This window comes from Streptomyces sp. NPDC005141, assembly GCF_053599975.1.
This window is the reverse complement of the sequence record NZ_JBSFYW010000016.1, coordinates 1-57,671: the sequence shown is the minus strand read 5'-3', so window position 1 is coordinate 57,671 and position 57,671 is coordinate 1. Positions and strand designations below refer to the sequence as shown.

Sequence of the window (57,671 nt, the reverse complement as noted above, 5' to 3'; positions counted from 1 at the left end):
GACGGCGCGGTCCGTGGTGGTGCGCCAGGTACCGGCCCCGACGGCCTCGCCCGCACCCTTCGCACCCGCCCGCAGCAGGGCGTCCTCACCCCGGGTCAGCTCCCGGTGGAGGTCTCCGCGCTGGAACTCCTCGAAGAGGGCGCGCGAGTCGGCCGGCAGGTCGGGCACATAGGTCCGCTCGAAGACCCGGCGGTCCTCGATCGTCGCGGTGAGGGTGTCGTACTGGCGGTCGGTGAGCGTTCCGGCGGCCCGTGCCCCGGCGACGAGCGCGTCCTCGCGGGACACGAACTCCCGCACCCGCACCAGCTCGACGACGACCTGTGCCTCGCGGGCCAGCTGTCCCGCCTGAAGTGCCGTGAGGGCGGACGGTACGTCGAAACCGGGTTCCACCAGGGCGCTGTACTCGGCCACGGCCCCGTCCCAGGACACGGCGTGGGACAGCACCCGTCCGCGCAGCCCCTCCAGCCCGTCGACCGAGTCGAGCACGATGTCGAGCTCCTGCCGCTGGCGGCCGGAGAGCAGGTCGCGGTCCCCGTCCCGGATCGCGGTGCGCATCGCGGTCACGGCGCGGTCGGTGCGGCGCTCCTGCGCCAGCAGGTCGACGGCCGCCGCCGTTCCGTGGTCCTCGCCCAGGTACGCGGCCGCGAGGCGCCGCTCGATCTGGATCTGGCCGATCGCCGTGTCGACCGGCGTGCCGAAGGTGTTGTACACGTCCTGGAGACGGACGAGTGCGCGCAGTTCACCGGTGACGGACACCATGGCGAAACTCCACAGCGTCATGAGGGCGATCACCGGAGCGAGCGCGAGGGCCACGATCCGCGTACGGACCGTGGTCGGACGGCCGAAGGGCCAGCGCATGGTCTCCCCAGGACGACAGGACGAATCGGGTGGCCGGGTGACGTGTGGTAACCCATCGGTGTTACTCGCGGGTAGCGAGCGCGGCTCAAACTAGTGGATCGTGTGCCCGGACCGCAATGGTCCGGCCTGACTCGCCGTTCAACGCACCCGGAGCGTCCTCCCGGCCCGTCCCGTCAGTCCCCGCGGGGCACGGCGAAAACGGTGACGACCGCCGCGTGGTCGGAGGGCCAGTCGTTGCCCGCAACGTCGGGCCAGGCACGCGGGGTTCCGCCGACGAGCGTGCGGGAGTCGAGAACGGTCAGGCCCCGGTGCAGGACGAAGTCGATCCGGTCCTGCGGTTCCGGACGCCCGCTGCCGTCCTCGTGCTCGGTGTGGACGGGCGACCAGGTGTGTCCGGGGTCCCGTACCGGGTCGGGGTGCGCCTCGCGGTAGGAGTCGCGCAGGCCCGCCTCCTCGGCGGCGTTCGTCACCGGCCAGGCGACGTCCGGCCAGTCCAGGTGCGAGGGCGCGTTGAAGTCCCCGACCAGGACGACCGGAACGGACCCGTCGCCGGAGTCGGCGACCCGCCGCAGGATCTCGCGCATCCGACCGAGCCGCCCGTCCTCGTGCGCGATCAGTTCGGCGGCCGGAAGTCCGTCGAAGCGTGCCTCGTACGGGCCGTAGGGCGCGCAGTCGAGGTGGACGCTCCAGACGTCGACCCGGCGCCCGCCGTCCAGCGCGATCCGGACACCGGTCCCCCCGTAGAAGCCGACGTCCGGGTCGCCCAGCCGGGCGACGATCGGGTGGCGGCTGATGATGCCGAGGTTGTCGCCCGCCCGGTGGTGGTACCAGCCGAGGGCTTCGGCGAGCTCCCGCGCCGCGTTCCCGTACGTCTCCTGGAGGCCGACCACGTCCGCGCCCGTCCCGGCGATGACCTCGAGCTGCTTCTCGCGGTACCCGTCGACCTTGGTGCCGCCGAACCAGAGGTTCCAGCTCATCACCCGCAGCTCGCCCGGGGCCACCATCGCCCGCAGCCGGGCCGGGGACACCTCCTCCAGGCTGCCGAGCACGGTGCGGCCGGGCGCGGGGGCGATCGGGGCGAGCGAGGGCACCGCGAGGACGGCGCAGCCGGCCGCCTCGGCGGAGGTGACACCGGTCTGGGTGTCCTCGACGGCGACGCAGGCGGCGGGGTCGACGCCGAGGGCACGGCAGGCGGCGAGGTAGGGGTCGGGGGCGGGCTTGGTGCGCTCGGTGTCGTCGGCCGTGACGGACACGGCGAAGCGTTCGGCGCCGAGCGCTTCCAGGACCGTGTCGGCGACCGCGCGCGGCGAGGCGGTCACCAGCGCGGTGGGCACGCCTTCGCGGGCGAGCGCGTCGAGCAGTTCCGTCGCTCCGGGGCGGGGCACGATTCCCGTGCGGACACGGTCCGCGAACTGCTGGTGCAGCTCGGAGGCGATCGCCTCCGCCGGTGCGCCGGTGACTCCGGCCAGCCAGCCCGCGGTGTGCTCGACGGGCCGTCCGAGCACATGCGGCTGGTCGGCCGCCGTCAGGACGCGCCCGACCTCGCCGGCCACCTGCTCCACCGCCTCCCACCACAGCCGCTCGGTGTCCACGAGCGTGCCGTCCATGTCGAACAGGACGGCCTGGAGAGGAGGTCGGGCGGTGGTGCGGTGGGTCACGGGGTTCTCTTTCTCGGTGGGGGACTCGGGTGGGCTGTCGGGGAGGTGCGGGGTGCTCCGGGCCACGGCCGGCGGGCCGCCCCGGGGTGTGCACCCTGGGGGGTGCCTGCGGTGCGGGACCGGAGCCGCCGCGGGGCCGCGAGCCCGGGCGCCCGGCCCTACGACACCGGCCCTGCCGCCGGGCACTTCCCCTGCGCGGCGGAGTACGGCGTACTGCGGCGCGGCCGTACGCACGCGGCTGCCGCTCCCGGAGGGACGGCCGGTGTCCGAGGCCGGACCGGCCGCCTCCGCCTCGCCCGGCTGGACGTACGGCGACCTGCGAGACCGCGCGGCCCCCGGCGCCGCGCGGCACGGGACGCGTGGCCCGGCGCCCCGCCGGATGCACTCGACCGGCAAGGTGCCGGCCGCCGTGCCCGGCGCGGTACCGAAACCGTGCGCGTCTCGGTACCGGAAACCGTGCGCGGCTCGGAATCCGTGCCCGGCGCGGTACCGGAAACCGTGCGCAGGGCGGTACCGGACGCCATGCCCGGCTCCGTACCGGAAACCGTGCGCAGGGCGGTACCGGACGCCATGCCCGGCTCCGTACCGGAAACCGTGCGCAGGGCGGTACCGGATGCCGTGCGCGGCTCGGTACCGGATGCCGTGCGCGGCTCGGTACCGGATGCCGTGCGCGGCTCGCCGACGGGCGGCCTCGGGTGGGCGATACCGGGCGCTCCTCAGGCCGTGCGCCCGGCGACCAGGACCGGACGGTCCGGCAGGGTGACCGTCACCGCGGCACCCGACGCGAGCGTCGCGGCCTCGTGCGTGGGCAGGTCGGCCTTGACCTCGGTGCCGTCCGCGAGCCGCACGGTGACCCGGGTGGCGGCGCCGAGGAAGGCGGTGGCCACGACCCGCGCGTCACCCGCGTCGTCGGCACTCACCAGGACCGCCTCGGGCCGGACCAGGACATCCACCTCCGCCGCGACGGGCGCGTCCCCGTCCACCGGCAGCCGCCGGCCGAGCACCTCGACCGTGTCGCCGTCGAGGCTCCCCGGAATCCGGCTCATCGTGCCCACGAACTCGGCGACGAAGGCGGTGGCGGGGCGCCCGTACAACTCGGCGGGGGACGCGCACTGTTCGAGCTGTCCGGCCCGCATCACCGCCACCCGGTCCGCCATGGACAGCGCCTCTTCCTGATCGTGCGTCACGAACAGGGTGGTGATGCCGAGTTCCAGCTGGAGCCGCCGGATCTCCTCGCGCAGCGAGAGCCGCACCTTGGCGTCCAGCGCGGAGAGCGGCTCGTCGAGCAGCAGGACGCGGGGCCGCAGGGCGAGCGCGCGGGCCAGCGCGACGCGCTGCTGCTGGCCGCCGGAGAGCTGGTGCGGGAACTGCTCACCCTTGTCCCCGAGGCCCACGAGATCCAGCAACTCGGCTGCGCGGGACCGCCGTTCGGCCGAACGCACTTTGCGCATCCGCAGCCCGAAAGCCACGTTGTCCAGGGCGCTCAGATGCGGGAAGAGGCTGTACGACTGGAAGACCATCCCGGCGTCGCGGCGGTGTGCCGGAACCCGGGTGATGTCCTCGCCGTCGACCAGCACCTCGCCGGAATCGGGCTGTTCGAACCCGGCGAGCATGCGGAGCGCGGTGGTCTTGCCGCAGCCGGAGGGGCCGAGCAGGGCGAGGAGTTCACCGGGCCGGACGGTGAGGTTCAGGCCGTCGAGGGCGACGGTCGGGCCGAACTCCCGCCGGAGTCCGCGGAATTCGACGGTGGCGGCCTTTTCGAGCGTGGCGACAGTCATGGTCATCCCCGGGAGGCGGAAGCGGTACGGGAGCGGCCGCCGAAGACGGCGAGCGCGAGAAGCAGTGCCCAGGTGACGAAGAGGCTGAGCACGGAGACGGCGACGCACATCTGGGCCTGCGAGCCGCCGACGTTGTAGATCCACACGGCGAACGGCTGGTAGCCGAGCAGCCGCGCGACCGTGAACTCGCCGAGCACCAGGGCCAGGGTGAGGAAGGAGGCGTTGAGCAGCGCGCCGCGGAGATTGGGCAGTACGGCGTGCACGAGCGCCCGCGTGGGGCTCGCGCCGCAGCTGCGGGCGGCCTCGACGAGGGTGCGCACGTCGACGGCGCGCAGTCCCGCGTCCAGGGCCCGGTACACGAACGGCAGCGCCATCACGACGTACGCGAGGACGAGCACGACCGGGAAGCCCGGGTCCTGGATCGCGACGAACGTCTGGAACAGCGGGGTCCGCGAGAGGTGTTCGGGCCCCCACTTCAGGACGGTGGCGATCCCGGCGACGAACGCGATCGGCGGGACGACCAGAGGCAGTGAGCACACCACCTCGACGACCGGTCGCAGCCGGGGCGCGCCGAGCCGCAGCGCGACCGTGGCGGGCACCATCAGGAGCAGCACCACGACGATGGTGGCGGCGGCGAGTTCCAGCGAGAGCAGCAGGCTGGAGACGAACCCGTCACTGGACACGATCTCGCTGTAGGCGTCGAACGTGACGCCCTGCCCCGGCACGTCGACCGTGAAGATCACGGACGCGGCCATGGGCACCAGGAAGTACAGCGCGGCGAGGGCGAGGACCACCCAGCGCCACAGGTTCAGGCGAGCCATCGCGCGCTCCGTCGTTGCAGGGGCAGGTACACGGCCATGACCAGGCCCGCGATGAGGACCATGTCGAGGCTGAGGGCGAGCGCCACGTTCTCCTGGCCGACCAGCACGTTGCCGGAGATGGCGTCGGCGATCTGCAGGGTGACCAGCGGGACCGCGCTGCCCACCATGGCGGCGGCGGTGGCGTACGCGGCGAAGGCGCTGCCGAAGAGGAGCACGAATCCGCCGAGCAGCGAGGGCGCGAGGACGGGCAGCGCCACATGCCGCCAGTACTGGACGGAGGTCGCGCCGTTGTTCTGCGCCGCCTCGCGCCACTGGGAGCGCAGGCCGTCGAGGGCGGGCGTGATGGTGAGCACCATGAGCGGGATCAGGAAGTACAGGTAGACGATGACCAGGCCCCAGAAGCTGTAGAGGTTCCAGCCCTTGTCGGTGAGGCTCAAGTGGCGTGTCAGCACACCGGAGTTGCCGAGGGTGGCGACGAAGGCGAAGGCCAGCGGGACGCCGCCGAAGTTGGCGAGGACCCCGGACGCGGTGAGCACGGCCTCGCGCAGGGCGCGGAAGCGGGAGGTCACCACGGCCTGGGCGAGCGGCAGTCCGAGGACGGTCGCGAGGCCCGCGGAGACGGCGGACAGTTTGACGCTGCCGATCAGGGCGGTCAGATAGGCGCCCCGGAACGATCCGGTCAGGTTGGCCGTGGTGTACGAACTCGCGCCGGTGGCCTGGTCCTTGACGGTGAAGGCGCCGTTGAGCATGGCGAGGGCGGGGATGCCGAAGGCGATCACCACGAAGACGAGCAGCGGGACGACGGCGAGCCAGTCGGGGGCGCGGCGGCGCCGCCGCTGCTGGTCGGCAGCGGCGGGCGCCACGTCGGCCGGGGCCTCGGTGAGAGCGGTGGTCATCCGGAGACGGCCTTGCCCCAGCCGTCGGCGAGCACGGTCTTCGCCTTGCTCTGCTGCTCCTCGGTCGGGAAGCTCGGGGTGCCGGAGACCGCGGGGAGCTTCGCGGCGGCGGTCTTGTCGAGCGTGCCGGCCTTGTCCAGCGCGGTCATCAGAGCCGGGCGGGCGTACCCCTTGAGCCAGAGGTTCTGGCCCTCGGCGCTGTAGAGGTACTCCTGCCAGAGGCGGGCGGCCGCCGGGTGCGGGGCGTCCTTGTTGATGGCCTGGGAGTAGTACTGGGCGTACTGACCGTCGGAGGGGATGGCGACCTTCCAGTCGACGCCCTTGGACTTGAACTCGTCGGCGTACCCGGCGTTCAGGTAGTCCCAGTCGATGCTGATGGGTGTCTCGCCCTTCTCGACCGTGGCCGGGGTCGACTCCACCGGCGTGTAGTTGCCGTTCTTCTTCAGCTTGGCGAAGAAGTCGAGTCCGGGCTGGATGTCGTCGAAGGAACCGCCGCTCGCCAGCGAGGCCGCGCAGACGCCGCCGAAGGCCGAACCGGACTTGGTGGGGTTGCCGTTGAGCGCGACCTGGCCCTTGAACTGCGGCTTGAGCAGGTCCTTGAAGGTCTTCGGGCACTCCTTGACCCGCTTGGCGTCGCAGCCGATGGAGATGTAGCCGCCGTAGTCGTTGAACCAGCGGCCCGCGGCGTCCTTCTGTCCCTCGGGGAGGTCACCGAAGGCGGTCACCTTGTACGGGGCGAGCAGCCCCTGCTGGGCCGCGCTCAGCGCGAAGGAACTGCCGAGGTCGAGGACGTCGGGGGCACGGTCCTGGCCCTTGCGCGAGGTGACGGCGTTGATCTCGTCCTGGCTGGATCCGTCGGGGCTCTCGACCTCGATCTTGATGCCGTACTTCTTGGTGAAGCCGTCTATGAGGGCGCCGTAGTTGGCCCAGTCGCGGGGAAGGGCGATCGCGCGCAGCGTGCCCTCCTTCTTGGCCGCCTTGACAAGGGCGTCGAAGCCGCCGAAGTCCGCGGCGGAGGTCGCGGTGGCCGCGCTCTTGCCGTCGGCGGTGGTCGCCTTGTCGTCGGGAGCGGCGCCGCAGGCGCTGAGGGCGAGTGCTGCGGCGACGGCGAGGCCGCCGGTGAGGAGGGCGGTCCTCGGCAGGAACACGGTCACGGTCTCTCCAGGGTGACGCACGAGGGTGGTGTGGGACGGAGAACTTGTCTGAACAAGTTGGCCCCAGTAGGCCCGCCGATGGTGTCTTGTTCGTAAACTTTGGCGAAACCGTGACCCCTTGTTCCCTGCACAATCCCGGCCGCCACGGATCACCGTCCGATGTCGATTAGGCTGATCACGCTGTGCACAGTGCTCGGACAAGAGGGGAAGAATGGCGGCGCGACACGAGGAGATCGCCGAGGAGCTGCGGCGGGCGATCGACCGCGAGGAGTACACCGTGGGCAGTCTGCTGCCGGCGGAGACCGACCTCGCGGCCCACTACGGCGTCTCGCGCGGCACGGTCCGTCAGGCCGTCGCGGCCCTGACCGCCGAAGGGCTCATCGGTTCACGCCAGGGAGCCCGCCGCGTGGTTCTCGCGGGCCGCCGCAGCCAGAGTTTCGCCGAACTGCGCAGCTTCGCCCAGTGGGCGCGCGCGATGGGGCGCGAAGCGACGGGACACGTGGTGTCGCAGGAGTACCGCGCCGCGACGGCGGAGGACGCCGTCCGTCTCCAACTACGGCAGAAGACCCTCGTGTTGCACGTGCTGCGGGTGCGCGGCCTGGACGGTGAACCGGTCCTGCTGGAGCGCACCGTGTACGCGGACTGGGTCTCCCCCGCCGTGGCGGCCATCGAGCCCGAGTGCCCCTCCGTGACCCAGCGGCTCTTCGAGGACACCGGCGTGGTCTTCGCCTACGGCGAGCACGTCATCGACGCCGTCGCGGCGGGCGCTCAGGACGCCGACCTTCTCAGAGTCCGCCGCACCAGCCCCTTGCTGCGCGTCCGCCGCGTCACCACCACACGCGAAGGACGCCCGGTGGAGTGGTCCGACGACCGCTACCGCTCGGACGCCGTGAGCTTCAGCGTGCACAACTCGATAGGCAACAACGCCCTGGCGAGAAAGACGGCGGAGTGAGCCCCCGGCCCCCTCTTCGGGCACGGATCCCCGTTCGAGCACGGATCCCTGTTCGGGCGCAGGTCACCGGGAGCGCCCCAAAGGAGCGCGGGGAGCTGCCCGACCAGCCACGACGATCCCGCAGCCGCGAGCCAACGGCCCCCGCCCCCAGAGGGCGCACCCGCACTTATGCGGACGCCGACTAGGTGGGCGACCCCGATGAAAACCGACGCAACAGCGGCGAAAGCACCAGCACGGACTTCGTCCGCTCCACGAACGGCTCCCCGGCGATCCGCTCGAGGACCCGCTCGAAGTGCCGCATGTCCGAGGCGAAGACCTGCACCACCGCGTCCGCCTCCCCGGTGACGGTGGAGGCGGCCACGACTTCCTGATAGCGCTCGAGACCGCGCTGGATGGTCTCCGGCGAGGTGTTCCGCCGGCAGTAGATCTCGACGAAGCCCTCGGTCTCCCAGCCGAGCGCCGCCGGGTCCACCCGCACGGTGAACCCGGTGATGGCCCCGGTGGCCCGCAGCCGGTCTACCCGCCTCTTCACGGCGGGCGCGGACAGACCGACCAGTTGCCCGATGTCCGCGTAGGAGCGACGGGCGTCCTCGGCGAGGGCGTGCACGATGCGTTCGTCGAGATCGTTCAGCACTGCGGGTGGTTCACTTTTCTGCGAGGGGTTCTACGGTTGCTCGGCGACGGGTTCCGCGTTCGCCATCCGGGACCGGCGGAAGCCGTAACTGAAGTAGAACACGAGCCCGACGGCCATCCAGACTCCGAAGACGACCCAGGTGACGGCGGAGAGACTGGCCATCATCCACACGCACAGCAGGAAGCCGATCGCGGGCAGCACCGGCGCGAGCGGAACACGGAAAGTGCGGCGCATGGCCGGGCGCGTCCGGCGCAGTACGACGACGGCGACATTGACCAGCGCGAAGGCGAAGAGCGTGCCGATGCTGGTGGCGTCGGCGAGCTGGCCGAGCGGGATCGCGGCGGCGAGGACACCGCAGAACAGCGACACGATCACGGTGTTGGCGCGGGGCGTGCCGGTCTTCGGGTGGACCCGGGCGAAGACCTTGGGCACCAGACCGTCCCGGGCCATCGCGAACAGGATGCGGGTCTGGCCGTAGAGAACGGTCAGCACGACACTCGCGATGGCGATGACGGCGCAGGCGGCCAGCAGCGTGCCCCAGAAGGCCTGCCCGGTGACGTCCTTCATGATCCCGGCGAGCGCGGCCTCCGAGTCGTTGAACCGCCGCCAGGGCTTCGCGCCGACGGCGACGGCCGCGACGAGGACGTACAGGGCGGTCACGATGATCAGCGAGAGCATGATCGCGCGCGGCAGGTCGCGCTGCGCGTCCTTGGCCTCCTCACCGGCGGTGGAGGCGGCGTCGAATCCGATGTAGGAGAAGAACAGGGTGGCGCCCGCGGCGCTGACGCCCGCCATGCCGAGCGGCATGAAGTGCTCGTAGTTGCCGGAGCGGAAGCCCTGGACGCCGATCGCGCAGAACATCACCAGCGCGGCGATCTTCACGACCACCATGATGGTGTTGGCGCGCGCCGACTCCTTGGCTCCGCCGAGCAGGAACGCCATCGCGAGCAGCACGACGATGAGCGCGGGCAGGTTGAAGACGCCTCCGTCCCCGGGCGGCGCGGACAGCGCGTCCGGAATGGTGACGCCGATGGTGCCGTCGAGCAGCTCGTTCAGGTACTCGCCCCAGCCGACCGCGACGGCCGCGACCGAGACGCCGTACTCCAGGACCAGGCACCAGCCGCAGATCCAGGCGACCAGCTCGCCCATCGTTGCGTACGTGTACGAGTACGAGGATCCGGCGACCGGGATGGTGCCGGCCAGCTCGGCGTAGGAGAGGGCGGAGAAGAGCGCCGTGAGTCCGGCGATCACGAAGGACAGGGTGACCGCGGGCCCGGCCTTGGGGACGGCCTCGCCGAGGACCACGAAGATGCCGGTGCCGAGCGTGGCACCGATGCTGATCATGGTGAGCTGCCACAGCCCGAGGGAGCGCCGCAGGGAGCCTCCCTCGCCCTGGCCGCCCTCCGCGACCAGGCGTTCCACGGGCTTGCGGCGCATGAGACGCGCGCCGACACCTGGGGACGGTGGGGTGGACGTGGGTGGGGACTGCGGGGGTGCGCCTTGGTCGAGCACGCGCTGGCTCCTTCATCGCTGCCGGTCGAGAGCAACGGGGACCGGCGGCACCCCTGACAGGAGGGACCCACCGAGCGGGGTCCCCGCCACGCCTGTGTACAGCGCTTGACCCTATGAGTCCGGGCTTCACGGGCGTAATGCAGCAACCTTGCGCATCTCCGCAAGATCGTTGCGTTCATCGCATCCCGGCGCATGTTCGTTGCGCGGGGCCTTTCGATGGCCGCGCAAGCCGTCCTGTGACCGGAGGAAGGGGTCCACGGGCCACTGAACCGACGGTGCGTCAATTCCTGGTGCGGAGGCTCCCGTCCACCCGCCGCGGGGCACCCGCGTACGCGTACGGCCCCTGTTCCCGCGAGGGGTACAGGGGCCGTGGACACGTGACGGACCGGGCCGCAGCGGTCGGCGGCTCCGGTCGTGTGGCGGAGGCTAGCTCCAGCTGGCGTGCAGGGGCTTGCCCTCGGCGTAGCCGGCCGCGCTCTGGATGCCGACGATCGCGTTCCGGGCGAACTCCTCCAGGGAGTTGGCGCCCGCGTAGGTGCAGGAGGAACGGACGCCCGCGATGATCGAGTCGATCAGGTCCTCCACGCCCGGACGGGACGGGTCGAGGAACATGCGCGAGGTGGAGATGCCCTCCTCGAACAGCGCCTTGCGGGCCCGGTCGTACGACGACTCCTCGCTGGTGCGGTTCTTCACGGCACGCGCCGAGGCCATGCCGAACGACTCCTTGTACAGGCGCCCGTTGGCGTCCTGCTGGAGGTCGCCCGGGGACTCGTACGTGCCGGCGAACCAGGAGCCGATCATGACGTTGGACGCGCCGGCGGCCAGCGCCATCGCGACGTCACGGGGGTGGCGGACACCGCCGTCGGCCCACACGTGCTTGCCGTACTTCTTGGCCTCGGCCGCGCACTCCATGACGGCCGAGAACTGCGGCCGGCCGACGCCGGTCATCATGCGGGTGGTGCACATGGCGCCGGGGCCGACGCCGACCTTGATGATGTCGGCGCCCGCGTCGATCAGGTCCTTGACGCCCTCGGCGGCGACGATGTTGCCCGCGACGATCGGCACCTGCGGGTCGAGCGCGCGCACCGTCCTGACGGCGCTGATCATCGACTCCTGGTGACCGTGCGCCGTGTCGATGACGAGCGTGTCGACGCCCGCGTCCAGGAGCTGCTTGGCCTTGCCCGCCACATCGCCGTTGATGCCGACGGCGGCGGCGATGCGCAGCCTGCCGCCCGCGTCGGTGGCCGGGGTGTACAGCGTGGCGCGCAGGGCGCCCTTGCGGGTGAGGATGCCGGCCAGCTTGCCGTCCGCGTCCACGGCGGGGGCGTAGCGGCGGTTGGCGCCGTCGAGCGTGTTGAACGCCTCGCGGGGCTCGATGTCCGCGTCGAGGAGCAGCAGGTCCTTCGACATGACCTCGGACAGCTGGGTGAAGCGGTCCACGCCGGTGAGGTCGGCGTCGGTGACCACACCGACCGGACGGCTGTGCTCGTCCACGACGACGCCCGCGTTGTGGGCGCGCTTGGGCAGCAGCGCCAGCGCGTCGGCGACGGTCTGGTGGGGCGCGAGGACGATCGGGGTGTCGAGCACCAGATGGCGTCCCTTGACCCAGGAGACGACCTCGGTGATGACCTCGATCGGGATGTCCTGCGGAATGACGACAAGGCCACCGCGGCGGGCGACGGTCTCGGCCATCCGGCGGCCCGCGATCGCCGTCATGTTGGCGACGACGAGCGGGATGGTGGTGCCCGTGCCGTCCGGAGAGCTGAGGTCCACACCCTGACGCGAGCCGACCGCGGAGCGGCTGGGCACCATGAAGACGTCGTCGTACGTCAGGTCGTACGGGGGCTGGATGTCGTTGAGGAAACGCACGTGCTGCACATCCCAGTCGATCAGAGGTGGCCCCCGGACAGGTCAGCCAGGGGGAAGAGCACGTACTTCATTCTCCCATGACGACCGGCACGCGGTCCCCGGACAGATCATCCAGGCTGGTCAGGGGGCAATTGGTCGGATCCTCCAAGGACGAGGGCGACCGAGAGCGTGGCGTCGAACTGCTGGTAGTGGCCGGAGGCCGACTCCAGGACCTCCTGGGCGGTCTCCCATTCACCCGGCCGCGCCCTCGCGTAGGGGCGCCAGCCGGTCACCAACAGCAGCCTGCCCGGACTGGCCGGTCCCCAGTCGGGGTCGCCCAGGACGTCGGCGAGCGCGTCCCAGTTCCGCCCGAACCACTCCGGCAGGTCGAGGGCGCGGACACAGCGCGCCATGAAACCGGCCTTGTCGAGCACCCCGGTGAGGTCGAGTTCGGTGACCTGCCACCCGGCGGAGCGGCACACCTCCGTGAGAGGACCGCGGGTCATCTCAGCACCGCCTTGAACGAGTTGTAGTGATCGTCGGTGTAGTAGATCTCCCCGCTGCCCCCGGTGACGATCCGGCGGGCCCCGCGGTCGCGCTCGCCCGGGGTCCGGACCGTGTACTCGTGGTAGTACCCCCTGGCGTGCCCCGGCAGCTCACGCTCGACGTTGCCGAAGACGGCGCCGTCCTTGGCGTACGGGAAGGGGCCGCCCCGGTCGATGAGGGCGAGGGTCTCACGTGCTTGCGCGGGGAGCGCGGCCGCGGCGACGGCCGGCAGGTCGCCGGCCCAGGACGGGACCGCCGTGGCGCGGCTCGCGGCCGTGGCCGCGGAGTCGCCCGGCACGGCGGTCCCCGTCGACGAGCAGCCCGTCAGCAGGACCGTCAGACAGACCAGCAGGCCGGCGAACAGCCGGCCCGCGAACGCGCGAGGGGACGGCCGCGGCAGCATGACGTCGATGCTGCCACGGCCGTCCCCTCGCGGCGCGCGGTGGAAGACCCTCAGGGGCCGTCCGGGTCCGCCCGGTTCAGGGCCGGACGCGGGGGCGGGCCCGCCGTCATCAGACTGTCCGCGGCCGAGGTGTCCGTCACCAGGCTGGTGACCAGCCCGGACCGCAGCACCGCGTCGATGGCGGCGGCCTTGCGCTGCCCGCCCGCGATCGCGACGACCTCGGGGATACGGCGCAGCCGGTCGGCCTCGACCGTGATGCAGCGTTCGCCCAGGTCGCGCCCGACCCGCCGGCCCTCGGCGTCGAAGAGGTGCGCGGACATCTCGGCGGCGACACCGAGGGACGCGTAGTGCGAGCGTTCCTCGTCGCTGAGCATGTCGTGCACCGTGGAGATGCCCGGCTCCCAGGAGCCGATGGAGACGCAGGCGACCGTGACCTTGTCGAAGTACTCGAAGGCGCGGGCGATCCCCGTCTGATTGCGCAGCGCCGCCGCGGTGGCCGCGTCGGGCAGCAGCATCGGTGCGTAGATGGGGTGGGCGTCGCCGCCCGACACCTGCGCGGCCCGCCGGACGGCCTCGACGGAGCCGCGCTCGGCGGTCCCGGCGTCGTACACGCCCGTCAGCTGCACCACGGTGCACGGCGGGAGCCGGTCCAGGGCCGCCGCCATGTGGATGGTGGAGCGGCCCCAGGCGAGGCCGAGCACATCGCCCTCGTTGACGAGTTCGCCGAGCAGGTCGGCGGCCACCTCACCGAGGTTCTCCGGGTCGGGCGACTCCTCGGCGTCCGCCGGGGACTCGACGACCACGGCATGCCGCAGGCCGTAGCGGGCGCGCAGCGCGTCCGAGCGCTCCGCGTCCAGCTCGGCGGGGACGCGGATCTCGATCCTCACGAGATCCCGTTCGAGAGCGGTCTCCAGGACCCGGGCCACCTTGAAGCGGCTGACGCCGAACTCCTCGGCGATCTGGATCTTGGATTTGCCCTCGAGGTAGAAGCGGCGGGCCATGGCCGCCGCCTGCACCAGCTCTGCGGGTCCCATCCGCATGGCTGACCGGCCCGCCGACATACCCGACACGGCGATCTCCTCACTGCTGTTCACACTCTGGATTCGCCGTTCATCCTTGCAGATCCGGCGTACTCGGTTCGCCCTGATGGGCGGCGTTCACGTTCCCTTGGCTCAGTGGTCGCACGCCCACGATGCATGGGCCGTCGCCTCCTGAGCCTGGGTGCGCAATGCGCGTACCGCCTGCGCCGGGTCCGCCGCCCCGTACACCGCCGAACCGGCGACGAACACGTCGGCGCCCGCCTCCGCGCACCGCTCGATGGTCGACGCCGAGACACCGCCGTCGACCTGGAGCCACAGTTCCAGTCCGTGCTTGCTGATCAACTCGCGCGTGCGGCGGATCTTCGGGAGCATGATGTCAAGAAAGGCCTGGCCCCCGAATCCGGGTTCGACCGTCATGATCAGCAGCATGTCGAGCTCGGGCAACAGGTCCTCGTACGGCTCGATCGGGGTCGCGGGCTTGAGCGCCATGGAGGCGCGGGCCCCCATGGCCCGGATCTCCCGGGCCAGCCGGACGGGCGCGGCAGCCGCCTCCACGTGGAAGGTGACGGAGCCGGCACCCGCTTCCACGTACTGGGGCGCCCACCGATCGGCGTCCTCGATCATCAGATGGCAGTCCAGCGGTGTGTCCGTCGCACGGGCCAAAGACTCTACGACCGGCACCCCAAGCGTGAGGTTCGGTACGAAATGGTTGTCCATGACGTCGACATGGAGCCAGTCCGCGCCCTGCACCGCCTGTGCCTCCTCGGCAAGACGGGCGAAGTCGGCGGACAGGATGCTGGGGTTGATCTGCACGGCCATGCCCCAAGACTGCCATGTCCCGGGCCGGTTGCTCTCCTCGGTCCGGACCTGGGTTGTTCCGCGGACGTCGTACGAGCGCCCGGCATGCCATGCTGGGCGCCCCAGCGGCTCGGCGTCCGACCACGGGGGTGGGCATGAAGCGGCTCGACTCCTGGAAGCGGACGACCATCGGGGTGGTGTGCGGACGTCGGTCCAAGTGGCTGGTCCTGGCCCTGTGGCTGCTGGTCCTCATCTTCGTGGCACCCCTCGGAATGAAGCTCAGCGACGCCCAGGACAACGACGCGCAGTCCTGGCTGCCGGGCTCCGCCGAATCCACCCAAGTCCTGGACATCTCGAACGAGTTCCGGCCCGAGCAGATTCCCGCGGTGGTCGTCTACACGCGCGCGGACGGCCTGACCGCGCAGGACCGCCGGCAGATCGCCGAGGACGTCCAGCAGGTGAAGACGCTGCGGGAGCACGGCATCCGCGGCGCGGAGACCCGTGGTCCGGTCTTCGACCGGCAGCCGGATCCGCGGGCGGCGCAGATCTACATCCCCATCACGATGGACGCGTCGGGCTGGCAGCGGATCTCCCCCGCCGTCGACTCCATCCGTGACCAGGTGGGCAAGGGCGACGACGGTCTCTCCGTGCACATCACCGGGCCCGGCGGTACCGCCGCCGACTCCTCCGAGGCGTTCGAAGGCATCGACTCGACGCTGCTCTTCGCCGCGATGGCCGTCGTCATCGTGATGCTGCTGATCACCTTCCGCAGCCCGACCCTGCTGTTCGTCCCGCTGCTCGGCGTGGTCGTCGCCCTGTTCACGGCCCAGGCGCTGATCTATCTGCTGGCGAAACACGCCGGTCTGACGGTCAACGGCCAGAGCGCGGGCATTCTCACCGTGCTCGTGTTCGGGGCGGGGACCGACTACGCGCTGCTGCTGGTCGCCCGCTACCGAGAGGAGCTGCGCCGTCACGAGGACCGCCACGAGGCGATGACCCTCGCCATGAACCGGGCGGGTCCGGCGATCCTCGCCTCGGGCGCGACGGTCGTGCTGAGCATGCTGGTGCTGCTGGTCGCCGAGATGAACTCGACGCGGGGCCTCGGCCCGGTCGCGGCGATCGGCGTGGCCGTCGCCCTGCTCGCCATGCTCACGCTCTTCCCTGCCCTGCTGCTGGTCTTCGGGCGCTGGATCTTCTGGCCCGCCGTTCCGCACTTCGGCTCGCCCGATCCGACCAGGAGCGGCGTCTGGGCGCGCATGGGCCACCGGATCGCCCGCCGCCCCCGGACGACCTGGGTCGCCACGGCACTGGCACTGGGGGTGCTGTCCCTCGGCCTGATCCAGCTGCGGGCCGCGGGCATCTCCAACGCCGACGCGTTCACCGGGAAACCGGACTCGATCGTCGGCCAGGAGGTGTCGGCGCGCTACTTCCCCGCGGGCGCCGGCGATCCCCTGGTGGTCGTCTCCAACACGGACCGGGCCGAGCAGGTCGGCCGTGCCGTCGCGGCGGATCCGGGCGTGGTGCCGACGAGCATCGGTGTGCCACCGGGCACCGCCCCCGAGCACGACGGCCGGGTGCTGTTCGAGGCGACCCTGCGCGCCCCGGCGGACAGCGAGACGGCGAAGGCCACCGTCGACCGGGTGCGGGACGCGGTACACGCGGTACCCGACGCCGACGCGAAGGTGGGCGGCGGCACGGCGGCCCTGCTGGACATGGAGGACGCCCAGACGCATGACAACTATCTGGTCATCCCGCTCGTCCTGGTGGTGGTCCTGCTGGTCCTGAGCGTCCTGCTGCGCGCTCTGGTCGCTCCACTCCTGCTGATCGGGACCGTGGTGCTGTCGCTGGCCACCGCCCTCGGCGTGAGCGCGCTGGCCTTCCGGCACGTCTTCGACTACGCGGGCGAGGACGTGGCCTTCCCGCTGTTCGTCTTCGTGTTCCTGGTGGCACTGGGTATCGACTACAACATCTTCCTGACCACCCGCATCCGTGAGGAGGCGGGCCGCCAGGGCACCCGCGCCGGTGTGGTGACGGGGCTCGCCACCACCGGGGCGGTGATCACCTCGGCCGGTCTCGTCCTCGCGGGCACGTTCGCGGCGCTCGGCACCCTGCCGATCGTGGGCTTCGCGGAGATCGGCTTCGCGGTCGCCCTCGGCGTGCTCCTGGACACCTTCGTGGTGCGCTCGGTGCTGGTCACCTCGCTCTTCCTCGACGTGGGCCCGAAGGTGTGGTGGCCGCACCGGCTCGCACGCGAGGACGGCGGCGCACGGCCCCCCGACACGGGACTCCCGCGGGAACCCGGCGACGCCGCGCCCTCCGGCGCCCCCGTCAAGTCCGCGAATCCCGGCGAGTCCGGAACCTCCGGCGACACCCTGGCACCCGGCGGGACCCAGGCGTCCGGCACGACCGGTCATTCCCCGGACCCGGATCCCGGAAAACCGGCGGATCCGCCCTCGCCGCCCTCGTGAGCGGCTCTCCGCCGGACCGACGGACCCGCCACCCGCGGCCTACCGGGCCGATCGGTGAGCCGGGCCGAGCGGTCAGCCGGTTCTGCGGATGAGCGCCAGATACATCGCGTCCGTCCCGTGCAGATGCGGCCACAGCTGTACGTCGGGGCCGTCCCCCAGAGCCGGCACGCCGGGCAGCAGCGGACGGGCGTCGAGCAGTTCGGCGGAGCCGCCCTCGAAGTGCTTGAGGATGTCGTCGACGACCGCGCGGGTCTCGGCGAGGTGCGGCGAACAGGTCGCGTACCCGACGACGCCGCCGACCCGCACCGAGTCGAGCGCCGTGCGCAGCAGTCCGCGCTGGAGCGGAGCGAAGCCGTCCAGGTCCTCGGGGCGTCGCCGCCAGCGCGCCTCGGGACGGCGGCGCAGCGCGCCCAGGCCCGTGCAGGGCACGTCCATGAGCACCCGGTCGAAGGTGCCGGGCCGCCACGGCGGGCGGGTGCCGTCGGCGGTGATGACCTGGTAGGGGCCGGGGTTCCCGGCGAGCGCCTTGGCGACGAGTCCCGCCCGGTGCGGCTGCTTCTCGGAGGCGAGCAGCGTCGCGCCCCGCTGGGCGGCGAGGCCCGCCAGCATCGCGGCCTTGCCGCCGGGTCCGGCGCAGCCGTCCAGCCAGACCCGGTCGGGCCCGTCGAGCGGCGCGTTGGCCAGGGCGAGCGCGACCAGCTGGCTGCCCTCGTCCTGGACACCCGCACGGCCCTCCCGTACGGCGTCGATGGCGCCCGGCTCGCCGCCCTCGGTGAGCCGCACGGCGTACGGCGACCAGCGCCCGGGAAGCGCCGAGTCCTCGTCCAGGGCGTCGAGGAGTTCCTCGGAGGTGGAGCGTCCCGGCCGGGCGACGAGGGTCACCTCGGGCCGTTCGTTGTCGGCCTCCAGCAGGTCCTCGATGCCGGCCCGGCCGCCGCCCAGCGAGTCCCACAGCGCGGAGACGACCCAGCGCGGGTGCGAGTGCACGACCGCGAGATGGTCCTCGGGGTCCTCGTCGTAGGGCGGCGCGACCTGCTCCAGCCAGGCGTCGAGGTCCTGCCGCGCGACCTTGCGCAGCACGGCGTTCACGAACTTGGCCCGCCCGTCGCCGAGCACCACCCGGGCCAGTTCGACGGAGGCGGAGACGGCGGCGTGCGTCGGGATGCGCGTGCCGAGCAACTGGTGGACACCGAGGCTGAGCACATCGAGGACCGGCGGGTCGACCTCGCGCAGCGGCCGGTCGACGCAGGCCGAGATCACGGCGTCGTACGTCCCCTGCCGGCGCAGCGTGCCGTACACCAGCTCGGTGGCGAGCGCGGCGTCCCGAGTCTCGAAGCCGCCCTTCTCCCGCGCCTTGCGCAGCAGGGGAGGCAGGACGAGGTTCGCGTAGGCGTCCCGCTCGTCCACGGCCCGCAGCGCCTCGAAGGCGAGCATGCGGACCGGGTCCTTCTGGGGGCGGCGGTAGGGCTTGCCGGGCTTCTGCGGCCGACGGGGCTGCTCACTCACGAAAAAGGTGCTCCGGATCCAGGAAAAAGATGCGCTTATCAGCGTACGCCGCAGGGCCGGCGTCAGACTCCGAGCCGCTCCCCGGAGGCGATCCGCACCCCGCGGGCCCAGTCCGCCGCGCGCATCGGCTTCTTGCCCTGGGCCTGCACCCAGAGCAGCTCCACGGCGAAGGAACCGGTGCCCACGTACACGTTGTTCTTGGCGACCGACAGCTCGCCCGGGGCGAGATCCGTGCGGTCGGGGACCATCGCGACCTGGATGAGCTTGAGGCGCTCGGCGCGGAAGACGGTCCAGGAGCCGGGGGCGGGCGTGCACCCGCGCACCACGCGGTCGACGCGCAGTGCCGGGGCCGCCCAGTCGACGTGGGCGCTCTCGACGGTGATCTTCGGCGCGGTGCTGATGCCGTCGGCGGGCTGCGGGACGGCCTTGAGCGTGCCGTCCTCGATCCCGTCCATCGTCGCGGCGAGCAGTCCGGACCCGGCGAAGGCGAGCCGAGTCAGCAGGTCCCCGCTGGTGTCGGTGGGCCGGATCTCCTCGGTGACGGTCCCGTACACCGGCCCCGAGTCGAGGCCTTCCTCGATCAGGAAGGTGGAGGCGCCGGTGATCTCGTCGCCGGCCATGATCGCGTGCTGCACGGGGGCGGCGCCGCGCCAGGCGGGCAGCAGCGAGAAGTGCAGGTTGACCCAGCCCTGAGCGGGGATGTCGAGGGCGACCCGGGGCAGCAGGGCCCCGTACGCGACGACGGGACAGCAGTCCGGGCCGATCTCGCGCAGCCGGGCCAGGAACTCCTCGTCCCGGGGCTTCACGGGCTTGAGCACCTCGATGCCGGCCTCCTCCGCCCGCTCGGCGACCGGACTCGCGACGAGCCGTCGCCCCCGCCCGGCCGGCGCGTCCGGCCGGGTGACGACAGCGGCCACCTCGTGACGCCCGGAGGCGATCAGGGCGTCCAGGGCGGGAACGGCGACCTCGGGGGTACCTGCGAAGACGAGCTTCATGGGTGGCGGTTGGCCTCTCGGGCGGGAGCTCTTCCATCCCCCGCGCGCGTGCCGGTGGGGGCGGAGCGCGGGGCAGCGCACCAGTCTATGCCGCGCGGAGCCCAAGGGCTCGGGGGTTCTTCCGGGGTGCCATGTCCTCCGGCCCGCACGGGTGGTGCCGCCCGCTCACCGGCACGGCATGCGGGGCGCGCGCACCACACGACGGGGGCGTACGAGGTGGGACGCGCCCCGTGCATATGCCCCTGCGCCCCCGCAGCGTGACCACTCACCCGTCCACGCGTTGGTCAAGAAAGAGTTGACCACAGCGGGCCGCAGATTCGCGGCCCGATCCTTTTCAACGCCTGTTCGAGAGGCTTGTTCATGGCCGACCACGCAACCCACGACGCCCAGGCTCGGGCCAGCCTGCACTTGCTGGTGCGGGACATCGAGCGGGTCCGCCGACAGGTGGACGCACTGCGCACGCTGACCGCCCAGTTGGGCAATGTCTACCGTCCCCGCCGCTCAGGACCCTCCACGGGCTTCGTCGTCTACGGACGCGCTCCCGCCCCGACCGTCCGTCTCGCCCAGGAGCTGCGGGACAGCGTCGAGACCCTGGTCACGGCCGCCGTGGACTTCGACCGCTCACTCGGATTCTCGTGGGACGCGGTGGGCTCGGCCCTCGGTGTCACCAAGCAGGCGGTGCACCGTCGTTACGGCGCCCGCCGGGCGACCGCCCAGGCCGCCGCGGAAGCGGAGCGGGCCACGGAGACGGCGAGCGCCCGCACGGTCGCCGTCAACACCGCTCTCCCCGGGGTGCCGACCGTCCCCGCCGCCCGCTCCATGCCGACCCAGCCGACGGCCGGCAGCCCCACACTCCGCGACGAGGTCAGGCCCACGGCCTTCCCGGGCCCACGCAACGGCTGACCCGCTCCCGGCGACGACAACTGCCTCCCGGCACCAAGGCCCCGGGAGGCAGTCCCATACCCGCACCCGCCCCGCGCCCGCAGTTCGGACCCGCAGCCGACGCCCGCGGCCCGCGCACGCCGCCATGGCCCACTTCACGCCCGGTGGCCATGTCCACCGTTCGCGCCCGCCACCCGGGCCCACAGCGCAGGCCCGCCGGCCATGGCCGCGGCGCACGCCAACGCCCGCGTCGGCACCCACACTTCGCGAGCTCGGTGTCGCCGGCCCGGCCGATCCCACGGATGCACGGGGCCCGACCCGGCCTCACCCGATGTCGAGCGGATCGATCCGGATCCGTACGGGCTCGCTCCCCCCACGCGCCATCCGTGCCGCCTGCGCGCCCTTCAGCGCGGCCGCCAGCGCGGCGCCGCTGCCCGGGGGCACCCGGATGAGCACCCGTTCCCCGGCCTCACCAGGGGGCGGCCCACCGGCGCGCCGAGGCCGGCCGGCCTCGGTCACCGGCAGCGGTACGGGCCCCAGAACCTCGGCGTCGCCCGGCAGTTCGGCGGCGGCGAGGAACCCGGCGAGCGCCTCCGGCGCCCCGGACACCGCCGCCATCCGGGAGACGGGCGGAAATCCCAGCTCGGCCCGCTCGGCGAGCTCACGCACCGCGTGTCCGACGGGATCCCACCGCACGAGCGCCTGGACGGGCCGCAGGGTCGGTTCGGCCACGACCACGACCGTGCCGCCCTCTCCCTGCGGACGCACCAGTGCGGCGGCGGCTATCCACCGGCGCAACGCGTCCTCACCGGCCCGCAGATCGGGCCGTCCGAGCATCGCCCAGCCGTCGAGCAGCAGCGCGGCCGCGTATCCGCCCTCGGCGACGGGTTCGGCCCCCGGCGTGCTCACCACCAGCGCGGGTGCATCGGACACCGTGTCCAGCACCTGTTCCCGCCCGGACGTGCGCACCGGTACGGCCGGGAACGCCCGCCCCAGTTCCTCGGCGGTCCGGCGGGCGCCGACGACCTGCGCCCGCAGCCGGAACCCGCCGCAGTCCTGGCAGTGCCAGGCACTCTCGTCCCGCCCGCACCACGCACAGTGCAGAGCCTGGGCGTCCTGCGCCTCCAACGGCCCCGCGCAGTGCCGGCACCGCGCGGGCGTCCGGCACTGCGCGCACGCCATCCGGGGCACATACCCCCGCCGGGGCACCTGGACCAGCACGGGCCCCTGCCGCAAACCCTCCCTGACGATCTGCCAGGCGAGCGTGGGCAGCCGAGCGGCACGGGCGGCCTCGTCGCGCGCGAGGTCGCCGTCCCCGACGGTCCGCACCAGCGGCGCGGCGCCGCGCACCTGCTCCCGGTCCGCGGCCAGCGGCAGCGCCCAGCCGCTCTCGACCAGCTGGGCCGCTTCCACGGTGCACGTCCAGCTCCCCAGCAGGAAACCGCACTTGTCGCGTGACGCACGCAGCTCCAGCACTTCCCTGACATGCGGGAAGGGAGCGTTCTCATCGCTGTGTCCGGCGTCGCCGTCGTCCCAGACCACGACAAGTCCCAGATTCCGTACGGGCGCGAACATGGCGGCCCGCGTGCCGACCACGGCCCGCACGGCCCCGCGCCGTACGGCGAGCCACTCGCGGTAGCGCCGCTCCGGTCCGGCGTCGGCGGTCAGCACGGCGTGCTGCCCCTCCCCCAGCAGGGCCTTGAGGGCGCTGTCCACACGGGCGGCGGGCCGCCCGGCCGGCACGACGACGAGCGCGCCGCGCCCGGAGGCGAGCGTCGCCTGCACGGCCCGGGCGATCTCCTCTGCCCACTCCGGACCGGGCAGCGCGGTCCACACCGCGCGCGGGGCCCCGCCGGAGGCGAGCGAGGCGAGGAAGTCCGCTCCCCTGCCGTACCTCCGCCAGGTCCCGGGGTCGGGTGCGGTGGGCGGCGGCGGGGGCGCCGGCGACTCCCGCGCCTCGGCGCGGGCGTGCCGGGGCGGAACGGCCAGTTGCAGCACGTCGGCGAGCGATCCCGCGTACCGGTCGGCGACGGCGCGGGCGAGTCCCAGCAGTTCGGGCCCGAGGACGGGCTCGGGCGAGACGACCTGCGCGAGGGCGGCCAGCGGCCCGGAGTAGTCGGACTCGGCGACCCGCTCGACGAGGTAGCCGTCGATCAGACCGCCGCCCTCGCGCCGCCCCTCGCGCACCTGGCGTCCCCCGGCGCCGAATCGCACCCGCACGCGCACACCCGGCTGCGCGGCCTCGTCCAGGTCCTCGGGCACGGCGTAGTCGAAGTAGCGGTCGAGGTGCAGCACCCCTTTGTCGACGAGCACCCGCGCGACGGGCAGCTCCTTGGCGAGCGCGGCCCCTCGCCACGTCCGTGGCTTCGCCTTCGGCGCCTTGGCCTGGCGCACGGCCTCCCGGATCAGCGCAAGCTGCTCGGGCGGCGCACCGTCCGCGCCGCCCGCGCCGTCTGCGCCGTCCGCGCCATCTGCGCTCCGCCCGTTCGCGCTGCTCACAGCAGTATTCCTACCAGACAGCACTGACAGCGCCGCGCGCCCGAGATCAGGCCGGCCGCGGATCGTGAACGCCCTGCGGGCGCATCTGCCATGGGCCACTCGGCCATACCGGTCCAGGACCGGCAGCGGGATTCGAACCCGCGAGGGGACATCCCCCGGAAGTACCCGCGGCCATCGCACCGGGCAGGGCGGTGCCGGTTCTCCCGAGATCAGTAGCGGCAGCGGAACGTGTTCCAGATTCACCGCACGCCATGGGCGTGCTCCACCGAAGTAACCGCGGCCATCGCACCGGGAGATCACCAGCGTACGAATTCCGGCCCGCCCGGACCACCGGTTTCCGCACGACGGCCGTGAGGCCCGGCACCCTGGGGGTGCCGGGCCTCACGGCCGTGACGAGGAGAACGGGGGAACTACAGGCCGGCGGCCTTGCGCAGCGCGTCCACCCGGTCCGTCCGCTCCCACGTGAAGTCGGGCAGCTCGCGGCCGAAGTGGCCGTAAGCGGCGGTCTGGGAGTAGATCGGGCGGAGCAGGTCGAGGTCGCGGATGATGGCCGCCGGGCGGAGGTCGAAGACCTCGGTGATGGCGGTCTCGATCTTCTCCGCGTCGACCTTGGCGGTGCCGAAGGTCTCGACGAACAGACCGACCGGCTCGGCCTTGCCGATGGCGTAGGCGACCTGGACCTCGCAGCGCGAGGCGAGGCCCGCGGCGACGACGTTCTTCGCGACCCAGCGCATGGCGTACGCGGCGGAGCGGTCGACCTTGGACGGGTCCTTGCCGGAGAAGGCGCCGCCGCCGTGGCGGGCCATGCCGCCGTACGTGTCGATGATGATCTTGCGGCCGGTGAGGCCGGCGTCGCCCATCGGGCCGCCGATCTCGAAGCGGCCGGTCGGGTTCACCAGCAGGCGGTAGCCCTCGGTCTCCAGCTTGATGCCGTCGTCGAGGAGGGCCTTCAGCTCCGGCTCCACGACGAACTCGCGGATGTCGGGAGCGAGCAGGGAGTCCAGATCGATGTCGGACGCGTGCTGCGAGGAGACGACCACGGTGTCCAGACGGACCGCCTTGTCGCCGTCGTACTCGATGGTGACCTGGGTCTTGCCGTCGGGGCGCAGGTACGGGATGGTCCCGTTCTTGCGGACCTCGGACAGCCGGCGCGAGAGCTTGTGCGCGAGGTGGATCGGGAGCGGCATCAGGTTCGGGGTCTCGTCGGTCGCGTACCCGAACATCAGACCCTGGTCGCCGGCGCCCTGCTTGTCCAGCTCGTCCTCGTCGCCCTCGACGCGCGACTCGTACGCCGTGTCGACGCCCTGCGCGATGTCCGGGGACTGGGAACCGATCGACACCGACACGCCACAGGACGCTCCGTCGAAGCCCTTCTTCGACGAGTCGTAGCCGATCTCCAGGATCTTGTCGCGGACGAGCTGGGCGATCGGCGCGTACGCCTTGGTCGTGACCTCTCCGGCCACATGCACCAGGCCGGTCGTGATGAGCGTCTCCACGGCGACCCGGGATGTCGGGTCCTCGCGCAGGAGCGCATCGAGAATGGTGTCGCTGATCTGGTCAGCGATCTTGTCGGGGTGACCCTCGGTCACGGACTCCGAGGTGAACAGGCGACGGGACACAACGCTCCCTGTGGTTGCAGCGGCTGCTGGCTGATCATTGGTGGACGGGACGGGGGCTGCGCCCGGCGTCGTCCGAGAACAGTTTATCGGTCGCACTCCGCCGCGGGACCCCTGTCTCGCCTCTCGGAAGGCCTGTGACCTGCGGCACGGGCATTCTGCGTCATTGCCGTCGCTCTCCGCCAGGGTCGCCACGCCCGATTTTGATCGCTTTGCGGTGACTGGTGGGATGGATGAGATTTCACACCAGTCGGCGTGTCACGAGGTCCCACACCGTCTCGGCCAGTGCTTCCTTGGGTCCGTGGGGCACCGGGGTCTCGCTGCCGTCGGCCCCGAGCACCACCGCCTCGTTCTCCTCGGATCCGAAGGTCTTGCGCTCCCCCACCTCGTTCACCACCAGGAGATCGCAGCCCTTGCGCTCCAGTTTCGTCCGTCCGTTGGCGAGGACGTCGTCCGTCTCGGCGGCGAATCCGACGACCACCTGGCCGGGGCGCGGACGGTCGGCGGAGATCTCCGCGAGGATGTCCGGATTACGGACCAGGACGATCGGCTCCGGCTCCTTGCCGTCCTTCTTCTTGATCTTGCCCGACGCGTACGACTCCGGGCGGAAGTCCGCCACCGCGGCCGCCATCACGACCGCGTCGGCGTCCGGGGCCGCCTTCAGTACGGCCTCCCGCATCTGCACGGCGGTGCCGACCTGGACCACGTCGACCCCGGCCGGGTCCGCGAGGCCCGTGTTCGCCGCGATCAGCGTGACCCGGGCGCCGCGCGCGGCGGCCGTGCGTGCGAGCGCGTACCCCTGCTTGCCGGAGGAGCGGTTGCCGAGGAAGCGGACGGGGTCGAGGGGCTCACGGGTACCGCCCGCGCTGACGACGACATGGCGGCCGGCGAGATCGGGCTCGGCGGCACCCCGGGCGAGGACGCGGCGGCAGACCTCGAAGATCTCCCCCGGGTCGGGCAGCCGCCCCTTGCCGGTGTCGACGCCCGTGAGGCGTCCCACGGCGGGCTCGACGACCACGGCACCGCGCCGCCGCAGGGTCGCCACGTTCTCCTGGGTCGCCGGGTGCTCCCACATCTCGGTGTGCATGGCGGGCGCGAAGACGACCGGGCAGCGGGCGGTGAGCAGCGTGTTGGTGAGGAGGTCGTCGGCCAGTCCGTGGGCCGCCTTGGCCAGCAGGTCGGCCGTCGCGGGTGCCACCACCACGAGGTCGGCGTGCTGCCCGATGCGGACGTGCGGGACCTCGTGGACGTCCGCCCAGACCTCGGTGGAGACGGGGTGGCCCGACAGCGCCGACCAGGTGGCGGCTCCGACGAAGTGCAGCGCGGACGCGGTGGGCACGACGCGCACGTCGTGGCCCGACTCCGTCAGTCGTCGCAGCAGCTCACAGGCCTTGTACGCGGCGATGCCACCGCTGACGCCCAGAACGACCTTCGGCTTGTCCACCGTCTCTCCCCGAGCTCGGAAACGTACGACTCCATGACACACCACAGGCCCGGCAGTCGCGCCGCCGGGCCTGGGATGAGCAAATGAACGACTACTGAGCGGGGCCTTCGACGGCCTCGGACGTCAGCAGACCCGCGTTGATCTCGCGCAGGGCGATCGACAGCGGCTTCTCGTGGACGTGGGTGTCGACGAGCGGACCGACGTACTCGAGGAGGCCCTCGCCGAGCTGCGAGTAGTACGCGTTGATCTGGCGGGCACGCTTGGCCGCGTAGATCACCAGGCTGTACTTCGAGTCGGTGGCCTCGAGGAGCTCGTCGATCGGAGGGTTGATGATGCCCTCGGGAGCAGTGATGGAAGAGGACACGCTCTGCCTTCCGAAAGGTGGAAAATTGACCTTAAAGATCAAACAACTTCCACCAAGGCTAGCAGCTCGCGCGCCACGTCCTCGACGGAGGTGTTGACCAGGGTGACATCGAACTCCGGCTCGGCCGCGAGTTCGATCTTGGCGGCCTCGAGGCGGCGCTCGATCACCTCCGGCGGTTCGGTGCCCCGCCCGGTGAGCCTGCGCACCAGCTCCTCCCAGGAAGGCGAAGCCAGGAACACGAGCAGCGCCTCGGGCATGGACTCGCGGACCTGCCGGGCACCCTGGAGATCGATCTCCAGGAGGAGCGGCACACCCGATTCCAGGTGCTCCAGGACGGCGGCCCGCGGAGTCCCGTAGCGGTTGCCGGCGAATTCGGCCCACTCCAGAAGCTCGCCGTTGGCGATCAGCTTGTCCATCTCGTCGTCGGAGACGAAGAAGTAGTGGACTCCGTGCTTCTCACCGGGGCGCGGCTTGCGGGTCGTCGCCGACACCGAGAGCCAGACCTCGGGGTGTTCCTTGCGCATATGAGCGACGACCGTGCTCTTGCCGACCCCTGAGGGGCCGGAGAGCACGGTCAGCCGCGGACGTTCACTCATGCAGCGATTATTCCAGCAATCCTGGGGTGCCCAGGACTCAGGCGCCGGAACCGCCGAACTCGCGCTCCAAAGAGGCGATCTGATTCGAGCCGAGACCGCGCACGCGGCGGCTCTCGGAGATCCCGAGTCGCTCCATGAGCTGCTTGGCGCGGACCTTGCCCACGCCCGGCAGGGACTCCAGGAGAGCGGAGACCTTCATCTTGCCGATGACGTCGTTCTCCTGACCCTGCTTGATGACCTCGTGGAGGGAGGCGCCGGAGTGCTTGAGTCGATTCTTGACCTCGGCCCGCTCCCGGCGAGCCGCGGCGGCCTTTTCGAGCGCGGCTGCGCGCTGTTCAGGGGTAAGGGGCGGAAGAGCCACGCCTACGTCACCTCGGATGTCGAACTGTCGGATACGGACCGGTGAGGAACCTAATCGCCCCACACCTGGGTGGCCACGAGCAACACGCTTGCCCGTTCCCCTCCACCGCCTTGAAGGCGCGGGAGGTGCCACCACTCGACGGAGACTAGCGGGCAAGTGCGCCGGAGTCAGCGAGAACAGCGGAAAAGTCCTGGTCAGCCTCCCTGGATCCCGACATTTCCGACATACCTCCCCGGATTTGAGAATGTATTCAGACTCGGGGCGCCCGCAAGGCGCTCACCGGAGGGCTGTCGAACGGCTGTCGGAGGGCTCAGGCGGCCGCCACGGCCGCCCTGATCTCCTCCGCGAACCCCTCCGCCGACTCGCGCAGCGCCACGATGTCGGGGCCGTGACGCAGAACACCCCGGCTCACGTTCGGGACGACGTTGCGCACGGCGGACCCGAAGACACCCGCCAGGTCGGCCGCCGTCGCTCCCTGGGCGCCGATTCCGGGCGCGAGGAGCGGACCGTTGATCTCCAGGTCGTACGAGGAGAGATCGCCCAGCGTGGCGCCGATCACCGCTCCGAAGGAGCCGAGCGGCGTCTCGTCCGCGTTCTCGGCGGCCAGGTGCGCGAGCATCGTCGCTCCGACGCTGCGTCCGTCCGCCCGTACGGCGTGCTGCACCTCGCCGCCCTCCGGGTTGGAGGTGAGCGCGAGGACGAAGAGCCCGGCCCCGCTCTCGCGCGCCAGCTCGACCGCGGGCTTCAGCGAGCCGTAGCCCAGGTACGGCGACACGGTCAGCGCGTCCGAGAAGAGCGGCGCGTCCTTGCGCAGGAAGGTCTCGGCGTACGCGGCCATGGTCGAGCCGATGTCGCCGCGCTTGGCGTCCATCACGACCAGCGCCCCGGCCGCCCGCGCCTCCTCGACCGACTTCTCCAGGACGGCGATCCCGCGCGAACCGAACCGCTCGAAGAAGGCGCTCTGCGGCTTCAGGACGGCGACCCGGCCGGCGAGCGCCTCGACGACCGTGCGGCTGAAGCGCTCCAGACCGGCGATGTCGTCACCGAGCCCCCAGTCGGCGAGCAGGGACGCGTGCGGGTCGATGCCGACGCACAGGGGGCCCCGCTCGTCCATGGCACGGCGAAGGCGGGCGCCGAAGGGTTCCAGGCTCATACGGACTTCCTCACGTCGGCGCCGACCGCGTCGGCGAGGGTGGCGTACGGGCTCGTCCGCAGGCGGGCGGCGAGCCCCTTGTGGATGGCGCGGCCCCAGAAGGGCCCCTCGTAGATGAAGGCGCTGTAGCCCTGGACCAGCGTGGCGCCGGCCAGGATGCGCTGCCAGGCGTCCTCGGCGTTCTCGACGCCGCCGACGCCCACCAGGGTGATGCGGTCGCCCACGCGCGCGTAGAGGCGGCGCAGCACCGCCAGGGAGCGCGCATTGAGCGGCGCGCCCGAGAGTCCCCCGGTCTCCTTCACCAGCGAGGGTTCGGATGTCAGACCGAGTCCTTCGCGCGCGATGGTCGTGTTGGTGGCGATGATCCCGTCCAGGCCGAGTTCGACGGCGAGGTCGGCGACCGCGTCGACGTCCTCGTCGGCGAGGTCGGGCGCGATCTTGACCAGGAGCGGGACGCGCCGGCCGGTGACGGCGCGGTCGGCGGCCTCGCGGACGGCGCTGAGCAGCGGGCGCAGCGCCTCGGTGGCCTGGAGGTTGCGCAGTCCGGGCGTGTTCGGGGACGACACGTTCACGACGAGGTAGTCGGCGTGCCGGGCGAGGCGCTCGGTCGACTTCACGTAGTCGCCGACGGCCTCCGCCTCGGGGACGACCTTGGTCTTGCCGATGTTGACGCCCACGACGGTCCGGAAGACGGGCGTACGGGCCGCCAGGCGCTCGGAGACGGCCGCGGAGCCCTCGTTGTTGAATCCCATGCGGTTGATCAGCGCGCGGTCCGACACGAGGCGGAACAGCCGCTTCTTGGGGTTGCCGGGCTGCGGCTCCCCGGTGACCGTGCCGATCTCGATGTGGTCGAAGCCGAGCATCGCCATCCCGTCGATGGCGACGGCGTTCTTGTCGAAGCCCGCGGCGAGTCCGAAGGGGCCGTGCATGCGCAGTCCGAACGCCTCGGTGCGCAGCTCCTTGAAGCGCGGCGCGAGCGCGGCGGCGACGAAGGTGCGCAGGACGGGGACGCGCGCGGCGAGCCGGATCCAGCGGAAGGCCAGATGGTGGGCCTGCTCCGGGTCCATCCGCTTGAAGACGAGGTTGAAGAAGAGCTTGTACATGATCATGTCCTCGAAAGAGCCCGGTGGGGCCTCATCAGGGGGCGGGGGCCTCATGAAGAGGGGGACACCGGAGCTCCGGTGTCCCCCTCAGGGCCGCTAGTCGCGCGAGGCGATCAGATGCTCGGCGTGTTCCTGGAGCGAACGCACGCCCACGTCGCCGTGGTTCAGCGCGTCGATGCCCTGGACGGCGGCGGCGAGCGCCTGCACCGTCGTCAGGCACGGGACCGACCGGGCCACGGCCGCCGTACGGATCTCGTAGCCGTCGAGACGGCCGCCGGTGCCGTACGGCGTGTTGACGATGAGGTCGACCCCGCCGTCGTGGATGAGCTGGACGATGGTCTTCTCGCCGTTCGGGCCCTCGCCCTCGCTCTGCTTGCGCACGACCGTGGCGTTGATGCCGTTGCGCTTGAGCACCTCGGCCGTGCCGGAGGTGGCGAGCAGCTCGAAGCCGTGGGCGACGAGTTCCCGCGCCGGGAAGATCATCGAGCGCTTGTCGCGGTTGGCGACGGAGATGAAGGCGCGGCCCTTGGTGGGCAGCGGGCCGTAGGCGCCCGCCTGCGACTTGGCGTAGGCCGTGCCGAACACCGAGTCGATGCCCATGACCTCGCCGGTGGAGCGCATCTCCGGGCCGAGCACCGTGTCGACACCGCGTCCGTGGATGTCGCGGAAGCGCGACCACGGCATGACGGCCTCCTTGACGGAGATCGGCGCGTCGAGCGGCAGGGTGCCGCCGTCGCCGTTCGCCGGGAGCAGGCCCTCGGCGCGCAGCTCGGCGACGGTCGCGCCCAGCGAGATGCGGGCGGCGGCCTTCGCGAGCGGCACCGCGGTCGCCTTCGAGGTGAAGGGGACGGTGCGCGAGGCCCGCGGGTTGGCCTCCAGGACGTAGAGGATGTCGCCGGCCATCGCGAACTGGATGTTGATCAGGCCGCGGACGCCGACGCCCTTGGCGATGGCCTCCGTCGAGGCGCGCAGCCGCTTGATGTCGAACCCGCCGAGGGTGATCGGCGGCAGCGCGCACGCCGAGTCGCCGGAGTGGATGCCGGCCTCCTCGATGTGCTCCATCACGCCGCCGAGGTAGAGCTCCTCGCCGTCGTACAGCGCGTCGACGTCGATCTCGATCGCGTCGTCGAGGAACCGGTCGACGAGCACCGGCCGGGAGGGGCTGATCTCGGTCGACTCGGCGATGTACGAGGACAGCCGCGTCTCGTCGTACACGATCTCCATGCCACGCCCGCCGAGGACGTACGAGGGCCGGACGAGGACGGGGTAGCCGATCTCGTCGGCGATGGCCTTGGCCTCGGCGAAGGTGGTGGCGGTGCCGTGCTTGGGGGCCGGCAGGCCCGCCTCCTCGAGGACCCGCCCGAAGGCGCCGCGGTCCTCGGCGGCGTGGATCGCCTCGGGCGAGGTGCCCACGATCGGCACGCCGTTGTCCTTGAGCGCCTGCGACAGGCCGAGCGGGGTCTGGCCGCCGAGCTGAACGATCACACCGGCGATCGGACCGGCCAGCGACTCCGCGTGCACGATCTCCAGCACGTCTTCGAGCGTGAGCGGCTCGAAGTACAGGCGGTCGGAGGTGTCGTAGTCCGTGGAGACGGTCTCGGGGTTGCAGTTGACCATCACGGTCTCGTAGCCCGCGTCGCTGAGCGCGAATGAGGCGTGGACGCAGGAGTAGTCGAACTCGATGCCCTGGCCGATGCGGTTCGGGCCGGAGCCCAGGATGATGACGGCGGGCTTCTCGCGCCGGGCGACCTCGGTCTCCTCGTCGTAGGAGGAGTAGAAGTACGGCGTCTTCGCCGCGAACTCGGCGGCGCAGGTGTCGACCGTCTTGTAGACCGGGCGCACGCCGAGCGCGTGCCGCACCTCGCGCACGACATCCTCGCGCAGTCCGCGGATCTCGGCGATCTGCGCGTCGGAGAAGCCGTGGCGCTTGGCCTCGGCGAGCAGCTCGGGGCCGAGCTTGTCGGCGGCGGCCAGCTCCTCCGCGATCTCCTTGATCAGGAACAGCTGGTCGACGAACCACGGGTCGATCTTCGTGAACTCGAAGACCTCCTCAGGCGTGGCGCCCGCGCGGATGGCCTGCATGACGGTGTTGATGCGGCCGTCGGTGGGCCGGACGGCCTCGCGCAGCAGCTCGGCCTTGTCGCCGGGCTCGCCGACGAAGGTGAACTGGCTGCCCTTCTTCTCCAGCGAGCGCAGCGCCTTCTGCAGCGCCTCGGTGAAGTTGCGGCCGATCGCCATGGCCTCGCCGACCGACTTCATGGTGGTCGTCAGGGTGGAGTCGGCGGACGGGAACTTCTCGAAGGCGAAGCGCGGGGCCTTCACGACGACGTAGTCGAGAGTCGGCTCGAAGGACGCCGGGGTCTTCTCGGTGATGTCGTTCGGGATCTCGTCGAGGGTGTAGCCGACGGCGAGCTTGGCGGCGATCTTGGCGATCGGGAAGCCGGTGGCCTTCGACGCGAGCGCGGAGGAGCGCGACACCCGCGGGTTCATCTCGATGACGATGATGCGGCCGTCGACGGGGTTGACCGCGAACTGGATGTTGCAGCCGCCGGTGTCGACGCCGACCTCGCGGATGATCGCGATGCCGATGTCGCGCAGCCGCTGGTACTCGCGGTCGGTCAGCGTCATCGCCGGGGCGACGGTGATGGAGTCGCCGGTGTGGACGCCCATCGGGTCGAAGTTCTCGATGGAGCAGACGACCACGACGTTGTCGTTCTTGTCGCGCATCAGCTCCAGCTCGTACTCCTTCCAGCCGAGGATGGACTCCTCCAGGAGCACCTCGGTGGTTGGGGAGAGCGTGAGGCCCTGACCGGCGATCCGGCGCAGCTCCTCCTCGTCGTGGGCGAAGCCGGAGCCGGCGCCGCCCATGGTGAAGGAGGGGCGGACGACGACGGGGTAGCCGCCGAGCGTGTCGACGCCCTTGATGACGTCGTCCATGGTGTGGCAGATGACGGACAGGGCGGATTCGCCGTGGCCGATCTTCTCGCGCACGGCCTCGACGACGCCCTTGAAGAGGTCGCGGTCCTCGCCCTTGTTGATCGCCTCGATGTTGGCGCCGATCAGCTCGACGCCGTACTTCGCGAGCACTCCCTGCTCGTGCATGGAGATCGCGGTGTTGAGGGCCGTCTGGCCGCCGAGCGTCGGCAGCAGGACGTCCGGGCGCTCCTTGGCGATGATCTTCTCGACGAACTCGGGGGTGATCGGCTCGACGTACGTGGCGTCGGCGATCTCCGGGTCGGTCATGATCGTCGCCGGGTTGGAGTTCACCAGGATGACCCGCAGGCCCTCGGCTCGCAGGACGCGGCACGCCTGGGTGCCGGAGTAGTCGAACTCGGCGGCCTGGCCGATGACGATCGGGCCGGAGCCGATGACCAGGACGGACTGGATATCGGTGCGCTTAGGCACGCTGGCCCTCCATCAGAACTGTTTCCATCAAAGACGTGAAGCGGTCGAACAGGTAGGCGGCGTCGTGCGGACCGGCTGCCGCTTCGGGGTGGTACTGGACACTGAAGGCCGGCTGGTCGAGCAGCTGGAGGCCCTCCACCACGTTGTCGTTGAGGCAGACGTGGGAGACCTCGGCGCGGCCGTAGGGGGTCTCGGAGACCTTGTCGAGCGGAGCGTCGACGGCGAAGCCGTGGTTGTGCGCGGTGACCTCGACCTTGCCGGTCGTACGGTCCTGCACGGGCTGGTTGATGCCGCGGTGGCCGTACTTCAGCTTGTACGTGCCGAAGCCGAGGGCCCGGCCGAGGATCTGGTTGCCGAAGCAGATGCCGAACAGCGGCGTCCTGCGCGCGAGCACTTCCTGCATGACGGCGACCGGGCCGTCGGCCGTGGCCGGGTCACCCGGGCCGTTGGAGAAGAACACGCCGTCGGGGTTCACGGCGTAGACGTCCTCGGCGGTGGCCGTCGCGGGCAGCACGTGCACCTCGATGCCGCGTTCGGCCATCCGGTGCGGGGTCATGCCCTTGATGCCCAGGTCGACGGCGGCGACGGTGAACTTCGCCTTGCCGATCGGGACGGCTTCGCCGTCGGGGCCGATCGCGGGAACGACGTACGTCTCCTTGGTGGCGACCTCGGCGGCGAGGTTCGCGCCCTTCATCTCGGGCGCCTGCCGCACCTCGGCGAGCATGGTGCCCGCGTCGGGCAGCGCGTTGCCGGAGAAGATGCCGACGCGCATGGCGCCGCGCTCCCGCAGGTGGCGGGTGAGGGCGCGCGTGTCGATACCGCTGATGCCGACGACACCCTGGCTGCGCAGTTCCTCGTCCAGCGAGCGCCGGGAGCGCCAGTTGGAGGGCACGCGCGCGGGGTCGCGGACGACGTATCCGGCGACCCAGATCCGCTTCGACTCGGGGTCCTCGTCGTTGACGCCGGTGTTGCCGACGTGCGGGGCGGTCATCACGACGACCTGGCGGTGATACGACGGGTCGGTGAGGGTCTCCTGGTATCCGGTCATGCCGGTGGAGAACACCGCTTCGCCGAAGGTCTCCCCCACGGCCCCGTAGGCGCGGCCGCGGAAGACCCGGCCGTCCTCCAGGACGAGTACGGCGGGAAGCGCCTTCTCCCTCTGCGAGGCGTTCCCCTGAGTGGAGGTCGTCATCGTGCGCCTTCCGTTTCCGTCTTGTTGATCATGTCGTTCAGGGTGTCGACCCATTCGTTGTGCTCGGCCGCGCGGTCCGAGCGGAAGCCGGAGTCGAGAAGCCTGTCGCCGTGCGCCCAGGTGACGACGAGGAGTCCGCCCTCGGTGAGGACCTTGCCCGCGATGCCCTTGTCGAGCCGGGCCTCGCGCAGCTGCGAGGCCGGGACGAAGAAGTCGTTCGCGCCGGGGCGTACGACGTCCAGTCCCGCGTCCGTCAGGGTGAGCTCGGCCCGGCTGCGGGTGCCCAGGCCGTGCGCCACGATGCGGTCGAGCCACTGTCCGGCGGTGGTGGAGCCGTGGTAGCGGCCGCTCATGCTCAGTGTCGCCGGGCCGGGGTCTTCCGGCGCGACGGGGAGCTCGGGCAGGTCGCCCTGGAGGGTGCCGCGCCATTTCCAGCCCTCGCGCATCAGCCAGTAGACGAGCGCGATGAAGAGGGCGAGGCCGACGAGCCAGCCGATCCGGGCGGCCCAGTCGGTCACTTCCGCCGACTTCTGTTCGGCGGCCATGGAGATGAGAGGTGTCACGCGAGCTTCCCGTCGACGAGGGTGGCCTTGCCCCGCAGCCAGGTGTGGGTGACCCGGCCCGGCAGCTCACGTCCCGCGTAGGGGGTGTTGCGGCTGCGCGAGGCGAAGCCAGCGGGGTCCACCGTCCCACGGTATGCCGTGTCGACCAGCGTGAGGTTGGCGGGCTCACCTGCCGAGACGGGACGTCCGTGGCCCGCGGCCCGGCCGATCGCGGCGGGCTTGACGGACATCCGGTCGGCGACGCCGGCCCAGTCGAGCAGTCCGGTCTCGACCATCGTCTGCTGGACGACGGACAGCGCGGTCTCCAGGCCGACCATGCCCATGGCGGCGGCGGCCCACTCGCAGTCCTTGTCCTCGTGCGGGTGCGGCGCGTGGTCGGTCGCGACGATGTCGATCGTGCCGTCGGCGAGCGCCTCGCGCAGCGCCATGACGTCCCGCTCGGTGCGCAGCGGCGGGTTGACCTTGTAGACCGGGTTGTACGAGCGCACCAGCTCGTCGGTGAGGAGCAGGTGGTGCGGGGTGACCTCGGCGGTCACGTCGATGCCGCGGGACTTGGCCCAGCGGACGATCTCGACGGACCCGGCGGTCGACAGGTGGCAGATGTGGACGCGGGAGCCGACGTGCTCGGCGAGCAGGACGTCCCGGGCGATGATCGACTCCTCGGCCACCGCGGGCCAGCCGCCGAGCCCGAGCTCGGCGGAGACGACGCCCTCGTTCATCTGGGCGCCCTCGGTGAGGCGGGGCTCCTGCGCGTGCTGCGCGACGACGCCGCCGAAGGCCTTCACGTACTCCAGCGCGCGGCGCATCATCACCGCGTCGTCGACGCACTTGCCGTCGTCGGAGAAGACCGTGACGCCGGCCGCGGACTCGTGCATCGCGCCCAGCTCGGCGAGCTTCTTGCCCTCCAGGCCGACCGTGACGGCGCCGATGGGCTGCACGTCGCAGTAGCCGTGCTCCTGGCCGAGCCGGTAGACCTGCTCGACCACACCGGCGGTGTCGGCGACCGGGAAGGTGTTGGCCATGGCGAACACGGCCGTGAAGCCGCCGCTCGCCGCGGCACGGGTGCCGGTCAGCACGGTCTCGGAGTCCTCGCGGCCGGGCTCGCGCAGATGGGTGTGCAGGTCGACGAGGCCCGGCAGCAGCACCTTGCCGTCGGCCTCGATGACCTCGGCGCCGTCCGCGGACAGCCCGGTGCCGACGGCCTCGATCACCTCGCCGTCGATCAGGACGTCCTGCGGCTCGCCGCCGAGCACCTTCGCACCACGGATAAGGATCTTGCTCATTGTCTTACTTCTCCTCGGTACGGGTGTGGGTGACGGCGGGCTCGTTGCCGCCCAGGAGCAGGTACAGGACGGCCATGCGGATGGACACACCGTTGGCGACCTGCTCGACGACCGTGCAGCGGTCGGAGTCGGCGACCGCGGCGGTGATCTCCATGCCGCGGACCATCGGGCCGGGGTGCATCACGATGGCGTGCTCGGGCATCTTCGCCATGCGGTCGCCGTCGAGCCCGTAGCGGCGCGAGTACTCGCGCTCGGTCGGGAAGAACGCGGCGTTCATCCGCTCGCGCTGGACCCGCAGCATCATCACCGCGTCGGACTTGGACAGGGTGCTGTCCAGGTCGTACGAGATCTCGCAGGGCCAGGTCTCCACGCCGACCGGCACCAGGGTGGGCGGCGCGACGAGGGTGACCTCGGCGCCGAGGGTGTGCAGCAGGTCGACGTTGGAGCGCGCGACGCGGGAGTGCAGGACGTCGCCGACGATCGTGATCCGCTTGCCGGACAGGTCCTGGCCGATCCCGGCGTCCCGGCCGACGAGGCGGCGGCGCATGGTGAAGGCGTCGAGCAGGGCCTGCGTGGGGTGCTGGTGGGTGCCGTCGCCCGCGTTGATGACGGCGGCGTCGATCCAGCCGGAGGTGGCGAGCCGGTACGGGGCTCCGGAGGCGCCGTGCCGGATGACCACGGCGTCGACCCCCATGGCCTCCAGGGTCTGGGCGGTGTCCTTGAGGGACTCGCCCTTGGAGACACTCGACCCCTTGGCGGTGAAGTTGATGACGTCCGCGGAGAGCCGCTTCTCGGCGGCCTCGAAGGAGATCCGGGTACGGGTCGAGTCCTCGAAGAAGAGGTTGACGACGGTGCGGCCGCGCAGGGTCGGCAGCTTCTTGATCGGCCGGTCGGCGACCCGGGCCATCTCCTCGGCGGTGTCGAGGATCAGGACGGCGTCGTCGCGGGTGAGGTCGGCGGCCGAGATGAGATGACGCTGCATCTGTCAGGCTCCGTAAGGAAGTTCAGGGAGGATTCGGGCATGCGGGCGCGCGGGAGCGCACTCGGCGGTGCGAGCCGGAGTGCTACTGCTGCTCGCCCGGGGAGGTCCGCTTGGCACCGAGCAGCACGGTGTCGCGACCGTCCTCCTCGGCGAGCTGGACCTTGACCGTCTCCCGCAACGACGTGGGGAGGTTCTTGCCGACGTAGTCGGCGCGGATGGGCAGTTCGCGGTGGCCCCGGTCGACGAGGACCGCGAGCTGCACGGCGCGCGGCCGGCCGATGTCGTTCAGCGCGTCGAGGGCGGCGCGGATGGTGCGGCCGGAGAAGAGCACGTCGTCGACGAGGACGACGAGGCGGCCGTCGATGCCGTCACCGGGGATCTCGGTGCGGGCCAGCGCACGGGGCGGGTGCATGCGCAGGTCGTCGCGGTACATGGTGATGTCGAGGGAGCCGACCGGGATCTTGCGGTCGGTGATCTCTTCGAGCTTGTCGGCCAGCCTGCGGGCCAGGAAGACACCCCGGGTCGGAATGCCGAGGAGCACCACGTCGTCGGCGCCCTTGGCGCGCTCGACGATCTCGTGGGCGATGCGGGTCAGCACCCGCGCGATGTCGGGCGCCTCGAGAACGGGCCGCGCATCGGCTTCGTACTGCTGCTTGTCGTGCTCGGTGTCCATAAGAAACGGACCTCCTTCTCCGCCTCACGGGACGGATCATTAAAGGACGTCGGATTTGCGCCATCAACGCTACCAGCCCGGCAACGGACCTGATCACCCCCCTTTGAGCCACCCCCGGTGACACCCGTGCGAGGACCGGTCGAAAACCCTTCGGCTTGACGGGGGAGAGTAACGCTGCGTAACCTCACAGTGAGTCACCAGCCGCGCGGCGGAGCCGCACGTTGATACAGCGTCCGGGGAGCTATATGTCCAGCGAATACGCCAAACAGCTCGGGGCCAAGCTCCGCGCAATCCGCACCCAGCAGGGCCTTTCCCTCCACGGCGTCGAGGAGAAGTCCCAGGGCCGCTGGAAGGCGGTCGTGGTCGGTTCGTACGAGCGCGGCGACCGCGCCGTAACCGTGCAGCGCCTCGCCGAGCTGGCGGACTTCTACGGGGTTCCGGTTCAGGAGCTGCTGCCCGGCACCACTCCGGGCGGGGCCGCCGAGCCGCCGCCGAAGCTGGTCCTGGACCTGGAGCGGCTGGCGCACGTGCCGGCCGAGAAGGCGGGCCCGCTCCAGCGCTACGCGGCGACGATCCAGTCGCAGCGCGGCGACTACAACGGCAAGGTGCTGTCGATCCGCCAGGACGACCTGCGCACCCTCGCCGTCATCTACGACCAGTCCCCCTCGGTCCTGACCGAGCAGCTCATCAGCTGGGGCGTGCTGGACGCGGACGCGCGCCGCGCGGTCGCCCACGACGAGGGCTGATCCCTTACGACAGCTCAGCAGAAACGTGCCGCCGGGGTGGCCGGAACCAGATGGTTCCGGCCACCCCGGCGGCTTTCTGCGGGCCTCGGAGGCCTCAGAGGTACGGGAACGCCGGAGGGCCCGCAGCGATCGAGCTGCGGGCCCTCCGGCGTTCCGTACGCCCCCTCGGGGCCGTACGACTGTCGTCTGCCTTCGCCTAGGCGTCGTCGCGGCGGAGCGACGGCTTCAGGTCCTTCAGACGGCCCAGCAGGCCGTTCACGAACGAGGGCGACTCGTCCGTGGAGAACTCCTTCGCCAACTGCACCGCCTCGTCGAGCACCACGGCGTCCGGGGTCTCGTCGACCCAGATCAGCTCATAGGCACCGAGGCGCAGGATGTTGCGGTCGACGACCGGCATCCTGTCCAGCGTCCAGCCGACGGCGTACTGCGCGATGAGCTCGTCGATGCGCCTCACCTTGGTGGCGTAGCCCTCGACCAGCTGCATCGTGTACTCGCTCACCGGCGGCTGCCGGGTGTCGGACCGGGAATGCCGGATCCAGTCCGCGAGGACCGTCAGGACGTCCACGCCGCGCTGGTCGCCCTCGAAGAGGATCTGGAAGGCGCGCTTGCGGGCCGTGTTGCGGGCAGCCACGGTTAGCTGTTCACCCGGCCGAGGTAGTCGCTGCTACGGGTGTCGACCTTGATCTTCTCACCGGTGGTGATGAAGAGGGGGACCTGGATCTGGTGGCCGGTCTCCAGGATGGCGGGCTTGGTGCCACCGGTGGAGCGGTCGCCCTGGACGCCGGGCTCGGTCTCCTGGATGACCAGCTCGACGGCGGCGGGCAGCTCGACGAAGAGCACCTCGCCCTCGTGCTGGGCGACGGTGGCGGTGAAGCCCTCGATCAGGAAGTTGGCGGCATCGCCGACGGACTTGCGGTCGACCATGAGCTGGTCGTACGTGTCCATGTCCATGAAGACGAAGTACTCGCCGTCCATGTACGAGAACTGCATGTCGCGCTTGTCGATCGTGGCCGTCTCGACCTTGACGCCGGCGTTGAACGTCTTGTCGACGACCTTGCCGGAGAGCACGTTCTTCAGCTTGGTGCGCACGAAGGCCGGGCCCTTGCCGGGCTTGACGTGCTGGAACTCGACGACGGACCAGAGCTGGCCTCCGTCGAGCTTGAGCACCAGGCCGTTCTTGAGGTCGTTCGTGGAAGCCACGGTTGCGGAATCTCCTGGACTGACGTGGACGACCCCGGCGCACGCGCACAGCTCGAAAAGCTAGAGCGCGAGCAGCTCCTTGGTCGTGATGGTGAGTAGCTCGGGTCCGCCGTCCGCCTCAGGGCGTACGACGAGCGTGTCATCGATCCTGACACCGCCCCGGCCCGGAAGGTGGACCCCCGGTTCGACGGTGACCGGCACGCAAGCGTCCAGTTTACCCATGGCCGCGGGGGCAAGCTGCGGGTCCTCGTCGATTTCGAGCCCGACACCGTGCCCCGTCAGCGGCGGAACCCCTTCCGAATGGCCCGCGGAGTCCAGTACCTGACGCGCCGCGCGGTCCACGTCCCGGTAGGCGGCGCCTGGTGCAAGCGCCTCCCGTCCGGCGCGCTGGGCGGCGAAGACGAGGTCGTACAGCTCGATCTGCCAGTCGGCGGGCGAGGTGCCGATCACGAACGTACGACCGATCTCACACCGATAGCCGCGGTAGGTCGCGCCGAGACAGACGGAGAGGAAGTCGCCCTCCTCGACCCGACGGTCGGTGGGCCGGTGGCCGCGCCGCCCCGAGTTCGGGCCGGTGCCGACCGAGGTCGCGAAGGCCGGTCCGTCCGCGCCGTGGTCGACGAGCCGACGCTCCAGTTCCAGGGCGAGATGGCGTTCCGTCCGGCCGACCAGGATGGATTCGAGGAGTTCGCCCAGCGCCTGGTCGGTGATCTCGGCACCGATCCGCAGACAGGAGATCTCCTCCTCGTCCTTGATCACGCGCAGCTGTTCCACCGCGCCGCCCAGGTCGGCCAGGCGCAGCCGCGGCGCGACCGAGCCGAGGGCTCGGTGCCGCGTCACGGTCAGGTGGTGTTCCTCGACCGCGAGGGACTCGGCGCCCTGGCCGGCCGCCAGTCCGGCGGCAGCGACGGCCGGATCACCACCGGCGCGCGGCAGCACCCGCACGTTCAGCGCCTCGTCCGGGCGTCCTTCCGCGGCCTCGCCGGTCGGCGGACTGCCGCACAGCAGTATGTCCTCGCCGGCGCCGAGCAGGAGCACGGAGCCGTGCGGCGCCGCGCCGGCGAGATACCTCACGTTGGCGGGACGGGTGACGAGCGCTGTCGCGCTGCCGCCCGCCGTACTGCGTTCCCGGAGCCGCTCTCTGCGGGTCGCGTACACCTCTGACATGAACCGAGCGTACGAGCGGTGGCCGGATGTCGCCGGTTCAGAGGGCCGGACGGGTAGGCCGGGGCCCGAACGGGCGGACCCGGGGCCCGCTCACCACTGCGGCGGGCTGGCGATCGACCGGGCGAGGACGTCGTCCAGGACACGGGCCGTGGCCGCCACGTCGAGCTGCGAGTTGTCGATGATCGGGAGCCCGGAGCCGTACCAGCCGGCCATCCGGCCGTGGATGCGCGCGACCTCCTCGTCGCTGAGCCGACGGTTCCCGGAGCGCTCGGCGTTGCGCTCCAGGACCACCTCCAGGCCCGGCAGGAGCACGACCGGCAGCAGCCCGGGACCGACGTGCCGCTTCCAGCCGCCGAGCCCGACGACCGGACGGTCCGGGAAGACGGCGTCGTCGAGGATGCACGAGATGCCGTTGGCCAGGAAATTGCGGGCCGCGAAGCCGCAGGTGCGGCGGGCGAGACGATACTGCGCCTCGGAATGGTCGTTCCATCCCGACTGCGGGTCGGCGAAGCCCGAGCGCACCCATTCACGGACGTCGTCGAGGCTGATGTGCGCCGTGGGCACCCGGCGGTGGTCCGCCCAGTACTTGGCGACGCTGGTCTTCCCGGCACCCGCGGGGCCGATGAGCAGGATCGCGAGCGTGGTGGCCGCCGGATCGGGCGTGCCCGTGGCGGGCGGCGGGCTCGGCATGGCCACCGGGGCGCCCGGGGGCAGTTGCACATGCCCGGTGGTGTCCGGCGCGGGCGGGACGGGATGGTGCTGGGGAGGCTGCGCGTGCTGCGGAGGCACCTGGTGCGGCGGCAGATGGTGCTGCGGGGTCTGGACGGGAGGAGCCCCGGGCGGCACCGGCGCTCCGGCGAAACCCGGAGCGGGTGCGGGACCCTGCTGCCCCGAATACTGTCCGGCCGGCGACCAACCGGCGGCCGGTCCTTGCCCCGGCTGATGGGGCGGCGGCAGCGGAGCCCCCACTGCGTGCTGCATCCGGTGCCACTCCGTCTCGTACAGGCAATGGGCGCTGGCGGGCGGGACGCAGGTCCCGTCGCTACCGAACGGTACCTTCCCCGGCCGCCGTTGTGTGAACGGCCGGGGAAGGTGCGAAGTGCCCGGAACGGAGGGGCAAAACGGGTTGAGCAGGGGTCCTTCGGAACATACGTCCGCGCGGGGTGGCGCCCGCTACTCCCCGACCTCGCCGTACGCCGCGAGCAGGACGGCCGGGTCCGGGCCCTCCAGGACGGTCGGCTTGGCCAGCCCGTCGAGGACGATGAAGCGCAGCAGGTCGCCGCGGGACTTCTTGTCGACCTTCATGTTCTCCACCAGCTTCGGCCACTGGTCGTAGCGGTAGCTCAGCGGGAGACCGACGGACTCCAGGATCGTGCGGTGCCGGTCGGCGGTCGCGTCGTCCAGCCGGCCCGCGAGGCGGCCGAGTTCGGCGGCGAAGTGCATGCCGACGGCGACGGCCGCGCCGTGCCGCCACTTGTAGCGCTCGTTCTTCTCGATGGCGTGCGCGAGCGTGTGACCGTAGTTGAGGATCTCGCGCAGCCCCGACTCCTTGAGGTCGCCGGAGACGACCTCCGCCTTGACCTTGATGGAGCGCTCGATCAGCTCGGCGGTGTGCGGTCCCGCGGGCGTCCGGGCGGCCTGAGGGTCGGACTCGATGAGCTCCAGGATCACCGGGTCGGCGATGAATCCGGCCTTGATGATCTCCGCGAGCCCGGAGACGAAGTCGTTGACCGGCAGCGAGTCGAGCGCCGCCAGGTCGCAGAGCACGCCCGCGGGCGGGTGGAAGGCGCCGACCAGGTTCTTGCCCTCGGCGGTGTTGATGCCGGTCTTGCCGCCGACCGCCGCGTCGACCATGCCGAGCACGGTGGTGGGGACGGCGATCCAGCGCACCCCGCGCAGCCAGGTCGCCGCCACGAAACCGGCGAGGTCGGTGGTGGCTCCGCCGCCGACGCCGACGATGACGTCGGTGCGGGTGAAGCCGGACTGGCCGAGCGCCTTCCAGCAGTAGGCGGCGACCTCCGCGGTCTTGGCCTCCTCGGCGTTCGGCACCTGGATGGCGACGGCCTCGAAGCCCTGCTCCGCCAGGTCGGCGCGGAGCGCCTCGCCGGTCCCGGCGAGTGCCTCGGGGTGCACGATGGCGACACGACGGGCCTTGTCGCCGATCAACCCGCCCAGTTCACCGAGGAGTTGACGGCCGATCAGGACCTCGTAGGGGTCGGTGCCCGCTGTGCCGCCGACCTGGACGCGGGTCACTGCCTCGCTCATGCTTCCTTCAACTCCACTGCGTCGAGGACCGCTCGGGCGACCTCATCGGGTGTACGGCCGTCGGTCGCCACGACCGCGCGGGCGACTTCGGTGTACAGAGGGCGGCGCGCTTCCATCAACTCGCGCCACTGCCGGCGGGGGTTGACGGCGAGCAGCGGGCGGGCCGCGTTCAGGCCGGTGCGCTGGACCGCCTCCTCCACGTCCATGGAGAGATAGACGACCTGGTGACCGGCGAGCAGCGCGCGGGTATCCGCGTCGAGGATCGAACCGCCGCCCAGCGCCAGCACACCGTCGTGCTCGGCGAGCGCCTCGCGCACCGCCCGCTTCTCGATGGCGCGGAAGGCGGACTCGCCCTCGTCCACGAAGATGTCGGCGATGGTGCGGCCCTGCGCGGTCACGATGTCGTCGTCCGTGTCCCGGTAGGCGCAGCCGAGCCGCTCGGCGACGAGCGAACCCACCGTGGACTTGCCGACTCCCATCGGGCCGACCAGGACCAGCCGTGGCGCGGTCACCGGATGGCCAGGTTCTCGAGGTAGCTCCGCACGTTCCGGCGGGTCTCCGGGACGCTGTCGCCACCGAACTTCTCGCCCACGGCGTCGGCCAGGACGAGGGCGACCATGGCTTCGGCGACGATGCCGGCGGCCGGGACCGCGCAGACGTCGGAGCGCTGGTGGTGGGCCTTGGCGGCCTCGCCGGTGGCGACGTCGATGGTGGCCAGCGCGCGCGGCACGGTGGCGATCGGCTTCATCGCGGCGCGGACGCGCAGCAGCTCACCGGTGGTCAGACCGCCCTCGGTGCCGCCGGAACGGCCGGTGGAGCGGCGGATGCCGTCCTCGGTGTGGACGATCTCGTCGTGGGCCTGCGAACCGGGCACCCGGGCCAGGTCGAAGCCGTCGCCGACCTCGACGCCCTTGATGGCCTGGATACCCATGAGCGCGGCCGCGAGCCGGGCGTCGAGACGACGGTCCCAGTGCACGTGCGAGCCGAGGCCCACCGGAACGCCGTACGCGAGCACCTCGACGACGCCGCCGAGCGTGTCGCCGTCCTTGTGGGCCTGGTCGATCTCGGCGACCATCGCCTTCGAGGTGTCGGCGTCGAGGCAGCGCACCGGGTCGGCGTCGAGCTTCTCGACGTCCGAGGGCTTCGGGAGGACACCGTAGGGGGCCTTGGCCGCGGCGAGCTCGACGACGTGGGAGACGATCTCGATCCCGGCCGTCTCCTTCAGGTACGAGCGGGCGACGGCGCCGAGCGCCACGCGGGCCGCGGTCTCGCGGGCGGAGGCGCGCTCCAGGATCGGCCGGGCCTCGTCGAAGCCGTACTTCTGCATACCGGCGAGGTCGGCGTGACCGGGCCGGGGACGGGTCAGCGGGGCGTTGCGGGCGAGGTCGGCGAGGATCTCCGGGGCGACCGGGTCGGCCGCCATGACCTGCTCCCACTTGGGCCACTCGGTGTTGCCGATCATGATGGCGACCGGGGAGCCGAGGGTCAGACCGTGCCGGACGCCGCCGAGGAAGGTGACCTCGTCACGCTCGAACTTCATCCGGGCACCGCGTCCATAACCCAGGCGCCGCCGGGCGAGGTGGTCCGCCACCATCTCCGTGGTGATCGGGACGCCGGCGGGAAGGCCCTCCAGCGTCGCGACAAGTGCGGGACCGTGGGACTCGCCCGCGGTCAGCCAGCGCAACCTGCTCAACGGTGCTCCTCATGCTCGCGCCCTGGTGCTGCTGCTGCGTACACGCGTCCTCGCGTACGGCGACGGCGCGACCGGGTGCGCGGCCCTGGCCCGCCGCCTCCGATCCTCCCACGTTCGGGAGCGGGAACCGGCCGCAGGTCCATCAGGCGGACGCACCCGGCCGGGTCGCACCGTCCCGCGTACGTCTCCTGGGGCGCCGGAGCGGGCCTGCCCCGGCCGTCTCGGCGACCGGCCCCCTGCCGTGTCCGAGGGCATCACGAGAAGCGTCACGCCCCCGTGCCGCCGCGCTCCGGACCGCCTCGCGGCCCTGGAGGCGGGTACGGCGGCGGACCGTCCGCGATCTCGTCGGAGGGGCGGCGCGGGCGTGGTTCATCGCGCCACGAAGTGCCCTGGGGCCCACCTGAGGCCGACCGTGGGCGCCACGCCCCGCCGTCCCCGCCCGGAGCGGCCCACCGGGCCGGGCGCCGGTGGGGTGCACCGCGCCACGAAACTCGTGAGCCCCCGACGGCGGACCGCGGACGCCAGGCCGTGTCGGCCTCGGACGGTGTCACGGCCTCGGCCGGGATCGCCTACCGGGCCGCCAGCGCGTGTTCGCCGGCCTTGCGCATGGCACCCAGCGGCGCGGGCGCCCGCCCGGTCATCTGCTCGACCTGGAGCACCGCCTGGTGCACGAGCAGATCGAGTCCGCCGACCACGGCTCCGCCGTAGGCCGACCAGCGCGCCGCGAGAGCGGTCGGCCAGGGGTCGTACAGCACGTCGAAGAGGGTCGCGGGGCGCTCCGGGACGGCGGCGGCCAGCGCGTCCGTGGTCCCGGCCGGAGTCGTGGCGATCACCAGCGGCGCCCGCAGGGCCTGTTCCGCGTCCGCCCAGTCCGCGGTGCGCACCTCGATGTCGAGCCGCTCGCCCCAGTGCCGCATCTCGGCGGCACGCTCCCTGCTGCGGACGTACGCGACGACCTCGCCGGTGCAGATCCGCGCGAGGGCGGCCAGCGCGGAGGAGGCGGTGGCGCCGGCGCCGAGGACGGCGGCCGAGTCGACCTGCTCGATCCCCCGCTCGCGCAGCGCGGCGACCATTCCGGGGATGTCGGTGTTGTCGCCGACGCGCCGCCCGTCCTCGGTGAACACGACGGTGTTGACCGCCTCGACCGAGGCGGCCGTCTCGCTGATCTCGTCGACCAACGGCATCACGGCCCGCTTCAGCGGCATGGTCAGCGACAGCCCGGCCCACTCCGGTCCGAGGCCCTCGATGAACCCGGGCAGCGCCTCCTCGTCGACCTCGAAGCGGTCGTACGACCAGTCCCCGAGACCCAGCTCGCGGTACGCGGTCCGGTGCAGCACCGGAGAGAGGGAGTGCGCGATCGGGGAACCGAGCACCGCGGCCCGGCGGGCATCAGTTGCCCGAACTGTCATTGAACTTGTCCTTGAGCCTCTCGAATTCGGCGTTCGTCTTGGCGAATTCGGTATTGCTCTTACCGTCGGTCGCCACGAAGTACATCCAACCGTCCTTCGTCGGATTGAAAACCGCTCTGAACGCGTCGTCACCCGGGTTGCCGATCGGACCCGGCGGCAGACCCCGGTGGAAGTACGTGTTGTACGGGTCCGGGTTGCTGTTGATCTCGGACTCACCGATGTGAATCTTGCTCTGGCCGTTCAGGTAATTGAAGGTCGAGTCGAACTGGAGCTTCTGGTTGGTCTCGGTGTTGGTGGACTTCAGCCGGTTGTAGACGACCTCGGCCATCTTCCGGTAGTCGTCGTGCGTCTTGCCCTCGGCCTGGACGAGGCTCGCGACCGTGACCACCTGCAACGGATTGTCGAGCTTGAGGGACTTCGCCTTCGCCTCGAGCCCCAGCGCGGCGTACTTCTTGTTGGCCTGCGCGACCATGCTCTTCAGCACGGCCTCGGGCTTCATGCCCTTGGCGGCGGGATACGTGAGCGGGTAGAGGAATCCTTCCAGCGGATCCTTTATGTCCTTGTCGCTGTTCGCCCAGCTCGGGAGCCCCAGGCTCTTGTATTGCTTCTTCGCGACCTTTGCGGTGGTGCCGCTGGAAAGTCCGAGCTTCTTGTCGATCGCCGCGTACACCTGGGCATTGCGGGCACCGGGAGGCACGGTCACGTTGTTCTGGCTCTTGGGGTCGAGCATCAGCTCGACGGCGCTCGCGGCCGACATCTCCTTCCGCAGGAGATAGGCGCCCGCCTGAATCGACTTGCCCTTGGGATTCTCTGCCTGGGCGGACACGAACGCGTCCACACTCTTGACGACACCGAGCGCCTTGAGCTTCTGGCCGATTACGTAGCCACCCTCGCCCTTGGCAATCACCACGGGTACCTGCCCCGAACCCTCGCCCGCGTAGTCGGGAGCGGAGCCGAAACGATTTTGGTAGTACTGATAGCCGAAATATCCGGCTCCGGCGAGACCGCCTCCGAAGACCATGACGACCACCAGGCAGGCACAGCCGCTGCGGCGCTTCTTGCCCTTGCCGCCGCCCCGGCCCTTGCGGTCACCACGGCCCCGGCGGCTCTTCGGGTCGTCATCGTCGTCGTCGAGGTCGTCGTCATCGTCGTCGCCACCGGCGAAGAAGGCGTGCTCGCCCTGGTCCGGTCCCGGATCCCAGTCCGGCTTCGGCTCGGGTTCGGGCTCGCGCTCGGGCTTGGGCTCGGCGCGGCGCCGGGCCGGCGGCTCGGGCGGCGGGTAGGCGTCGGGGGTGCCGTAGTAGTCGGGCTGCTCACCGGCGTACTGGCCCGCGTAGGGGTCGGCCGGGTCGGCGGCGTAGGGCACCTGCGGCTGCGCGCCGGTGTTCCAGCCGCCGTCGGCGTACTGCTGCTGCCCGCCCTGTGACGGGTACTGCTGCTGCCCCTGGCCGGGGTACTGCTGCCCTTGACCGTTGTACTGCTGCTGGCCCTGGTCCGCGTACCCCTGCTGCCCCTGCCCGGGGTACTGCTGCTGGTCCTGGTACTGCTGCTGCCCCTGCCCGGGGTACTGCTGCTGCCCGGGGTACTGCTGCTGGCCCTGGTACTGCTGCTGACCCTGACCCGGGTACTGCTGCTGGCCCTGGCCGGGATACTGCTGCTGGCCCTGGGACGGGTACTGCTGCTGACCCGTGCCCCAGTCGCCCTGCTGGCCCTGCTGCTGCGCCTGCTGCTGCGGATAGTGCTGCGGCTGGCCGCCGTCGTAGGCGGACTGGCCGTCGGCGGCCTGCCCGCCCCATCCGACGTCCCCGTACAACGGGTCCTCCGGATGCCACGGTTCGGAGCCTGGGCCCCGGCCATACTCAGTCATCGATCCCCTACGAGCCGCGAGCCGGCAGCGGCCGGCTCCTGTGGCTCGGCTCCCGTCCGCCTCTTTACTGTGCGAGGGCTGTTCGAACACCACCGCATCGGGCGGAACGTTACCGTATCGCGATCACATGACCACTTCGACGCCCTCGCCGGGAGACTTGCCTGACACCCGTTCGGATTCCAGCGCCTGCTGGAGAATGATGACGGCGGCGGCCTGGTCGATCACCGACCGGCCCTTCTTCGCTTTCACGCCCGAGGCGCGCAGGCCCTGGCTGGCCGTCACCGTGGTCATCCTCTCGTCCACGAGCCGCACCGGAACGGGAGCGATCCCGACCGCGAGCTCCTGGGCGAAGGCACGGACCTTGACCGCGGCGGGGCCCTCGCCCCCCTTGAGGGAGCGAGGGAGCCCGACGACGACCTCGATCGGCTCGTACTCCTCGACGAGCTGCCTCAACCGGCGGTGGGCGGCCGGGATGTCACGTCCCGGGACCGTCTCCACCGGTGTCGCGAGGATCCCGTCGGGGTCGCACGAGGCGACCCCGATCCGGGCGTCCCCGACGTCGATCGCGAGCCGACGTCCTCTGCGCATGTCCGCGGCCTCTACTTGGCCGTCTCGGCGACGAGGCGCTCGACCGCGTCGATGGCCTCACCGATGCCGGCGGGGTTCTGGCCACCGCCCTGGGCGACGTCGGGCTTGCCGCCACCGCCGCCGCCGAGGGTCTTGGCGGCGGCTCGGACCAGCTCGCCGGCCTTCAGAGCACGCTCGCGGGCGGCCTCGTTGGTGGCGATGACCGTCAGCGGCTTGCCGCCCGCCACGGTGAACAGGGCCACGACAGCGGCCCGTCCGCCCTGGATGCGGCCGCGCACGTCGAGGACCAGCTTGCGCAGGTCGTCGGCGCCCGTGCCGTCCGGGACCTGTCCGGTGACCAGCGCGACGCCGTTGATGTCCTTGGCGGACTCGACGAGACCGGCGGCGGCCTGCAGCACCTTCTCCGCGCGGAACTTCTCGATCTCCTTCTCGGCGTCCTTCAGCTTGCCGAGCATGGCGGAGACCTTCTCCGGAAGCTCCTCGGGGCGGCCCTTGACCAGCTCCTGGATCTGGGCGACGACCGTGTGCTCACGGGCGAGGAAGTTGTACGCGTCGACGCCGACCAGGGCCTCGATGCGCCGTACGCCCGAGCCGATGGACGATTCGCCGAGCAGCTTGACCAGGCCCAGCTGAGCGGTGTTGTGCACGTGGGTGCCGCCGCACAGTTCCTTGGAGAAGTCGCCGATGGTCACGACGCGGACGCGCTCGCCGTACTTCTCGCCGAACTCGGCGATGGCGCCCTGCTTCTTGGCCTCGTCGATGCTCATGACCTCGGCCTGGACGTCCAGGTCGCGGGCGAGCACCTCGTTGATCTGCTGCTCGACGTCTGTCATCACAGCCGTCGGGACGGCGGACGGGGAACCGAAGTCGAAGCGGAAGCGGCCGGGCTGGTTCTCGGAACCGGCCTGAGCGGCCGTCGGGCCGAGGGCGTCGCGCAGGGCCTGGTGTGTGAGGTGCGTGGCCGAGTGGGCGCGGGCGATGGCCTTGCGACGGCGTTCGTCGATGGAGGCCTGGGCCTTGGCGCCGACGGTGACCTCGCCGACCTGGACGACGCCCTTGTGGACGTACACACCCGGGACGGGCTTCTGGCAGTCGCGGATCTCGATGATCGCGCCGGAGTCGACCCGGATGCGGCCGGTGTCACCGATCTGGCCACCGCCCTCGGCGTAGAAGGGGGTGCGGTCGAGCACGATCTCGACCTCGTCGCCCTCGGTGGCGGCCGGTGAGGAGGCGCCGTCGACGAGGATGCCGACGATCGTCGACTCGACCTCGGTGCGGTCGTAGCCGATGAAGTCCGTCTCACCGGCGGCGTCGGCGATCTGACGGTAGGCGCCGAGGTCGGCGTGGCCGGTCTTCTTGGCCCGGGCGTCGGCCTTGGCCTTGTCCCGCTGCTCCTTCATCAGGCGGCGGAAGCCGTCCTCGTCCACCGACAGGCCCTGTTCGGCGGCCATTTCGAGGGTGAGGTCGATCGGGAAGCCCCACGTGTCGTGGAGCAGGAAGGCCTTGTCGCCGGCGAGGACCGTGCCGCCGGAGTCCTTGGTGTCGGTGATGGCCGTGTCGAGAATGTTCGTGCCGGCCTTCAGCGTCTTGAGGAAGGCGGCCTCCTCGGCGAGGGCCACGGTCTCGATCCGCTGCCGGTCGCTGACCAGCTCCGGGTACTGCTGGCCCATCATCTCGATCACGACGTCGATGAGGTCCTTGACGACGGGACCGGTGGCACCCAGCAGCCGCATGTTGCGGATGGCGCGGCGCATGATGCGGCGCAGCACATAGCCGCGACCCTCGTTGCCGGGGCTCACGCCGTCGCCGATGAGCATCACGGAGGTGCGCATGTGGTCGGTGACCACGCGCAGCGAGACGTCGGACTCGTGGGCGGCGCCGTACTCGACGCCCGTCAGCTCGGTGGCCTTCCTGATGACGGCCATCGAGGTGTCGATCTCGTACATGTTCTGCACGCCCTGCAGAATCATGGCGAGGCGTTCCATGCCGAGGCCGGTGTCGATGTTCTTGCTGGGCAGGTCGCCGAGGATCTCGAAGTCGTCCTTCGAGATGCCCTCGCCGCGCTCGTACTGCATGAAGACCAGGTTCCAGATCTCCACGTACCGCTCGTCGTTGACGGCCGGACCGCCCTCGACGCCGAACTCGGGGCCGCGGTCGTAGTTGATCTCGGAACACGGGCCGCAGGGGCCCGGGACGCCCATGGACCAGTAGTTGTCCTTCTTGCCCAGGCGCTGGATGCGCTCGGCCGGGACGCCGATCTTGTCGCGCCAGATGGACTCGGCCTCGTCGTCGTCGAGGTAGACCGTGATCCACAGGCGCTCCGGGTCGAGCCCGTAACCACCCTTGTCCTGGGGCGTGGTGAGCAGCTCCCAGGCGTAGGTGATGGCGCCTTCCTTGAAGTAGTCACCGAAGGAGAAGTTGCCGCACATCTGGAAGAACGTGCCGTGCCGCGTGGTCTTGCCGACCTCTTCGATGTCGGGTGTGCGCACGCACTTCTGCACGCTGGTGGCGCGCGACCACGGCGGCTTCACCTCGCCGAGGAAGTACGGCTTGAAGGGGACCATGCCGGCGGGGACGAGGAGCAGAGTCGGGTCGTCCGCGATGAGCGACGCCGAAGGAACGACGGTGTGACCGCGCTCCTCGTAGAAGCTCAACCAGCGGCGGCGGATTTCAGCCGACTCCATCAGTGGTCCTCATTCCGGTTGTACGAGTACTTCGTGTTCTCGATGTACTTGATCTGCTTGTTGTTGCCGAGCTGCTTGTCGTCGCCCATCGCGGCGATACGGCGCTTCGTGGGCAGTTCGGGGTCCGGGCGCTCGTTCAGACCGAGCACCTCGCCGAGTTCGGCCTCTCGCTGGGCCATCCCGTCGCGGACGTCGAGCGCGAACTCCTTGAGCCGGTGACCCGCGTCGATCGCCTTGTTCGCGGCCTGCGCCGCGAGGCTCTCGGGGGTCAGCTGCCTGAGCTTGCGGTTGACCTTGGTGGTGGCCCATACACCCGCGGCTGCGCCTGCGGTGAACCAGAACGTACGGCGGAACATCGCTGCGTCAGTCCTTCTTCCGCTTTCCCCGCCGCGCGGACGGGACGGTGCGGCCCACGATCACGGTACGCCGGGACGCTTTGTCGGGCACATTCTCACGACGGCTTCCGATGGCCCGGCGCACGCCGTAGCCGAAGGCCGCGACCTTGACCAGGGGGCCGCCGAACGTGGAGGCGACGGTCGTCGACAGCGCGGACGCGTTCGACGTGACCTCCTGGACGTCCGACGCGATGGCGTCGACGCGCTCGATCTGCGTCTGCGCGGAGCGCACCGCCGTTGAGGCCTCCGCCAGGAGCGGGACGGCCTGGTCGGTCACGTCCGCCACGAGCTTGGTGGTCGCCCTGAGCGTCTGGGCCAGCCTCGCCAGCGCGACGGCGAGGAAGGAGACCAGGATCGCCCAGAAGACGGCCACCAGAATCCCGGCCACCTCACCACCGGACACTGTTGCACCCGCTCCCTGACTGCGTGCCTGAACATCGAAAAGTCGTCACCCGACCCTATCGCGCCGGGGCCGCCGCTCCGTACCGCATTAGCGGCGCCGGGGCGCGGAGTTGCCCGAAGCGATTGTACGGAGCGCTAACAGGTCAGTACGCTCCGTATTTCATGACGCGTTCTCACCGCGCCCGGTCCTCCGGTGCTGCGGAACCCGGCAATCTGCCCCTGGAACTCGACGCGTTCGTAGGGCGCTCCACCGAACTCGCGCGACTGGCCGAAGCGCTGAAGACGGTCCGCCTGGTCACCGTGACCGGCATGGGAGGCGTCGGGAAGTCACGGTTCGCGGCCCACGCGGCGGCGCGGACGGGCGTGCGCGACGGTGTGTGGCGCGTGGACCTGTCCGCGGTGCACGACCAGGAACTCGTCGAGTACGCGGTGGTCGAGGCCCTCGGGCTGACGGACCACACCGCGAAGCCCCCGCGGCGGGTGCTGCTCGACCATCTCGCCAAACGCCGGCTCCTCCTCGTCCTGGACGGTTTCGAGCACCTGGTGGATGTGAGTGCCTCGCTCGTGGGCGAGTTGCTGCGGCGGTCGCCCGGGCTGCGTGTGCTGGCCGTCGGCCGCAGACCGCTGGACGTCGCGGGTGAACGGGTGTTCCCGCTGGCTCCGCTGGCCGCGGCGGAGGCCGCTGAGCTGTTCGCGGACCGGGCGGCGGCCCGGGTGCCCGGGTTCACGCTGGATGAGGGGAACCGGTCCGACGTGCGGGAGCTGTGCCGGCGCCTGGACGGAATCCCGCTGGCCCTGGAACTGGCGGCCGGACGTCTCTGCGCCCTCTCCCCCGCTCAGCTGCTCGCCCGGCTGGAGGACCGGTTCCGGCTGCTCACCGGCGGTGGGCGTGACACACCGCCCCGGCACCAGACGCTGCGAACGGCCATCGGCTGGAGCCATGAACTGTGCACGCCGGAGGAACGGCTGCTGTGGTCACGGCTGTCGGTGTTCGCCGGGCAGTTCGACCTGGAGGCCGCCGAGTACGTGTGCAGCGGGGACGGACTGCCCGCCGACGACGTCCTGGACGTGCTCGGCGCACTGCTCGCGCAGTCGGTGCTCTCGCGCGAGGAGACGGCGGCGGGCGTTCGCTACCGGATGCTGGACACGGTCCGGGCCTACGGCGCGGACTGGCTGACGGCGACCGGCGACGCGGAGCGGCTGCGCCGCCGCCACCGCGACTGGTACATGGGCCTGGCAACCTGGTGCGAGCTGGACTGGTTCTCGCCGCGTCAGGGCGAGGTCGCGGCCCGCGTCGAGACGGAACTGCCCAATCTGCGCTGCGCGCTGGAGTACTCGCTCACCGAGCCGGACGAGGCGCATCTGGGTCAGTATCTGGCGGGTGCCCTGTGGTTCTACTGGGTCGGCTGCGGCCGGCTCTCGGAGGGCCGGCACTGGCTGGAACGCAGTGTCGAGCTCGACGGCGACCGTGATCAGTCGCGGCTGAAGGCCCTGTGGGTGCTCGGCTATGTGGCGGTCCTCCAGGGCGACGCGGTGCCCGCGCTGTCCGCGCTCCAGGAGTGCCGCGAGGAGGCGGAGCGCTCCAAGAACGCCGTCGCGGTCGCCTACGCCGAGCATCGCACCGGCTGTCTGGCCCTGGTCACGGACGACATGCCGCGCGCCGAGACCCTGCTGCGTTCGGCGCTGGACCGCTATCACGAGATCGGCGAGCTCAACAGCAATGTGCTCATGGGCCAGGTCGAGCTGGCGATGGCGCTCGCCTTCCAGGGCGATCTGGCGGGCGCGGTGAAGATGTGCGAGGACGTCCGCCGGGTCTGCGAGGACCACGGGGAACGCTGGGCGCTGGCGTACGCGCTGTACGTCCTGGCGTACGAGGCCCAGGTCGAGGGCGACCAGGTACGCGCCCGCGATCTCCTGGAGCAGAGCCTCGGTATCGCGCACACCTTCCGCGATCTGCTCGGCGCCGTCCTCGCGGTCGAGCTGCTCGCCCTGGTCACGGCGGTGGAGGGCGATCCGGCGGAGGCCGCGCTGCTCCAGGGGGCGGCATCGCGGATGTGGCCGTCGGTGGGGCTGCCGCTGTTCGGCTCGGCGTACTACAACGCGCCGCACGCGCGCTGTGCGGCCCTGGCCCGGCAGGGGCTGGGCGACGAGCGGTACGAGGAGTGCGTACGGGCGGGGGAGCTGCTCGGGCGGGACGCGGCGGTCGCCCGCGCGCTCGGCGGTGCCGGCGCTCCGCCGCTCGGGGCGGTGCCGTCGCCGCGCAGGCTGCCCCCGGACATGCGAAAGCCCGCCGTCTCGCCCACCTCGAAGGGCGGGGAGACGACGGGCTGACACTGACGCGCAGGTGGTGCTACGTCCGCCGGAAGAAGATCAGCGGGCGTAGTACTCGACGACGAGCTGCTCGTCGCAGATCACCGGGATCTCCTTGCGGTTCGGCTCACGGTCCAGGCGGAAGGCCAGGGCCGGGAGGTTCACCTGGAGGTAGCGCGGGGTCTCACCGTCGGGGGCGAAGCCGCCCGCGCGGGAAACCTCGAACAGCGTCTTGCTGCGGCTGCGCTCGCGGACCATCACGACGTCGTCGGGACGGACACGGAACGACGGCTTGTCGACCTTGCCACCGTTGACCTCGATGTGGCCGTGGACGACCATCTGGCGGGCCTGGTAGATCGTGCGGGCGATGCCCGAACGAAGGACCAGCGCGTCGAGACGACGCTCCAGCTCGATGATCAGGGCCTCACCGGTCTTGCCCTGGACCTTGGAGGCACGCTCGTAGGCGCGGACGAGCTGGCGCTCGGACACGTCGTACTGCGCGCGCAGACGCTGCTTCTCGAGCAGACGGACCTTGTAGTCCGAGTTCTGCTTGCGGCCGCGGCCGTGCTCGCCCGGCGGGTAGGGGCGGGCCTCGAAGTACTTGACGGCCTTCGGGGTCAGCGCGATGCCGAGGGCACGCGACTTCTTGACCTTGGGGCGGGACTGGTTCGGCATGAACCAAACACCTCATGTTCCTGATGCGAATACGGCTTCACCAGAGTTAAGGGAGGTCGCAATCCGCAGCCCGGGAAACCCTCCTCGCCGACGTGGAGAACCACGTGGACGGGGCGGGCAGCCGCTCCTGGGTCTGGGCACATATGTGCAGCACGCGAGTGGCCCACCGACCGGTCCCGGAAGTCCGGGTGGTGATGGGCTGCCCGCGACACCTTCGACGGTGCGCGACGCTCCTGGAATCCCCCCGTGAAGGCGGGGGCTCCGGCTGGATGTCCCGTTCTGGTGGTGCCGACCGGAGCCGGACACGGGACTCAGCGCTTCGACACATGCTACAGGGTGCTCAGGAGCGCCCTCTACCGAGGCGCTTCCTGGTCCACTCCACCGCGTCGGCGTAGCGCGCCTCGGCGCCGTGCCGGGTCGGTGAGTAGTACTCCCGGTCCCTGAGCTCCTCCGGCGCGTACTGCTGGGCGGCGATGCCTTCCGGCAGGTCGTGCGGATACACGTACCCCTGGGCGTGCCCGAGCTTGGCCGCACCCTTGTAGTGCCCGTCGCGCAGATGCGTCGGCACCGGGCCGGCGTGCCCCTTGCGCACGTCCTCCATCGCGGCGCCGATCGCCATGGTCGCGGCGTTGGACTTCGGGGCCAGGGCGAGTGCGATCGTGGCGTGGCTGAGGGTGAGCGCCGCCTCGGGGAAGCCGATCATCGCGACGGCCTGGGCGGCGGCGACGGCTATGGGCAGCGCGTTCGGGTCGGCCAGGCCGATGTCCTCGCTGGCGGAGATCATCAGACGGCGGGCGATGAAGCGGGGGTCCTCGCCCGCCTCGATCATCCGGGCCAGGTAGTGCAGGGCGGCGTCCACGTCGGAGCCGCGGATGGACTTGATGAGCGCGCTCGCCACGTCGTAGTGCTGGTCGCCGTCGCGGTCGTACTTCACGGCGGCGCGGTCGACCGTCTCCTCCAGCGTCTGGAGGGTGATCTCCGGCTCGCCCTTGTCGAGTGCCGCGCCGGCCGCGGCCTCCAGGGCGGTCAGGGCGCGGCGGGCGTCGCCGCCGGAGATCCGCAGCAGGTGCTCCTCGGCGTCCTCGGGCAGGCCGACGGCCTCCTTGAGGCCGCGCTCGTCGGCGAGCGCCCGGTGCAGCAGACCGCGCAGGTCGTCGTCGGTGAGCGGTTCGAGCGTGAGGAGGAGGGAGCGGGAGAGCAGCGGCGAGATCACCGAGAAGTACGGGTTCTCGGTGGTCGCGGCGATCAGCGTCACCCAGCGGTTCTCCACGGCCGGGAGCAGGGAGTCCTGCTGGGCCTTGCTGAAGCGGTGGATCTCGTCCAGGAAGAGGACGGTCTCCTTGCCGAAGCCGCCGGCGGCGCGGCGGGCGCCGTCGATGACCGCGCGCACTTCCTTGACACCCGCGGTGATCGCGGAGAGCTCCACGAAGCGTTTGTCGGTGGCCTTGGAGACGACATACGCGAGGGTCGTCTTGCCGGTGCCCGGCGGGCCCCAGAGGATCACCGAGGACGGTCCGGCGGGTCCGCCACTGCCCTCGGCGACGAGTCTGCGCAGGGGCGAGCCCGGCTTCAGCAGATGCTGCTGCCCCACGACTTCGTCGAGGACGCGCGGGCGCATCCGCACCGCCAGGGGACTGCTGGACGGGTCCTTCTCCTGGCGTTCTTCTGCTGCGGCGGTGAACAGGTCGGGCTCCACGTCCGAAACCCTATGTCACCCCACCGACAATCCTTCCGGGGCCGTCGGCCGTGGTCCCCGTGGGGCGCGCGGCCGGCCGTCGCGGGCGGGCCGTCAGCTGGTCCAGAAGTCCCACCAGCGGGTCAGGATCAGCATCCCGATGATGCCGACGTGCAGCGTCGGCAGGACCCAGGTGAACTCGCCGAAGAAGCTCTTCATCCAGCGCGGGGCGGGCAGGAAGCCGTTGCGGACGTTGAAGGAGGTCACGTACCAGAACATGATGATCGTGGCGACCCAGGCCAGGCTGCACCACAGGCACAGCGAGTTGATCCGGTACAGCGACTGGAACTGCAGCCAGGTGCAGAATCCGACACCGAAGAGCGTGCCCGCGTTGAAGGTCAGCCAGTACCAGCGCGGGAAGGTGGCCCGGGCGAACAGGCTCACACCGACGCAGATCACGATGCCGTAGGCGACGAGACCCAGCATCGGGTTCGGGAAGCCGAAGGCCGAGGCCTGATCGCTCTTCATGATGTTGCCGCAGGAGACGACCGGGTTCAGGCTGCATCCCGGGACGAAGTTCGGGTTCTCCAGCAGCTTGAACTTGTCGATCGT

The 57,671-nt window shown here is 71.2% G+C and carries 50 protein-coding genes (1 of these 50 running past the window's edge); 5 read left to right on the top strand and 45 right to left on the bottom strand.

The window, feature by feature from the left end:
• The 6 genes from ACWD68_RS15330 to ACWD68_RS15305 form a co-directional block, all read right to left on the bottom strand.
• Nucleotides 1-858, bottom strand: the 5' portion of a protein-coding gene (locus ACWD68_RS15330) for a nitrate- and nitrite sensing domain-containing protein (protein WP_451806902.1). 1,443 nt of this gene lie to the left of the window's left edge; only the first 858 of its 2,301 coding nucleotides appear in the window; its start codon is at nt 856-858; its stop codon lies off the left edge, out of view.
• 173 nt (nt 859-1,031) lie between these two features.
• Nucleotides 1,032-2,516, bottom strand: coding sequence for an HAD-IA family hydrolase (locus ACWD68_RS15325; protein ID WP_451806901.1), 1,485 nt, complete (start codon nt 2,514-2,516; stop codon nt 1,032-1,034).
• A gap of 716 nt (nt 2,517-3,232) precedes the next feature.
• On the bottom strand, nt 3,233-4,294 hold the full coding sequence (locus ACWD68_RS15320) for an ABC transporter ATP-binding protein (RefSeq protein WP_451806900.1): 1,062 nt from the start codon (nt 4,292-4,294) through the stop codon (nt 3,233-3,235).
• A 2-nt stretch (nt 4,295-4,296) separates the two neighbouring features.
• Nucleotides 4,297-5,115 carry an ABC transporter permease gene (locus ACWD68_RS15315; protein WP_451806899.1) on the bottom strand — a complete coding sequence of 273 codons (819 nt, stop codon included), beginning with the start codon at nt 5,113-5,115 and terminating at the stop codon, nt 4,297-4,299.
• On the bottom strand, nt 5,103-6,011 hold the full coding sequence (locus ACWD68_RS15310) for an ABC transporter permease (RefSeq protein ID WP_266756455.1): 909 nt from the start codon (nt 6,009-6,011) through the stop codon (nt 5,103-5,105). Before ACWD68_RS15310 ends, ACWD68_RS15315 begins: the two co-directional genes overlap by 13 nt.
• A complete protein-coding gene (locus ACWD68_RS15305; protein WP_451806898.1) occupies nt 6,008-7,165 on the bottom strand; it encodes an ABC transporter substrate-binding protein in 1,158 nt (385 codons plus the stop codon). The genes ACWD68_RS15310 and ACWD68_RS15305 overlap by 4 nt, the downstream gene beginning before the upstream one ends.
• A gap of 211 nt (nt 7,166-7,376) precedes the next feature.
• On the opposite strand from ACWD68_RS15305, the gene ACWD68_RS15300 reads away from it, so the two are divergent.
• Entirely contained in the window at nt 7,377-8,117 is a 741-nt protein-coding gene (locus ACWD68_RS15300; RefSeq protein ID WP_451806897.1) for a GntR family transcriptional regulator, read from the top strand.
• Nucleotides 8,118-8,298: 181 nt separating this feature from the next.
• Here the strand turns inward: ACWD68_RS15300 and ACWD68_RS15295 are convergent, their stop codons facing one another.
• The 7 genes from ACWD68_RS15295 to rpe form a co-directional block, all read right to left on the bottom strand.
• The gene (locus ACWD68_RS15295) at nt 8,299-8,751 is read right to left on the bottom strand and encodes an Lrp/AsnC family transcriptional regulator (RefSeq protein ID WP_015661832.1); all 453 of its coding nucleotides are present in this window, start codon (nt 8,749-8,751) and stop codon (nt 8,299-8,301) included.
• Nucleotides 8,752-8,781: 30 nt separating this feature from the next.
• On the bottom strand, nt 8,782-10,263 hold the full coding sequence (locus tag ACWD68_RS15290; RefSeq protein ID WP_451806896.1) for an amino acid permease: 1,482 nt from the start codon (nt 10,261-10,263) through the stop codon (nt 8,782-8,784).
• A 426-nt stretch (nt 10,264-10,689) separates the two neighbouring features.
• Nucleotides 10,690-12,132, bottom strand: coding sequence for a GuaB1 family IMP dehydrogenase-related protein (locus ACWD68_RS15285; RefSeq protein ID WP_451806975.1), 1,443 nt, complete (start codon nt 12,130-12,132; stop codon nt 10,690-10,692).
• A 107-nt stretch (nt 12,133-12,239) separates the two neighbouring features.
• A complete protein-coding gene (locus ACWD68_RS15280; protein ID WP_451806895.1) occupies nt 12,240-12,617 on the bottom strand; it encodes a barstar family protein in 378 nt (125 codons plus the stop codon).
• Nucleotides 12,614-13,060 (bottom strand): ribonuclease domain-containing protein, encoded by a 447-nt coding sequence (locus ACWD68_RS15275; RefSeq protein ID WP_451806894.1) that lies wholly within the window; start codon nt 13,058-13,060, stop codon nt 12,614-12,616. The genes ACWD68_RS15280 and ACWD68_RS15275 overlap by 4 nt, the downstream gene beginning before the upstream one ends.
• Nucleotides 13,061-13,110: 50 nt before the next feature.
• Entirely contained in the window at nt 13,111-14,154 is a 1,044-nt protein-coding gene (locus ACWD68_RS15270) for a sugar-binding transcriptional regulator (protein ID WP_451806893.1), read from the bottom strand.
• Between the two features lie 78 nt (nt 14,155-14,232).
• Nucleotides 14,233-14,919, bottom strand: coding sequence for a ribulose-phosphate 3-epimerase (gene rpe / locus ACWD68_RS15265; protein WP_451806892.1), 687 nt, complete (start codon nt 14,917-14,919; stop codon nt 14,233-14,235).
• Nucleotides 14,920-15,053: 134 nt separating this feature from the next.
• Here rpe and ACWD68_RS15260 point away from each other — a divergent pair, with 134 nt between their 5' ends.
• Nucleotides 15,054-17,366, top strand: a complete 2,313-nt coding sequence (locus ACWD68_RS15260; RefSeq protein ID WP_451806891.1) for an MMPL family transporter — start codon at nt 15,054-15,056, stop codon at nt 17,364-17,366.
• Nucleotides 17,367-17,438: 72 nt separating this feature from the next.
• On the opposite strand, the gene ACWD68_RS15255 is transcribed toward ACWD68_RS15260, so the two are convergent.
• Both ACWD68_RS15255 and fmt read right to left on the bottom strand, forming a co-directional pair.
• Nucleotides 17,439-18,872 (bottom strand): RsmB/NOP family class I SAM-dependent RNA methyltransferase, encoded by a 1,434-nt coding sequence (locus ACWD68_RS15255; protein WP_451806890.1) that lies wholly within the window; start codon nt 18,870-18,872, stop codon nt 17,439-17,441.
• 62 nt (nt 18,873-18,934) lie between these two features.
• Nucleotides 18,935-19,867, bottom strand: a complete 933-nt coding sequence (gene fmt, locus ACWD68_RS15250; protein WP_451806889.1) for a methionyl-tRNA formyltransferase — start codon at nt 19,865-19,867, stop codon at nt 18,935-18,937.
• A gap of 360 nt (nt 19,868-20,227) precedes the next feature.
• On the opposite strand from fmt, the gene ACWD68_RS15245 reads away from it, so the two are divergent.
• A complete protein-coding gene (locus ACWD68_RS15245; RefSeq protein ID WP_451806888.1) occupies nt 20,228-20,770 on the top strand; it encodes a hypothetical protein in 543 nt (180 codons plus the stop codon).
• Between the two features lie 303 nt (nt 20,771-21,073).
• Here ACWD68_RS15245 and ACWD68_RS15240 read toward each other — a convergent pair whose 3' ends face one another.
• The 14 genes from ACWD68_RS15240 to pyrR all read right to left on the bottom strand — a co-directional run bounded on the left by ACWD68_RS15240 (nt 21,074) and on the right by pyrR (nt 37,983).
• On the bottom strand, nt 21,074-23,248 hold the full coding sequence (locus ACWD68_RS15240) for a primosomal protein N' (RefSeq protein WP_451806887.1): 2,175 nt from the start codon (nt 23,246-23,248) through the stop codon (nt 21,074-21,076).
• A gap of 410 nt (nt 23,249-23,658) precedes the next feature.
• The gene (gene metK, locus ACWD68_RS15235; protein WP_451806886.1) at nt 23,659-24,867 is read right to left on the bottom strand and encodes a methionine adenosyltransferase; all 1,209 of its coding nucleotides are present in this window, start codon (nt 24,865-24,867) and stop codon (nt 23,659-23,661) included.
• 238 nt (nt 24,868-25,105) lie between these two features.
• The gene (coaBC, locus tag ACWD68_RS15230) at nt 25,106-26,308 is read right to left on the bottom strand and encodes a bifunctional phosphopantothenoylcysteine decarboxylase/phosphopantothenate--cysteine ligase CoaBC (protein WP_451806885.1); all 1,203 of its coding nucleotides are present in this window, start codon (nt 26,306-26,308) and stop codon (nt 25,106-25,108) included.
• A gap of 91 nt (nt 26,309-26,399) precedes the next feature.
• Nucleotides 26,400-26,672 carry a DNA-directed RNA polymerase subunit omega gene (rpoZ, locus tag ACWD68_RS15225; RefSeq protein ID WP_003982715.1) on the bottom strand — a complete coding sequence of 91 codons (273 nt, stop codon included), beginning with the start codon at nt 26,670-26,672 and terminating at the stop codon, nt 26,400-26,402.
• A 38-nt stretch (nt 26,673-26,710) separates the two neighbouring features.
• Entirely contained in the window at nt 26,711-27,268 is a 558-nt protein-coding gene (gmk, locus tag ACWD68_RS15220; protein WP_451806884.1) for a guanylate kinase, read from the bottom strand.
• A 37-nt stretch (nt 27,269-27,305) separates the two neighbouring features.
• Nucleotides 27,306-27,629, bottom strand: a complete 324-nt coding sequence (locus ACWD68_RS15215) for an integration host factor (RefSeq protein WP_330329439.1) — start codon at nt 27,627-27,629, stop codon at nt 27,306-27,308.
• A 310-nt stretch (nt 27,630-27,939) separates the two neighbouring features.
• Entirely contained in the window at nt 27,940-28,782 is an 843-nt protein-coding gene (gene pyrF, locus ACWD68_RS15210; RefSeq protein ID WP_451806883.1) for an orotidine-5'-phosphate decarboxylase, read from the bottom strand.
• Entirely contained in the window at nt 28,779-29,885 is a 1,107-nt protein-coding gene (locus ACWD68_RS15205) for a quinone-dependent dihydroorotate dehydrogenase (RefSeq protein ID WP_451806882.1), read from the bottom strand. The genes pyrF and ACWD68_RS15205 overlap by 4 nt, the downstream gene beginning before the upstream one ends.
• Nucleotides 29,886-29,981: 96 nt before the next feature.
• Entirely contained in the window at nt 29,982-33,290 is a 3,309-nt protein-coding gene (carB, locus tag ACWD68_RS15200; protein WP_451806881.1) for a carbamoyl-phosphate synthase large subunit, read from the bottom strand.
• Nucleotides 33,283-34,482: a glutamine-hydrolyzing carbamoyl-phosphate synthase small subunit gene (carA, locus tag ACWD68_RS15195; protein ID WP_451806880.1), complete on the bottom strand. Its 1,200-nt coding sequence runs from the start codon at nt 34,480-34,482 to the stop codon at nt 33,283-33,285. The genes carB and carA overlap by 8 nt, the downstream gene beginning before the upstream one ends.
• Nucleotides 34,479-35,027: a PH-like domain-containing protein gene (locus ACWD68_RS15190; protein WP_451806974.1), complete on the bottom strand. Its 549-nt coding sequence runs from the start codon at nt 35,025-35,027 to the stop codon at nt 34,479-34,481. The genes carA and ACWD68_RS15190 overlap by 4 nt, the downstream gene beginning before the upstream one ends.
• Before the next feature lie 14 nt (nt 35,028-35,041).
• Nucleotides 35,042-36,328 carry a dihydroorotase gene (locus ACWD68_RS15185; protein ID WP_451806879.1) on the bottom strand — a complete coding sequence of 429 codons (1,287 nt, stop codon included), beginning with the start codon at nt 36,326-36,328 and terminating at the stop codon, nt 35,042-35,044.
• Between the two features lie 4 nt (nt 36,329-36,332).
• Nucleotides 36,333-37,310, bottom strand: coding sequence for an aspartate carbamoyltransferase catalytic subunit (locus ACWD68_RS15180; RefSeq protein WP_451806878.1), 978 nt, complete (start codon nt 37,308-37,310; stop codon nt 36,333-36,335).
• An 82-nt stretch (nt 37,311-37,392) separates the two neighbouring features.
• Nucleotides 37,393-37,983 (bottom strand): bifunctional pyr operon transcriptional regulator/uracil phosphoribosyltransferase PyrR, encoded by a 591-nt coding sequence (gene pyrR, locus ACWD68_RS15175; protein ID WP_351539154.1) that lies wholly within the window; start codon nt 37,981-37,983, stop codon nt 37,393-37,395.
• A gap of 245 nt (nt 37,984-38,228) precedes the next feature.
• Here pyrR and bldD point away from each other — a divergent pair, with 245 nt between their 5' ends.
• Nucleotides 38,229-38,729: a transcriptional regulator BldD gene (bldD, locus tag ACWD68_RS15170; RefSeq protein WP_037621142.1), complete on the top strand. Its 501-nt coding sequence runs from the start codon at nt 38,229-38,231 to the stop codon at nt 38,727-38,729.
• Nucleotides 38,730-38,925: 196 nt separating this feature from the next.
• On the opposite strand, the gene nusB is transcribed toward bldD, so the two are convergent.
• From nusB to ACWD68_RS15105, 13 genes are all read right to left on the bottom strand, one after another.
• Complete coding sequence (nusB, locus tag ACWD68_RS15165; RefSeq protein ID WP_451806877.1) at nt 38,926-39,360, bottom strand: transcription antitermination factor NusB; 435 nt, start codon at nt 39,358-39,360, stop codon at nt 38,926-38,928.
• 2 nt (nt 39,361-39,362) lie between these two features.
• The gene (efp, locus tag ACWD68_RS15160; RefSeq protein WP_266756500.1) at nt 39,363-39,929 is read right to left on the bottom strand and encodes an elongation factor P; all 567 of its coding nucleotides are present in this window, start codon (nt 39,927-39,929) and stop codon (nt 39,363-39,365) included.
• A 60-nt stretch (nt 39,930-39,989) separates the two neighbouring features.
• Complete coding sequence (locus ACWD68_RS15155; protein ID WP_451806876.1) at nt 39,990-41,096, bottom strand: aminopeptidase P family protein; 1,107 nt, start codon at nt 41,094-41,096, stop codon at nt 39,990-39,992.
• 90 nt (nt 41,097-41,186) lie between these two features.
• Nucleotides 41,187-42,077, bottom strand: a complete 891-nt coding sequence (locus tag ACWD68_RS15150; RefSeq protein WP_451806875.1) for a Pro-rich N-terminal domain-containing protein — start codon at nt 42,075-42,077, stop codon at nt 41,187-41,189.
• A 192-nt stretch (nt 42,078-42,269) separates the two neighbouring features.
• Entirely contained in the window at nt 42,270-43,361 is a 1,092-nt protein-coding gene (gene aroB / locus ACWD68_RS15145; RefSeq protein ID WP_451806874.1) for a 3-dehydroquinate synthase, read from the bottom strand.
• Nucleotides 43,358-43,873 (bottom strand): shikimate kinase, encoded by a 516-nt coding sequence (locus ACWD68_RS15140; protein WP_451806873.1) that lies wholly within the window; start codon nt 43,871-43,873, stop codon nt 43,358-43,360. Before ACWD68_RS15140 ends, aroB begins: the two co-directional genes overlap by 4 nt.
• Nucleotides 43,870-45,054 carry a chorismate synthase gene (gene aroC / locus ACWD68_RS15135; RefSeq protein ID WP_451806872.1) on the bottom strand — a complete coding sequence of 395 codons (1,185 nt, stop codon included), beginning with the start codon at nt 45,052-45,054 and terminating at the stop codon, nt 43,870-43,872. Before aroC ends, ACWD68_RS15140 begins: the two co-directional genes overlap by 4 nt.
• Nucleotides 45,055-45,623: 569 nt before the next feature.
• Nucleotides 45,624-46,463: a shikimate dehydrogenase gene (locus ACWD68_RS15130; protein ID WP_451806871.1), complete on the bottom strand. Its 840-nt coding sequence runs from the start codon at nt 46,461-46,463 to the stop codon at nt 45,624-45,626.
• Nucleotides 46,444-48,330: an endolytic transglycosylase MltG gene (gene mltG, locus ACWD68_RS15125; protein ID WP_451806870.1), complete on the bottom strand. Its 1,887-nt coding sequence runs from the start codon at nt 48,328-48,330 to the stop codon at nt 46,444-46,446. Before mltG ends, ACWD68_RS15130 begins: the two co-directional genes overlap by 20 nt.
• A gap of 123 nt (nt 48,331-48,453) precedes the next feature.
• Nucleotides 48,454-48,918: a Holliday junction resolvase RuvX gene (gene ruvX / locus ACWD68_RS15120; RefSeq protein WP_451806869.1), complete on the bottom strand. Its 465-nt coding sequence runs from the start codon at nt 48,916-48,918 to the stop codon at nt 48,454-48,456.
• A gap of 11 nt (nt 48,919-48,929) precedes the next feature.
• The gene (alaS, locus tag ACWD68_RS15115) at nt 48,930-51,602 is read right to left on the bottom strand and encodes an alanine--tRNA ligase (protein ID WP_451806868.1); all 2,673 of its coding nucleotides are present in this window, start codon (nt 51,600-51,602) and stop codon (nt 48,930-48,932) included.
• A complete protein-coding gene (locus ACWD68_RS15110) occupies nt 51,602-51,958 on the bottom strand; it encodes a DUF6167 family protein (protein ID WP_451806867.1) in 357 nt (118 codons plus the stop codon). Before ACWD68_RS15110 ends, alaS begins: the two co-directional genes overlap by 1 nt.
• 7 nt (nt 51,959-51,965) lie before the next feature.
• The gene (locus tag ACWD68_RS15105) at nt 51,966-52,400 is read right to left on the bottom strand and encodes a DUF948 domain-containing protein (protein ID WP_451806866.1); all 435 of its coding nucleotides are present in this window, start codon (nt 52,398-52,400) and stop codon (nt 51,966-51,968) included.
• Nucleotides 52,401-52,561: 161 nt separating this feature from the next.
• Here ACWD68_RS15105 and ACWD68_RS15100 point away from each other — a divergent pair, with 161 nt between their 5' ends.
• Complete coding sequence (locus ACWD68_RS15100; protein ID WP_451806865.1) at nt 52,562-54,730, top strand: ATP-binding protein; 2,169 nt, start codon at nt 52,562-52,564, stop codon at nt 54,728-54,730.
• A 39-nt stretch (nt 54,731-54,769) separates the two neighbouring features.
• Here ACWD68_RS15100 and rpsD read toward each other — a convergent pair whose 3' ends face one another.
• The 3 genes from rpsD to ACWD68_RS15085 form a co-directional block, all read right to left on the bottom strand.
• The gene (rpsD, locus tag ACWD68_RS15095; RefSeq protein WP_451806864.1) at nt 54,770-55,384 is read right to left on the bottom strand and encodes a 30S ribosomal protein S4; all 615 of its coding nucleotides are present in this window, start codon (nt 55,382-55,384) and stop codon (nt 54,770-54,772) included.
• Nucleotides 55,385-55,724: 340 nt separating this feature from the next.
• Nucleotides 55,725-57,080 carry a replication-associated recombination protein A gene (locus tag ACWD68_RS15090; protein WP_451806863.1) on the bottom strand — a complete coding sequence of 452 codons (1,356 nt, stop codon included), beginning with the start codon at nt 57,078-57,080 and terminating at the stop codon, nt 55,725-55,727.
• A 93-nt stretch (nt 57,081-57,173) separates the two neighbouring features.
• On the bottom strand, nt 57,174-57,671 hold a 498-nt coding region (locus ACWD68_RS15085), incomplete at its 5' end, for a vitamin K epoxide reductase family protein (RefSeq protein ID WP_451806862.1).

Excerpts from the sequence above, each read along its gene's own strand:
- ACWD68_RS15320 (WP_451806900.1), bottom strand. The coding sequence starts at position 4,294 with ATGACTGTCGCCACGCTCGAAAAGGCCGCCACCGTCGAATTCCGCGGA.
- ACWD68_RS15315 (WP_451806899.1), bottom strand. The coding sequence starts at position 5,115 with ATGGCTCGCCTGAACCTGTGGCGCTGGGTGGTCCTCGCCCTCGCCGCG.
- ACWD68_RS15310 (WP_266756455.1), bottom strand. The coding sequence starts at position 6,011 with ATGACCACCGCTCTCACCGAGGCCCCGGCCGACGTGGCGCCCGCCGCT.
- ACWD68_RS15300 (WP_451806897.1), top strand. The coding sequence starts at position 7,377 with ATGGCGGCGCGACACGAGGAGATCGCCGAGGAGCTGCGGCGGGCGATC.
- ACWD68_RS15280 (WP_451806895.1), bottom strand. The coding sequence starts at position 12,617 with ATGACCCGCGGTCCTCTCACGGAGGTGTGCCGCTCCGCCGGGTGGCAG.
- ACWD68_RS15275 (WP_451806894.1), bottom strand. The coding sequence starts at position 13,060 with ATGCTGCCGCGGCCGTCCCCTCGCGCGTTCGCGGGCCGGCTGTTCGCC.
- rpe (WP_451806892.1), bottom strand. The coding sequence starts at position 14,919 with ATGGCCGTGCAGATCAACCCCAGCATCCTGTCCGCCGACTTCGCCCGT.
- ACWD68_RS15260 (WP_451806891.1), top strand. The coding sequence starts at position 15,054 with ATGAAGCGGCTCGACTCCTGGAAGCGGACGACCATCGGGGTGGTGTGC.
- fmt (WP_451806889.1), bottom strand. The coding sequence starts at position 19,867 with ATGAAGCTCGTCTTCGCAGGTACCCCCGAGGTCGCCGTTCCCGCCCTG.
- ACWD68_RS15245 (WP_451806888.1), top strand. The coding sequence starts at position 20,228 with ATGGCCGACCACGCAACCCACGACGCCCAGGCTCGGGCCAGCCTGCAC.
- gmk (WP_451806884.1), bottom strand. The coding sequence starts at position 27,268 with ATGAGTGAACGTCCGCGGCTGACCGTGCTCTCCGGCCCCTCAGGGGTC.
- pyrF (WP_451806883.1), bottom strand. The coding sequence starts at position 28,782 with ATGAGCCTGGAACCCTTCGGCGCCCGCCTTCGCCGTGCCATGGACGAG.
- ACWD68_RS15205 (WP_451806882.1), bottom strand. The coding sequence starts at position 29,885 with ATGTACAAGCTCTTCTTCAACCTCGTCTTCAAGCGGATGGACCCGGAG.
- carA (WP_451806880.1), bottom strand. The coding sequence starts at position 34,482 with ATGACGACCTCCACTCAGGGGAACGCCTCGCAGAGGGAGAAGGCGCTT.
- ACWD68_RS15190 (WP_451806974.1), bottom strand. The coding sequence starts at position 35,027 with ATGGCCGCCGAACAGAAGTCGGCGGAAGTGACCGACTGGGCCGCCCGG.
- ACWD68_RS15185 (WP_451806879.1), bottom strand. The coding sequence starts at position 36,328 with ATGAGCAAGATCCTTATCCGTGGTGCGAAGGTGCTCGGCGGCGAGCCG.
- ACWD68_RS15180 (WP_451806878.1), bottom strand. The coding sequence starts at position 37,310 with ATGCAGCGTCATCTCATCTCGGCCGCCGACCTCACCCGCGACGACGCC.
- pyrR (WP_351539154.1), bottom strand. The coding sequence starts at position 37,983 with ATGGACACCGAGCACGACAAGCAGCAGTACGAAGCCGATGCGCGGCCC.
- bldD (WP_037621142.1), top strand. The coding sequence starts at position 38,229 with ATGTCCAGCGAATACGCCAAACAGCTCGGGGCCAAGCTCCGCGCAATC.
- ACWD68_RS15155 (WP_451806876.1), bottom strand. The coding sequence starts at position 41,096 with ATGTCAGAGGTGTACGCGACCCGCAGAGAGCGGCTCCGGGAACGCAGT.
- ACWD68_RS15150 (WP_451806875.1), bottom strand. The coding sequence starts at position 42,077 with ATGCAGCACGCAGTGGGGGCTCCGCTGCCGCCGCCCCATCAGCCGGGG.
- aroB (WP_451806874.1), bottom strand. The coding sequence starts at position 43,361 with ATGAGCGAGGCAGTGACCCGCGTCCAGGTCGGCGGCACAGCGGGCACC.
- ACWD68_RS15130 (WP_451806871.1), bottom strand. The coding sequence starts at position 46,463 with ATGACAGTTCGGGCAACTGATGCCCGCCGGGCCGCGGTGCTCGGTTCC.
- mltG (WP_451806870.1), bottom strand. The coding sequence starts at position 48,330 with ATGACTGAGTATGGCCGGGGCCCAGGCTCCGAACCGTGGCATCCGGAG.
- ruvX (WP_451806869.1), bottom strand. The coding sequence starts at position 48,918 with ATGCGCAGAGGACGTCGGCTCGCGATCGACGTCGGGGACGCCCGGATC.
- alaS (WP_451806868.1), bottom strand. The coding sequence starts at position 51,602 with ATGGAGTCGGCTGAAATCCGCCGCCGCTGGTTGAGCTTCTACGAGGAG.
- ACWD68_RS15110 (WP_451806867.1), bottom strand. The coding sequence starts at position 51,958 with ATGTTCCGCCGTACGTTCTGGTTCACCGCAGGCGCAGCCGCGGGTGTA.
- ACWD68_RS15100 (WP_451806865.1), top strand. The coding sequence starts at position 52,562 with ATGACGCGTTCTCACCGCGCCCGGTCCTCCGGTGCTGCGGAACCCGGC.
- rpsD (WP_451806864.1), bottom strand. The coding sequence starts at position 55,384 with ATGCCGAACCAGTCCCGCCCCAAGGTCAAGAAGTCGCGTGCCCTCGGC.